Genomic DNA, 48674 nt, shown 5'->3' with positions numbered 1-48674 from the left:
GACCGTCAAACGCGAACCCACGCTCCAGGCCCACCTCGCCGCGCGAGGTTAAACGTCAAGCTCAGAGGGGGAAACGCGGCATCCGCCCACGTCAACAGCACACGACAGCACCCCACGCGACAAGGGACGCGACAGCACCGCCGACGAACACGACGGCACAAGGCGCGCAGCAGAGCCGGGCGCCCGCTCGACGGGTACCGAGAACGGCCGGGGCCGCCGGGCAGGCCGGGCTCGTCACCCGCGTTCCAGGACTTCTCGGGTCGTTCGGGTGATGGCCCGGGGCGGTGTCGAGAGGAACGGACTGAAGTGGCACCACCCCTGGCCGACGCCGTCGGCCGGCCTATGGCCCTGGCGGCACGGCCGGAGCGGGCAGGTCGAGAACGCGGGCAAGCGAAACGTTCGGCGACCGGTGACACGGGCTCGTGGCCGAACCCGAGCAGGCCGCCGCCGTCGGCGAACACCTGCCAGTCGCGCCAGTCTTCCAGTCCGTCGCAGCAGCCGGGCAGGAAGGTGACCCCCGTGGCGTGGCCGGTGACGCGACTCATCGCTCGGTGACGCGCAGGTCGCGTCCGGCCTGGTAGATCCTGGACTCGCCCGAGGCGCTGGCGTGCTGCGAGACGGCAGGGGCGGTCGGGGCGGGTGCCGCGTCGGGGGCGAGTTCGTCCAGCAGGCTCCGCAGCGGGACCGCCACCTCCGGGTGGCCGGCCAGCAGGCGTCTGATCCGGCCCTGCCACTCGGCCGCCAGTTCGTCCTCGGTGGCTGGATCCGACGCCAGGTCCTCCCGGGTGTTCTCGAGCTCGGCGGCCACCGCGTCCGCCCGCTCGGGCACGGCCTGCCGCCAGAGGGCGACGACCCCGTCCCTGGCGCGCTCCCAGGCGTCGGTCGCCATCAGCGTGACGAGGGTCAGGCTCGCGCTCTGCGCGAGCGTGGCCAGCTCCGGATCCATGGTGCACGCTCCTCACGCTGCTTCACACCGGTCGACATATCAGGCGCATCAGGTCGTATCAGGCATATTGGTCGTGTCAGCGGACGGCGGGCGGCCCGAGCGGGGCGATCTCCCGCGCGAAGAACCGCCCGAACTCCTCACCCCTGCGGTACAGGGCCTCGAACTCGGTGAGCGTCGTCGCGATCTGCCCGGGATCGAGGAACCGGCGAGCGCCCGCGCCTTTCAGCTCCTCGTCGTAGATCACGGCGTACATCACCGCGTTGCCCAGGACGACGACCTCGGGCAGCCGGCCGTCGCGCTCCAGCTCGGCGACCTCCCGGGCGTCCAGGACCCGGATCTGCTCGCCCAGCTCCGACCGGAGCCGGAAGGAGTTCAGCTCCCACTGGAGGTACGGGGTCACGGGGAGTTCGACGATCCGAAGCCTGCGGAACGCCAGGCCGCGTCTCGCGATGCCCCGGAAGAACGCGTCGACGGAATCCCGCTCGGCCTCGATCAGACGCAACGCGCCCGCCCAGTCCCCCGAGGCGAACGCCTCCCAGCTCGGCGAGCCCTGCTCCCTGAACGTCTGGCCGCGCTCGATTTTGGCGAAGAGGTGGATGCCGCTCCCGAAGAACCGGCCGAAGTCGTCGAGGTAGTCCGCTCTCCCGAGGACCTCGCCCGCGCCGTCGCGGAAGCACTCAAACACCAGGGATGTCCCTCTTCGCCGCGATGAGCATGCTGCGGGGGATGACCACGAGGCGCTCGTCCCGGCCGATGGTGACCCCCGCTCGTGCAGGGAGGAGGGCGGCTTCAGCTTCAGCGACGACTGGCGGGACGGCTGACCCCCGCTCGTGCAGGGAGGAGGCTTTCTGGCCTGCGGCGTAGCGCGACCTTTGCCTTTTCTTGACCATTGCTGGCAGTCGAGCTGTTGTGGTGTCGAAGGCCTGCTTCATCGTGTCACGTCAGCTGGTCAGCGCGGGCGGTGATCTGGACATCGGCTTCCCAAGTCATGCTCACCCTCTCGGGTCTCTATGGCGGCTGTCCTGAGTGGCCGCTGAGGTGACTCCTCTGCGGACGCCTGGCTCGTCCCGCGCATCGGCGTCATCGGTCCGAGGCTTGCGGTCGTGACGGTCGCAGAGGCTCCCCCAAAATCGGTGACTAAGTGTCAAGCGTGAGTGACACACTCCCTGCCGTGACCACGACTGCCCATCGCACCCCAGACGCCAATGTCCCCGGCGCCAGCGCCCGCCGCATGGCTGCGCAGCTTCGCGCAGGCACCTCGGGATTCGATGTGCCGGCACCGGAGGTCGTCTCCCGGACACCTGCCGGGCTGCCGGCCGCGTCGCGGCCTCGGAGTGTCAGGGAGGCCCTCGGCTGGGCGGTGTGCGTGGGCCTGTTCGGCTTCTTCATCCATTACGTGGTCGCGCTGGTTCTGGCGGGTGCCGTGTTCATCGTGGCCAAGATGTCTCGGCGTACGGTGAAGTCGTCCGCTGCCGGGACGGCGGCAGGCCCGTCGCGGGCACGGCTGACGAAGACGCCTCCGACTCCGCAGCAGCTCAAGGCCGCCGACCGCTGGGAGCAGGGCGCCCGTGGTGAGGAGGAGACCGCGAGGATCCTTGCCCCGCTTCTGCGGGACGGCTGGACGATCCTGCACGACCGGGGCCTTGTCGACTCACGCGCGAACCTCGATCACATCGCGGTCGGTCCGGGCGGTCAGATCGTGGTGATCGACTCGAAGAAGTGGACGCCCTACCCCGGTGTCGAACTGAAGGTCCCCTACACCGAGGACGCGCTTGTCTACCGCTACGACCGGACGAAGGACGTCCGCGCACTGCTCAACGAGGTGGACCATATGGTCGACGACATCGACGTCCGGCCGACGGCCCTGATAGTCGTCCACGATGTCGAGTACTGGGGACCGCGGCTGCGGTGTCTCGGTGTGCTGGTGATCCGTCCGGACCGGCTGCTCGACGAGGTCCGGCAAGCCCAACCGGTGTCCCGGCGGTCGGATCTGGCCCGGTTCATGGACCTGACCTTCCCGCCGTACCGGGACAGGTCGGAGCCGACTATCGGGCTCCAGGAGGGCCTTGCCCGCCGCAAGGCGGCCCTGCGGCAGCCCACCCGGGGCGGGAGCCGCCGGCAGGGCCGGTAAGACCGTCGGTCTGCGGCGGTGTTCCCGGGTGCGCCGGAAGACCGCGAGCGGCGCACTGATGACGATCTGCGAAAACGGCTCTGACCGGAGTTCCGTGAAATCCCAGGTCAGCGGCATGCATGCAGGATCGTTTCCCTGCGGGATGACCTGCGCGTGGCTCTCCGCTCGATCGAAGATGTTCTGTTCCCCGAAGCCGATGTTGAACTGGAACGGCTGACCGCCGACCCGGAGGTCGTGCTGGTGGAGGTGGCCGCGTGCGGCCCGCCGGCCCGGTGTCCAGGCTGCGGGAGCCTGGGGAGACGGAGACACTCCTCCTACTGGCGAACGCTGGCCGAATGACCGCTTGTAGGAAGGAAGTTGGCGATACGCCTGCGCGTGCGCCGCTTCTTCTGCGACCGCGCCCGGTGCCAGCGGACGACGTTCGTCGAGCAGGTCTCCGGGCTGAGCGAGCGGCACGTGCGTTCCAGCGTCGGGCTGAAGCAGTGGCTTCGGGCCGTCGCCACCGAGCTGCGGCCGGGCCGGCGAACGGCTGTGCCACAAGCTCAGCATCGCCGCCGGCCGGACCCGCCTGCTCGGGCTGCTGGAGGCGCCCGAGGTGCCGGACCGGGCGCCGCAGGTGCTCGGCGTCGACGAGTTCGCCTTCCGCAAGGGCCGCACCTACGGGACCGTCCTCGTCGACGTCGAGACCGGACGCGTCGTGGACGTGCTCCCGGACCGCACCTCGGAGACTTTCGCCGCCTGGCTCCGCGAGCACCCCGGTGCGGAGATCATCTGTCGTGACCGCGCCACCGCCTACACCCGGGCGATCAAGGAAGCCGCCCCCGACGCGATCGAGGTCGCGGACAGGTGGCATCTGCTCCAGAACCTCTCGGCCGCCGTCGAGAAGACCTGTCACCAGCACCGCTCCTGCCTGCGCAAACACGTCGAACAGGAGGATCCGGCGCCCGAGCCTTCGGTGATCGACCTGCCGGTGCCGGAGCTGCCACGCACGCCTCTCCTCGAGCGCACCCGCGACCGCTACGCGGACGTCCACCGGCTGCTGGAGCAGAGGTGGACGATCAGCGCCATCGCCCGCCACCTCGGTTTGGACCGCAAGACCGTGCGCCGCTTCAGGAACACCCCGCTGGACGAACTCCTCGCGTCCGCGAAGGACTTCGGTGTCCACAAGGCCAGGCTCCTGGAGCCGTTCAAGCCCTACCTGAACAGCCGGTTCACCGCCGGATGCACCAGCGGCACCCGGCTGTTCCACGAGATCCGCGAGCGCGGCTATGCCGGCAGCATCCAGGTCGTGCGCCGCCACCTGGCCAAGCTCCGTGAGGGGACGGCCGAGCCGGTCCGCGCCGACATCCCCAGCCCACGCCGCATCACCTCGTGGATCATGCGTCCACGCGAGACGCTCACGGACCAGGAGGTGGAGAAACTGCTGGATGTCAGGATCGCCTGCCCGGACATCGCCCGGGCCTGTGACCTGGCCAGATGCTTCCGCGACCTGCTGGTCAACCGGCGCGGCGGCATGCTGCCGGACTGGATTCGCCAGGCCGAGCAGGACGCCCCCGCCCCGGTCCGCTCGTTCGCCGGGTTCCTCCGCCAGGACCTCGACGCCGTGACCGCCGGCCTCACCCTCGAATGGAGCTCCGGCAGGGTCGAAGGCAACGTGAATCGGGTCAAAACGCTCAAGCGCGCCATGTACGGCCGGGCCTCGTTCCGGCTTCTCCGGATCCGCATCCTCACCCGGCCATGACCTTCACGGAACTCCGGTCAGAGCCCCCTTCCCCGGTGGTGACGCGCCGGAGCCGGCTGGCCCCGGACCGGAGGCATGGGCGGCTGACCCCCGCGGGTGCGGGGAAGACGGCCACCATGCGAAGGCCCGGCTCTCCCAGGCCGGCTGACCCCCTTCGCCCGGTCGCTGTGGCCGCCGTGACTGTCCTCAGCGTGCTGGTGGGAACCGCCATGGTGGTCACCCGGCCTCCCTCCCCCGGCCGTCCCGCAGCCCCTTGATGCTCACGGCGTGGCCACCGGCCGTGCTGCCGTAGCCGAAGGCCGGATGAATCTCAGTGAGGCAGCCGATGGCCGGTGCGCGAAGACGGCTGAGGTTCAGTTCCAGATGAGACAGGAGAGTTGTCCTCCCCGCGCCGACTACCGCGCGGGGAGGACAACTCCAACTGCTCGTGTGCCGACCACTGGCCCTGCCCGTTCCCAGCGCCCTGCAGGCGTGAGCGGATGTCCTGATGGCCGCCGGCCAGCTATCTCCGCATGGCGTTCCCCCGCGGAGGGGTCCGCTGGTACCCGACCCCGGGTCAGCGGGGCGTCGCCGACGCTGCGGGAGGCATCAGGCAGGGGGTGTTGACGCGGAAGAGCAGCAGGCCTCCGGTCGTTGTCTGGACCGTGATCAGGTAGCGGCTCGATGTCTGGGAGGCGTCGAGGACCGCGTCCACCTTGCCGTTGGCGGCCTCCCGGTAGCCGTCGATCTTGAAGCCCTGCTGTTCGAGCATCGCGCGGACCTTGCGGACGACATCGGGGTGCTGGTCGAGCGGAGCGGAGCTGTAGACCGCGTACGACATCTTGTACCGGCCGTCATTGGCGACCTCGTCCTTCTTGCCGACACAGTCGTTGAAGAACGGCTCGGCGCTGCCGGGATCGAGGGCGACTCCGCCGGTCTGCGCCATGTACTCGGTCATGTGCTGGGCCCAGTCCTGGGCGTCCTGGCGGGCCTTGACAGGGAGCGGCTCGTTGGGACCGGGCGTGGACATGCATCCTCCGAGGATCAGGGGCAAGCAGAGCGTTAGGGCGGCAGCGCCCAGGCGTCGGGCTCCGGGACGGCGTGCGGCGAGTCGCGGAAGGAGGAACGGCACAGTGGAATCCTTGCGGCCGAGACAGGGTGAGGACCGGTACAGCCAGGCCATGGACGGCCCGGCTCTAGTGGTCACGGACAGACGGTGCGATGGGGTGCACCTTGGGAACCGTGGTCGGCTGCGCCCCGACGATGAGGCGGCCCTGGTTGGCAAGGCTCTCGCCGCCGTCCCAGTACCCGCTGTGCCCGGATGTGTCGACCAGGAAGTTGTTCCCTCCGAACCGGTCGATCATCGGATCGTCGCCGAGAGTGAGTCCCGTAGCATATTCGATCGGGTCGTCCTTCGCCCTGCCGGTCCAGAAGTGGCTCGGATCGATGTGGAGCTGGTCAGCACGGTCGACGGTCATTCCGGGACTCGCGATGGCGACGATGTCGTCGGCGCCCAGTCCGTTCCCACCTGCGGCAGCCGCACCGACGAGCGTCGTTCCGTAGCTGTGGCTGAAGACCGAGAGATGACTGTGGTGGTCGCCCTGGGCGACCCGGGTGCCCTGGGTGAACTGACGCAGGGCCTCGGCTCCGTCCTCGGCCCTGCCCGTCCAGCCGACGGAGAGGTTCGGCGCTTGCATGACCGGGATCTCGGGGGTGTCGTATCCGAGCCAATAGATCACCGACACCTTCTGATTCGTCCCCTTAGACGCCTGCTTCGCGGCTTCCTGCATGTCGTTGACGCGTGCAAGGTTCCCGTGCGTGCTGTCGATCGTCGTCCCGGTGCCCGGCACCAGGACGGCGGTGTGGTCGGCGGTGTCGGGGTTCCCCATGGCGATGATCGTCTTACCGTCGCCGTCGTAGGCCTTGGCATCGAACCCGAGCAGGAACAACTGTTTGTCCGCGGCCTTGGTGTCGTACGCGTCGAGCTGGTCCTTCAGCTTCATCAGATTTTGCTCGCGGGTGTTGTACTCGTCGGCCGTCATACCGCTTCCGCGCGCGCTGCCGGCCCGCAGCCCGTCCAATTCCTGGTCGAGGGCCAGCCGGTTGGCCTCGTCCCGCACAGTGGCGGGCAGGCCGTCCATGCCCCCGATCCGGTCCGGGTAGAGCGCGAGGTAGCTGCTCTGCTGCTCGGGGGTCAGGGACTTCCACCAGTCGGCGGACTTCTGCGGGTCCTTGTTGTCGGGGACGTACGGATCGGCGAGCCCGAGGTCCTTCGCCACGTCCTTCACGTCGGTGGCGGTCTCGGCGGTGGAGCCGAACACCCGGGGCCGGGTGAGGATGTCGGCGTCGAGGCGGCTGAGGGCGAGGTCGCCCTTGTCGCTCGCCTCCTTCGCGTCGGTCAGCGCCTTGTTGATCCAGTCCTGGACGTTTCCGCGCAGGGTGGCCAGGGCCTTGCGCTCGGGGTCGTCTCTGGCCTCGGGGTCGTTCTGCTCGCCCTTGCCCAGCGGCGGCATGTTCACCGTCCCGTCCGGACCGACGGTCAGACCCCACTCCTCGGCGCGGTGCACGGCGTTCTGCAGGTTGGTCTGCGCCTGGTGGATCCGGTCGGCGACGGTGTCCAGGGTGAGCGCGACGGCGGCGGACTCGACCCGCACGATCTCCAGGATCTGCTCGGTGCGTCCCAGCGCGTAGAACGCGGACTCGGCGTCTCCGCCCTCCCACTTCGCCTGGCGCAGCGGACCGTTCACCTGGCTGCGGTGCCTGTTGTCAGCGGACTGGGCGCCGTTGGACAGGTCGCGCCATGCCTTGGCGGCGTCGTGCATCCCCGCCGGATTGAAAGCGAGCAGCAGCTCGTACATGGTGCTCACTGGCCCGGCTTCTCCCACACGTCGCCTATCCGCTGCTTCTGCCAGACCTCGGCGTTGGCGTTCTCATTGTTCGTGTAGGCCTGCGCCGTGGCGGTGAGGTTGTCGGCCGTCTTCTTCAGCCGGTCGCCGATGCTGGTCAGCACGGGCGCCCAGTTGGTCGCGACCTGGCCGAGCCGTGAGCCCACCGACCAGCCCACCAGTTGGCCGGCGGCCGTCTGTCCGGCCGTGACGGCGGCCTGACACGGCTTCGCGAAGTCCTCGCCGATGGCCCGCGCCACACCTGCGGACATGTGGATCTCATTCGGATCGACCTTGAGATGGCCCACTGCATTCCCCTCCCGACAGTCCCTAGATCAGCGGAAAGCCTATGCGGTGATCAGCCGGGTTCCATCCGTACAGATACTCAGTCGCATCGTGACGATTGTCGGCTTTGTGACCTGACTGCCTTTTTATTCCATAGGGAGTAGCGGTCAAGCGGGTCCCTGCCGCCTCCTTCCCGCGCAGCCGTTCATGGCGGCGGTGTGACGGGATCCTCCGAGGACGGCCGGCACGGCACCGGCGATCCCGGTACGCGTCGTGCCGTGAGGTTCGGGGGGCAGCGAGGCTGAGGCGGGTGAACGCTGCGGTGTTGGCGGGCCGGTCAGAAGGTTGCCCGGCCGGGGTCGGTCGGTGCTGTGCGGCCGGGGCGGGCGTCAGCGCTGGGCGAGGCCGGCGGCCCGGGCGACGTCCGGGTCCTGGGGGCCGCCGAGGAGAAGGATGCGGAGAGCCGCGCCGGTGTAGACGGCGAGGAGCCTGGCGATCCTGCGAGGGGTGGTGGTGCGCATGGTGGGTTTCCTGCCTCTCGGGTGGGGCGCTGACGGTGCTTCGGATATCGGATTGTGGTTCTGCGGCTACCAGAAGGTGGCGTCGTCTATGGACTGCGGCGCGTAGGTGACCTTGAGGGAGTCGTCGACCTAGACGCCCTCGGCGGCCCTGAGCGTGGGGCCGGTCGCCGTCGTGACGTCCCCGCCGTCGTCGCATGCGGTCATCGAGAAGGCGGCGAGCGCCATGCTCGCGGCAGCGGTGACCAGCCGGGTGCGGGAGGTGCGGACGGACATGGGGGCGTGCCCCTTTCGGCATGTGCTCAGGTGGCGCTTCGATCGGACGACCTAAGCCTGCGCGGTGATCCGTCCCGGCCGCCACGCCCGGCGCCACGATGGGGACGGTGGAACGCCGGTACGCCTCTGACCAGCTGAAATGGGCCGAGCCGGGAACGCGGGAACGGGACGCGGGGAACGAGGGGACCGGGCGTCGCAGGCCGACGAGCCGCGGAACGCCGACCGATGCGGTGCACCGGCGGGTGCCGACTTGAGTACGGGTACTCATGTCACCGACCTGGTGGATCGAGCACGATTCAGGCTGAGGCGGAGGGCCCCGGTGGCCCGGGGCGGCCCACCGGCACCGGGTCACCGGGGCCTGGGAACAACGGTCTTGATCGCTCCTGACGGACCGACCGCCGTCCGCACACGAAACCTTGCATCCGACTGACGAATCCACGGGGGTCCTTGTGTCCATCGCCCGAACCAGCGGCAGGCTTCCCCTCGCGGTCGGCGCGGCCGCACTGGCCGCGGCCGCCGTCACCGGGTGTTCCTCCGACCCCGGAACCACCCCCGACATGCCGGCCGTCACCGCGCACGAGAGTGCCGCCTCCCCGGGCGCCGCCCCGACGGCCGTACCGACGTTCAACACCTCGGGAAGCCCGGCGTTCGGCTCCCCCAGCAGCACACCCACCGGCCCGCCGATCCCCACCGGAGCGGCCCTGCGCGCCCTGCTGCCGACCGCCGCCACCCTGCCCGCCGGGTGGACGATCAAGGGCAACGGCAACCAGAACGACACCGGCACCTACGTCGTGGACGATCCGGTCGCGCCGATGCTGTCGAAGGAACCGTGCACCCAGATGCGTCTCGCCGGGACCATCCTCTCCCAGGACTTCAAGGCCTCGGGCACGATGGAGGAGGTCTACGACGGCGAGAACATGGTCCAGGTCTACCTGGCCGCCTACCATCCCGGTGACGCGGCCAAGCTGCTCGGCGAGATCCGGGCGTACACCGAGCGCTGCAAGTCCTTCACGGGCAAGGGGATGGACGGCAAGCCGGTCCCGCTGACCGTGACCCAGCAGCCCGTGTCGGGACTCGGCGACGAGGCCCTCGACATGAGGAAGGTCCCCCAAGGCCCGTACCACAGCGAGGAGATCGTCGTGACCCGGGTCGGCGACCGGCTGCTCTTCCTCAGCGGCGACGACATCCTGGGCCGGCTGCCGAACCTCATGCAGCTGGCGGTGCCGCTCTCGAAGAGCGTCAAGTAGTCACCCCGCTGGGGAAGCCCACCGTCGGGTCTCGTCGCCGGTCCGAACGGACGTTCAATTCGCGGGCGCGCAGAGGCGAGCCCGTCATCTCGGGCCACCACAGCGTCGGCTCCGCGGGTCAGGGGAGGACTTCCGGAGCCGGGCGGCAAGCATGAACGTCCGTGGCTGACCCCCGCCGGTGCGGAAAGAAATCCCGCAGCAATCGTAGCGGCGCCGGCCGTGGTTTCTCGGCCCCCAGTGTCGACAGCGCTCGGAGCCTTCAACGGTGGTTCTGTGCGCGAGAGAACGACAGCACTCATCTGAAGATCAAGATGTCGGACGCCCATGCCAGTATGCTCCCGTGACGACCACACCTGACCAACGACCCGACGAGGCCACACTCGACCTCCTGCGTTCGGCGTTCCCAGCCGAGTGGCGGGAGCCGATCCTGGGTCACGATGGAGTCGCGGCCTGGGAGGTCGAGAATCGGGTGACGCTTCCGGAGCCCTACCGGGCCTTCATCGCGGAGATCGGCAACGGCAGCGGCCTCGGTCCCCCGGGGGATGAGGGCCTTCAGCCGCTGGGATGGCTGCCGGAGTGCTGGCCGGGTACGGGGCCCCGGCACCCGGGAGCGCCGTTCCCCCTGTCTGAGGCGTGGGTGTGGGAGGACGACGAGACGGTCGACGCTCACGATCCACGCGTCGATGCCGTCTTCAACCATGGGTCGGTCGTCCTCGGCGCGGAGGACGGGCCGTGGTTCTGGCTGCTGGTGACGACTGGACCGCGCCGCGGTGAGGTCTGGATGGTGTCCGACGTCGGCGCCGCCCCGGCGCCGGTGGCTGACGCCAGAAGCTTCGACGGGTGGGTGCGGCACTGGCACGCGGGCAACGACTGGCGTGCCTGAGCGCGAGGCAGCGGATCATCGACGGGCACGCGGTTCGATTCCGGCCCTACGGGGGCGCCGGTCGCGGAGGCCTTGGGCAGGGCCTCGAACCCCGGTTGACCCCGCTCGCACCGGAGGAACGGTGGTGGGCCGAACCGGCAGCCCGCCGGTTCGGCCCNCCCCACCACCGCAGGCTCAGAGGCCCGGACCGGTGTTCGTCGACACCGAGACCTCACCCTTCACCTTCTCGACGAGGCGGGCGAGGAAGCGGTGCCCGGCCCACTTGGTGCCGCGCACCGTCAGCTGCAACATCCCGGCGAGGGCCGCGATGATGACCGAGTTCCGAGCGGAGCCGGCGAGCCCGCTCCCCGGCGCGTAGTGCTCGATCACCGCAGCCGCGAGGGCCAGGAGGCAGATGGTGCCGTAGCTGACGGCGACCTGGTTGCGGCGGATCGTCCGGAGGACCTTCACGTTCTGGTGTCTCTTTTCCGTCGGTCTGGAGACGTACCCGGCTGGATGTCGGGCGCGTCGTGTCGGTGACGGCGTCGCCCGGGGCATCGGTCGAACCGTCAGCGCCGACCTTATTGTGGATCTCCGAAGGGAGCGCAAGGGTCTGACGGTGTGCAGAATGTCACGGGAAGCAGACCTAGCGCCGTACCACGGGATTGTGGTAGGCGCTATAGATCTTGAGTTCCGGTCCAGCCGCTGAGACCAATCCGTTTGCCCCGGGCGACCAACAGCCAGACCTGAGTCGCGGGTGACGGAAGAACCCGATTGACTCGTAACGGCGCCTCACTCAAGTACTTGAGTGGCGTCGATGGCTCAAAGCATAGAAGGAGTCTTTCTTTCAAGCAAGGGAGAGTCATCCTGAATCCTCGCCCGACAGCCCTCTGACCAGCGGTTATTTCCCATCGAAGGCAAGTCTTCAGCGCCGGCGAGCCATCGGTTGGCCGCCGACAAGCAATGTCTCCCTGGCACTGTCCTTTGACACCGCCCAGGGTTGGTCAAACGCTCCTTGACCTGTGGGCTCCTGGCGCGGACGGCTGGCGGAGGCCAGTGAGGTGCCGGATTGAGGCGGCACCCGGCAAACCAGTGAGGGAGACGCGCGACGACCTGAGATTCAGTCGGAGGCGTCCCCCGCGGAGTCCTCATCAGGGCGTTGCGGAGTGGACCCCGAGAAGGAGAGGTACCGGACAGGGGAGCACCGATGTCGGCGCTGATCATCAAGGGAGGCCCGGCTGTTGCCGGAACTGGATCCTGCCGTCCGTTCCGCACTCTTGCGTTCCGACGCCTGATCGCCGTCCACCACTCAGGGACTTCGGCCGTTCGTCTGTCGGACTCGTCAGACGAACGGAGGCTTCACGCGCCCCGACTCCCGCAGATGCGGCGATGGAGGACGCATCCCGCGCTCGGAAGCAGGGCACCCAGTAAATTTACTGGGTGCGCTTTGGTGGCCGACCCTCCGTGACATAGGGAGGACGAACCCCAGGCAGGGAAGGGCACCCAGTAACGTTACTAGGTGCCATCCCGCGTCATGGCGTGGGCTTCGCGCTCGGATATGGACCACCCGGTCAGGTTTGCCCAGGTCGGCGCGATTGATGAGAACTCGCGCGACGCCCTCAGCCACCTCGCAGCTTCCGAGTACAGCCGAAGCAGTGGGCAATCGCGCGTTGCCGTTCCTCACCGCCGACCGACGTCCGGTCCGGGACAACGAGACGAAACCGGCTCATCCGGAGACGAAGCTCCGCCGAGCGATGGTTGACACCACCCCGGCTCGCCGACTCACCGACGCCGGGCCGGCATCCTGGCGTTTACTCGGTCCCTGAGCGGATCCCTACCGGACCGGGCCGACCAACGTTTCGATGGACAGATGCGGGCTCTTCGCTTCTCGAGTGAGGTCCGCCAGCTCTTCCGACGGCTCGACTCCGTCGCGGACCGCCATGACGTAATCCCTTGCCTCCCGCAGACTCAATCGCGGGGCTTGCTTGCGCAGGTGGCTCATCGCGGCCACGACGCCTGCGGAGTCCACGAGCGCGCGGACAGAGGAGACCAGGGGGTCAGACGTTCTGACGCCCTTGACCTGCCGGAGGTAGAGCTCCTCCCAGTCTTCGAACGGCCACATGGCTGCGGGGATGTGATGGATGCTCCCGTCATGCCGGTCCACCAGGTAGGGGCCGCTGCCGACCAGGTTGTGGACAAGATCATGAGTGCGGGCGTACTCCGCCGTGTTCCAGAAGACGACCCAGCCGACCGCGTGTTCCTCCACGTTGTAGACGGCCAGCTCGTAGAGCGGTCCCGCCCAGGTCAGCCGTTCCTCGGCCAACAGGGACTCGACGAGCGCGACAGCGCGTTCCTTGGAGATCACGCCCTCATCATTCATTACAGATCAACCGGGAATCCGGGCAATGCTGACGCCCCGCGCCGGCATCTCAAGGACGGTCTGAGCGACCTGGCCACGCGCGCGCTACCGGCTGGCGGGACATCCAACGCAACCGCCAGCCATGCCCACACGGCCCGACGAACACGCGACAACCCGCCCGCCTCGCCAGGGGCTCGGCCTCTCACCGGCGGTCGGACGTATACCCGGCACAGGCGACTCGACCTCTACGCTGCGTGTCACCGTCGCCACCGGATCGTTGACCGGTCTGGAGAGAGGCAGCCCCGCATCGGCTGCACTGCGGCCTTCGCTGTCATCTGGACCGGGACCCTGTGGGCGTGGGGCACCTACTGCCGGAAGTAGCTGCCCCCGAAAGGTATGGGAGGGACTCGTCCAGGACCTCCAGCGACTTGTGCGGCACCGGCTGGCCCCGGCGGGCGCGGAGAAGAACCGGGCGATGCTGGTGCAGGACCACTCGGCTGCGGCTTGACCCCCGCCGGTGCAGGGGGGACAGGACCTTGTGCACCGCTTCCAACTGGATCCGCGGCTGACCCTCGCATTCGCGGGGAGAGCGAGCGGATCCCAGACCGCTGAATGGTGCGGACTGGCTGACCCCGGCGGGTGCTGGGAGGATTACGCAGTGGTCGCCGAGTATCTGCAACTCTGCAGGTGGGAAGAGTCAGATCATGAACCGGCCCCACACGTCGCCGTACGGCTGACCCTCGCGACCGCGAGGAGAACTATTCGGCGGTGGCCGAGAACCTGCAACCGATCGGCTGACCCCCGCGGGCGCGGGGAGGACGGCGGCCTGCTGCCGGGCAGCGGCCCGCTCGGCGGCTGACCCCCGCGGGTGAGGGGAGGACATCTGGCTGCGGACCCGCGCCAGAGCGTCGGCGGGCTGACCCCCGCAGGTGCGGGGAGGACGGCACCAGCGCCCACGAGTGCCCGTAGCCGAGCGGCTGACCCCCGCAGGTGCGGGGAGGACGCCGGATACCGGCTCATCCGGATATCCGGACGAGGCTGACCCCCGCAGGTGCGGGGAGGACGCCGGATACCGGCTCATCCGGATATCCGGACGAGGCTGACCCCCGCAGGTGCGGGGAGGACGCCGAGATGGTGAGCGAGGTCGACGGCTCCACCGGCTGACCCCCGCAGGTGCGGGGAGGACCACCCATACCCCCAAAGTCTTGAAGTTCAAGACGGCTGACCCCCGCAGGTGCGGGGAGGACACCGACATCGTCGACCGGGTTGCTGGCCACGACGGCTGACCCCCGCAGGTGCGGGGAGGACATGTTGATCTCCACCAGCCAGTTCGTCATGGTCGGCTGACCCCCGCAGGTGCGGGGAGGACACTTCGCGACCTGGGGTGATGTAGCGGATTTGCTGTTTCTTTACTAGCTCGATGTGGCGTCGAGTGAGCACACGTTGCTTGTCGATCTGTTGAGGTGTCAAAGAGCCGTGGACATCGTGCCATGTACCAGCGACCTCTGAACGGAGTCGTAGCGGGCCCGCTGCCGGAACCTGTCGTGTCAGCCGGGTACTCGGCCCGCCCGCCCGCCGTCCGGTAGATTCGGCCGCCGGCTGATCGGCACACGAAGCGGCTGTGGGCCGTGGGTTCGACGCAGGGGGCAACGGGGTGCGGACCGGGGACGGGCGGGGCCGGCGGGTGGGGGATCTGCTGGAGTGCTGGCGGGCGATCGAGCTGTTCAGTCCGCCGACCATTCCGGAGGTGCCGCGCAAGCGCCGCGCCGGCCGTCTGCGGGCGTCGGACACGGTGGTCGTCGACGTCACGCCGGCCGCGGGCCAGGCGGCGGCGCCGCTGCCGTGGGCGCCGGAGCATCCGGAGACGGCGGCGTGGCGGGCGCCGCGCGGGATGGTGTGGCGGCACGAGGTGTACGGCGGGGTGTTCGATCTGGAGCGGCTGCGCCTGGCGATGATCGCCGTGCTGCCCGAGGACACGGAGCCGGATCCGGGGGTGCCGGACGGGGAGCTGGAGCTGCCGGGCAGGAGCGCGGTGTTCGCGCTGGTCCTGGACGAGCACGGGCGGCCCGTCGCGGACACCTCGGTGGTCTCCGCGTGCGCCTGGGCGACGGGGCGCCTCTCCGACCCGGGGCCGTCGGCGCCCGGGTGGCTGGACGGGTTCGAGGAGCTGGGCGAGGCGTTCGAGGTGGCGGTGGGGCGGCTGGCCGCCACGCCGGTCCCGTACGCGCCCGGACCCGCTCCCCTGCCGAACCCCCTGCTGTCGCGGCCCGTGGGCGCCGCGCCCGTACGCCAGGAGCCCGTCCTCGCCGACGGCTGGCGCCAGCTGCTCGCGGAGATCCTGGGCGGCGCGGCGGTGGCCGCGGTCGGGGCGCTGTTCGGCGAGGTCGCCGGCGCCGCCGTGCAGGGGGCGACGGAGCCGCTGGTGCGGCGCGTCGCCGAGTGGTCGGCGGCCCGCCGCCCGGACCGGGCGGACACCGACGGGGCCGCCACCCCCGGCCCGGACGCCACCGCCCCGCCAACGCCGTTGGAACCGGCCGCCGACGTGCCGTCACCGGACGGCGAAGCCCCGGACGACGCCGGCAAGCGCCCGGTGGCACTCGCCGACCTCGTCGCCCTGACGGCCCAGATCGCCCACCTGTGCGGCGTCGAGGAGCACCTCGACCCGCGCGTGATCCGGGTCCAGAGCAGGCTGGTCCGCCTCCCCCGGGACCCGAAGGACAAGCCCGCCACCCCGCAGCCGTTCCTCAACAGCCTCCTGCCGCCCGACCTCGCCCGGGTCCGCGCCGCCCTCACCGACGGCAAGGGCACAGGCAGCAGCAGCAGCAGCGGCGGGGCCGAGGGCCTCGGCCCCGCCCTGGAGGCCTACCTGACCTCCCACCGGGACATCCCGGTCGGCGCCCGCACCGACCTGCGCGAGGACCGCCTCGCCGTCCTCGACGGCGTCGACCCGGCGCTCGTCCCCGCCGGACGCTGGCCCGCGAAGGCGAGCCACCCGCTCGCGCTCAGCCAGCAGTTCGCGGTCAACCGCATGCTCGCCGACCGCGCGGACGGGACGGCGGCCGCCGCGGGCCCCGACGCCGGAGGCCTGTTCTCCGTCAACGGACCGCCCGGCACCGGCAAGACCACCATGTTGCGCGACCTCGTCGCCGCCCTCGTGGTCGAACGCGCCGCCGTGATGGCCGGCTACCGGCGGCCCGGGGACGCGTTCCCCGGGCGCGCCTGGCGCGGCAAGGACCGCCAGGGCCGCCACGCCCGCTTCGTCGCCGCCCTCGACCCGAAGCTCACCGGCCGCGAGATCGTCGTCACCTCATCCAACAACGGCGCGGTGGAGAACATCACCGCCGAACTGCCCGGCGCCGCCGCCCTCGACGAGCACTGGCACGGCGGCCCCGACCACTTCTCCGACCTCGCCTCCGCCCTCCTCGGCGGCGAGCCCGCCTGGGGACTGGTCGCAGCCGTCCTCGGCAACAAGAGCAACCGCACCCGCTTCACCCAGCGCTTCTGGTGGGGCCGCCTGCCCGAACACGAGGACGCCGCCCGCACCGCCGCCGGGCTCCCGCCGCTGCGCGGCATGAACGCCGTCCTCGGCGACTGGGTCCCGCCGAGCGCGCCCAAGCCCGCCCGCACCCCGCGCGACCGCCGAACGGCCACCGCCGCCGCAGCCGCCCGGACAACCACCACCGCCACAGCCACCGACACCCGCACCGCCACCACACCCGCCGGCCCCGCCCAGCCCATCCCCTCCTGGTCCCGGGCCGTCGCCGCCTTCACCGCCGCCCAGGCCGAAGTCGAACGCCTGCGCACCGAACGCGCCCGCCTCGCCACCGCCCTGGCGGACACCCGACCCGACCGCCTCCACCCCCGCCTCGACGCCCTGCGCGCCGCCATCACCCGCGCCGACGCCCGCGCGGCAGCCGCCCAGGCCCGCCACGACACCGCCCTCACCGCCGTCGACACCGCCACCCACGCCGTCCGCACCGCCGAAGCCGCCCACCAGGACGCGACCCAGCGCATCCCCCACGCCCAAAGCACCCTCGCCAACGCCCGAAGCGCCCTCGCCACCGCCCGCGAACGCGCCGACCACCACACCCGCCAGATCGCCGCCCTCACCACCCTCCACGACGAACCCCCCACCGCCCAGCCCGGCCTACGCGCGGGCCTGCGCCGCCTCCTCCAAAACAGCGCCGAACGCCAGGCCGCCGAACAGCACCGCGAACGAAGCCAGGCCGAACTCCTCGCCCTGATCGCCCGACAACGCACCGCCCTCGAGGACGCCTACGACCACATCGCCCGCTGCGCACGCGACGAGGACCTCGCCGCCGCCGAACTGCGCACCCGCTCCACCACCGCCCTCACGGACGCCGCCGCGGCCGTCACCCGCGCCCGCGCCCGCCAGGACACCGCCCACGCCGCCGAATCCACCGCCCACGCCGCCGCCGAACAGGCCCGCGACGAGGCCTGGGCCGCCCGCCGCGACCTGGAGGACGCCACCGCCGCGCTCGACGCCGCCCACCGCACCCTGCGCACCGCCGCCACCACCCTCCCCTCCCTGCCCCTCGACTGGCTCCACCTCGACGACCACGAGCAGGAACTCGGCGCCCCCTGGTCCGACGAGGCCTGGAGCACCGCCCGCAGCGACCTGTTCCTGCGCGCCCTCGACCTCCACCGCGCCTTCGCCGCCAACACCGCCAAACGGATCCGCGGCAACCTCCAGGTCCTCATGGACCTCATGACCGCGAACAGCGGCCCCGTCCCCGACGAACAGGTCCTGCACGCCTGGCAGACCCTCTTCCTCCTCGTCCCCGTCGTCTCCACCACCTTCTCCTCCTTCGGCAGCATGTTCGCCCGCCTCGGCCAAGGCTCCCTCGGCTGGGTCCTCGTCGACGAAGCCGGCCAGGCCACCCCGCAGGCCGCCGTCGGCGCCCTCTGGCGAGCCCGCCGCGCCGTCCTCGTCGGCGACCCCCTCCAGCTCGAACCCGTCGTCACCATGCCCACCGCCCTACAGCGCCGCCTCCTGCTCGCCCACCGCGTCGACGAGGAATGGCTGCCCTCCGCCACCTCCGCCCAGGCCGTCGCCGACCGCGTCAACCGCCACGGCACCTACCTGCCCGCCCCCACCGGCGCCGAGCACGACACCGTCTGGGTCGGCTCACCCCTGCGCGTCCACCGCCGCTGCGAAGACCCCATGTTCACCGTCAGCAACGACACCGCCTACGGCGGCCTCATGGTCCACGGCACCCGCCCCCAGCCCTTCCCCGACCCCCAACACGACGGCCTCCTCCCCAGCCGCTGGCTCGACACCCCCGACCCCGACCGCCCCGCCGACGCCCCCTGGGGCGAACGCGACCGCCGCGCCCTCACCTACCTCCTGCGACAACTCGACCGCCACGGCGTCGACACCGAACGCCTTCGCGTTATCGCCCCCTTCCGCGCCCTCGTCAGCGAAGCCCGCGAAACCTGCCGCACCCTCCCCGGCTGGACCCCCGAAACCCTCGACGAACGCTGCGCCACCGTCCACAAGGCCCAGGGCAAGGAAGCCGACGTCGTCATCCTCCTGCTCGGCTCCGGCGGCCGCCCCGGCGCCCGCACCTGGGCCGCCCGCACCCCCCACCTCCTCAACGTCGCCGCCAGCCGCGCCAAACGCCGCCTCTACGTCGTCGGCGACCGCGCCCTGTGGGCCCCACTCCCCCACTTCGACGTCCTTGCCGCCGAACTCCCCGCCTACGACCACATCGAGGACCGCGACACCTGGCCCCTCGACACCCCCGAACCGGCGGCCCCGCCGACATAGGCCGTGTCCTCCCGCCCGCGTCGCCCCCGCCCCCGAACGGTCCGTCACGGGCGGGGGCGCCCGTATCGGATCCGTGCCGTCGTCCCGGCCCCTGGGGAGGAGACGCGGAACGGGGACCGGCTCCGTCGGACGGCCCGGGTGTGGATGCGGCCGCGGAGTCGGCCAGTGGAGAAGGGGGACTTCGCGGGACATCTACAATGCCCGCAAACACGCTTACGGCGGGGCCTGCCGCGCTGAGCGTCCTCGAGCGGGTCCGGGGGCGTCGGACGGCCCGCGGCCGTGACCGATGGTGAGGACGATGTGCTGACGGTCCATGATTCCCCGGCCGCGTGCCGGACCTGCTCAAGGGTCCCCCAGGCAGCCGGGAGCCGCCGATGCGATGTCATGCCGGTGGGGGCATCGTGCGACTCGGGTCGGTCGGCCGGGACGTTCTCGGTGGCGGCGGCGTGACCAGGCCCATCAGCGGAATGCTGCACCACGTCGAGATCTGGGTCCCCGACCTCGACCGTGCCGCGGCCTCCTTCGGGTGGCTGTTGGAGGCCCTCGGATACACGTTGGTCCAGAGCTGGAGCGACGGGCGCAGCTGGCGCCTCGGGGCCACGTACCTCGTCTTCGAACAGTCGAAGGCTCTCACCGCCGACCGTCATGACCGTTGCCGGCCGGGGCTGAACCACCTGGCGTTCCACATCGACGGACCGGACACGGTGGAGGCGCTGGTCTCGGAAGCCCTCCAGCACGGCTGGCGCCTGATGTTTCCGGACCGTCACCCGCACGCCGGCGGCGACCACGTCTACGCCGCCTACCTGGAGAACGAGGACGGCTTCGAGGTCGAACTCGTCGCGATCAGTGCCTCGGAGGCGGACTGATCGCGACGAAGGCCGCTTGAGCCCGGGGGAGGCTCAAGCGAAGCCACCCCTACTGTCGCCGCCGCTGGCAGGCCGCGAGCCGACCGCTCTCCTCGTACCTGCGTCCCCACCGGCCCGCCCGGCGCCTATGACCTGCTGCCTCGGCTGACCCCCGCAGGGTACGGGGAGGACTATGGCCGACACATCAGGAGCCCGCCGAGGCACGTGATCATGAACGACCCCTCGGTCGCGATGGTCGTAGCAGCAATCTCTGCGGCCCGGCTGACGGTCTCGTGGAACGGGACGCCGCACTGGTCGGCCCATGCCTCGTAGGAGGCCAGGTGAGCGATGAGTGGTGCCGGGTCGGTGATCCTGATGGTGCCGGCCAGCACCCGTACCCGGACGTCCTTGAACGCCGTCCCGAGGTAGCCATGGGCTTTCTCCAGGGAGAAGCGGGAGCTGAGGGAAACCCGTGCAGGCCCTTCGGGAATCCCGAGGACGTCTCCTGCAGCTCTGGCCCAGAGCCGGTCCAGCTCCTGCTTGTCGGTGTCGCTGTTGGTGGAGGCGATGAGGACACCCCCAGGACGGAGGACGCGGGCCAGTTCCTTGATCGTGGCCTCGATGTCACTGACGTGGTAGAGCATGTGCAGGGCCAGTACGGCGTCGGCGCTGTCGTCGGCGAAGGGCAGGGCCTGGGCGTCGGCCACCAGGACCGGCTTCGGAACGTCGGCGAGGATGCCCGTCGAGATGTCCATCCCGATGACCTGAAGGTCTGGGCGGTCCTTGTGCAGGCGGCTGACGAACTTGCCGTTGCCGCAGCCAACGTCGAGGACGGTTCTGCTTGTGCGGGCCAGCTCTTCGACGACGATCCCAGGTAAGTCGTACTGCGGCTGCTGCCATCGATAGATCGACTGGCGGGCGGCCAGGTGGCGTCCGTCGGCGTAGGCGCTGTTCGCGAGGACGGACTTGTCGACGACTGCGGCGTCCTGCCGTGCGGTGTTGCTCGTCACTGTCGCAGCTCCGGCGGGTTCGTGAGTGCGGATCGGGAGCAGGCTTCTCTGACATTCTCACGGAGACTCAGGGCGAGAGGGGAGCCTGCGTAGGCGGGCTCGGCGAGGCGAGTGCTCAGCGCCCGAAGACGGCTGGAGATACTCGCTGTGCGCAGGCCCGGTGCGGCGTTCAGCATCACCGACAGCGGCTGACCCCCGCGTGTGCGGGGAGGACTTGCGGAGGATGCAGACGTACCCGGTGACATCCGGCTGACCCCCGCGTGTGCGGGGAGGACACCACGACGTCAGAGCCGTGGGAGTCGGGCATCGGCTGACCCCCGCGGGTGCGGGGAGGACCCTTCCGGACGCCGAAGGCCCGGTACAGGTGGCGGCTGACCCCCGCGGGTGCGGGGAGGACGCCTTCGAGGACACCTGGGGCAGCGAGTCCGGCGGCTGACCCCCGCGGGTGCGGGGAGGACCTCGAAATCGACCCGTACCGACCAATCCTGATCGGCTGACCCCCGCGGGTGCGGGGAGGACAGTTCATGCGGCGAATGATGCAGGCCGCGGTCCGGCTGACCCCCGCGGGTGCGGGGAGGACGGACCGCGCGGGGGTGTGCTCTCGCACCACAACGGCTGACCCCCGCGGGTGCGGGGAGGACTTGGTGATCGAGGGGACCCAGGCCACCCGGGTCGGCTGACCCCCGCGGGTGCGGGGAGGACGAGGCGACCAAGCGCGCTGCCCAGCGTTGGCGCGGCTGACCCCCGCGGGTGCGGGGAGGACGAGTTGGTAAGGAGCTGAAACCCAAGGTGAGTCGGCTGACCCCCGCGGGTGCGGGGAGGACCCCTGGCCGTCCGTGCGGTTCGGGTTGACGCGCGGCTGACCCCCGCGGGTGCGGGGAGGACACTTCCTGAGCTGCGGCGCAGCAGCGCCTTTGCCATTTCTTGACTGATGGGATGTCAGGTCTGGAAGCCCGTCACTGTGTTGTCAGAGGTGGCGTGGTCAGAGTGTCGAGTTTTCAAGGAGCACCTGACATCGCGCCACGCGCGCCTTGCAGTGTCCTCGGCCTGTCGACCAAGGAGAAACAGTCGGCCCCGTTGGCCGCCGGCGCCTCGAAGAGCTGCGGTGTCCCGCCCCACCCGAAGGTGCGGCGGGACACCACGGATGTGTCAGCTGTTGGTCGTCAGCAGACGGTTGGCCAGGGCGTCGGCGAGGCGGTAGGCCTCGTCGGCCGAGAGGGTGCGGCAGATGGCGTCTGCCAACTCCTCGACGTTGTGCCAGTCGACGGTGCCGAGCTCCACCGGCTGGGTGGCGGCTGCCGGCTTCTCGCGCTGCTCCGGCATCGGGACCGGCTCGGAATTTTCCGCGGAAAATCGATCGGCGCTCGGCGTGGGCTCAGCGCTCGCGAGCGGAGCCTGCGGGGCGGGTTCCGGCCGAGGCGCCGGAGGGGCCACCGGCTGCGCCGCCGCCGGCGTCACCTCCGCGACCGGCCGGGGGGCCGGCGCAGGCGTTGCCGCCGGCTGCGGAGCCGGCGCGGCGGGGGCGACGGAGGCAGGGGCTGACGTGACCGGCTCCTTGGCCGCGGCCTTCGCCTCCAGCCTCGCCGCCCGCTTCGCGGCCACCGCGTCGGAGTCGGACTGGAGCAACTGCTCCAGCTCCGACGTCTGCTCGGCCAGGGACATCTCCTCGATGCCCTTCACCGACCCCAGACGCCGCGCGACGTTGATGGAGACGCCCTCCTCGCCACGCGCCTTGGCCCGAACCTGGCGCTGCAGTTCCGGGTGGAGCTTCAGCAGGTTCTTGCGGTGCGAGATCCAGCTCTGGGACCAGCCCTCGGCCTCGGCGGCCTCCTTGGCGGTCGGGTACTGCGCCACGATGAGCAGGACCGCGTTGGCCTCCTCGATCGGGTCGAAGTCCTTGCGCGCCATGTTCTCGTCGAGCGCCGCCCGGAGCAGGGTCGCCTTGGACTCCGCCACCGTGTCGTCGACGACGACGAGCAACTGCTCCCGCCCGTACAGCTGCGCGGCGGCGCGGCGGCGGTTGCCGTTGACGATGACGACGTCCTGCGGCCCCGCGCCGAGCGCCTGCCGGTCCTCCGGCCACAGCCGCAGGTAGGCGTCCGGGGTGACGGCGAGGCAGCTCTGCAGCTGGCGGTCCTTGATGCTCGCCAGATCGGAGAGGTCACCCAGCTCGTCACGGGGGTTGCGCGGGTTGGGCAGGCAGTTGGCGGTGGGGACCCACCGCGCCGGGGTGTCGTTGGCGCTGCTGTCCACACCCGGGGCGTCGACGACCGGGTCGGCGGCCATCGACGCGAAGGAGACGCGACGGCCCGCCATCAGCGACCCCCGTACCCGAGCTCGAGGGACAGGCGGAAGAAGTCCTCGCGGGCCCGGTAGGCGGTGCCGCTCTCCTTGTACTGGGTGACGACGGTGCCCTCGGCGACCGCCCGCGAGTGGATCTTGTAGCGGCGCAGGACGGTCTTGGCCCGGGGCCAGCCCTTCGCCGTGATGTACGCCTCGGTGTCCTCGAGGTCGGCGCGGCCGTCGCGCGGGTCCCAGTTGTTGACGACGATCCGGAAGGGGATGTCCATCGGCTCGATGACCTTCTGGATGGTCCGGGCCGTCGGGTCGAAGCACAGCGGCTCGGTGATCATCGGGACCAGGACGTCGTCCGCGATCTCCAGTGCCCGGCGCAGGATCTCCTCGTCGGCCAGGGTGCCCGGCGTGTCGATGAAGATGTGCTCGTACTCGTCCTTCTCACCGAGGACGTCGAAGGTGCACGCCGCGAGGTTGACCGTGGTGGTGGTCTTGCCCACGCCGCCCTTCTGGTTGGCGATGACGTGGATCTTCGCGCCGGTGTTCTTCAGGTGGATCAGCTGATCGGCCTGCTCGTGCGCCGCCATGAAGTCGAAGGGCAGGTTGTCTCCCACCCGCTCCGCCCAGACGACGGCGGACCCCTGGGGGTCGGTGGACACGACAAGCACAGATGGCTTCATGATGTTCCGTTCTCTCCGTGGGCTTCCCGGGCGGTGTTGCCCGGTACTGCGGATGCCCGCCGCGCAAAGCCATGGACGGCGGACGTGGGACAGCATTCCAGATGATCAGGTGGGAGCTAGAACCGACCCGCGTGTCGTGGAGCACAATGATCGAATCCGATTCCGCGCCGAGGGGTGACCACGCCTCTCCGAAGTCGTCCTGATTGTTTCTTCGCGGGCATGACGGCGGATGTGTGGCGGAGGGGGGAACGCGCACAGAAGGCGGCTGCTGGAGCGTACGGATCGAATCGCATGATGGGGATAGCCCCATTTGCTGCGGACCGCCCTGCATATGGGGTTTGGCTCAAGCGTCGCCGCTGCGGCTATAGCGTGTGGGATGATGTCCCGATCCTTGTGACGATTCGGCAGCCTGGTCGCTCGCTGGCATCGTCGGGGTGCCTCGCCTGGTCGAGAGGTGGCAGAGGCACCGCATCGTCCCAGTTCAAGAAGTCTCCTCCCCGCACCTGCGGGGGTCAGCCGCCGGACGTCGTATTCATCGACGGCGCGTATTTCTCCTCCCCGCACCTGCGGGGGTCAGCCGATGGCTGCCGAATGCGCCGTGGAGAACATCGGCTCCTCCCCGCAGGTGCGGGGGCAGCCACGTGGGGCGCCCCCGCCGTGCCGGTCCTGCGTGCGGTGCCTACGACGGACGAGGGCCCGCGCCCTCGCCGGCTCCCTGACCCGCGGTCGTCGTCGACGCGGCCTCAGCGGCGGCGTGCCGCCGCCGTGCCGCCTTGACCTCGGCCTGCGACAGGCCGACCCGCTCCGCGGCCTCGGCCGCGTCGGCGCCGGTGTCGAGCAGCGCGACCACGAGGGCGTCGAGCGCCGCGGACTTCTCGGCGAGCCTGGCGGCGCGCTCGCGGCGCAGGTCGGCGACGAGGCGCTCGGTCTCCGCCGCGAACTCCTTGGCCTCGTCGAGGCGGAGAATGACGTCCTCCGCCAGGCGCCGGCGCTCCGCCTCGCGTCGTTCGAACCTCTCCGCCCGCTCGGCCGCCGCGAGGCGGGCCTTCTGGCGCGCGGACAGTTTGCGTGCTCCCCCGGTTTCCTGTGTCACGTGAGCTGATCCCTCCCCAGTGATCATTCGTGGGCCCCATTCTGCCGCCCCGGCGCTGCGCGCGGGCGTGAATCGGACAGGAACCGACGGCTGCCGCGCCCGCGCCTCGTTCGCCGCCCCGTGACCGTCGTCGCCGCACCGTGCTCCCGGCGCACCCCGTACCGCGGCCGCGGCCCAACCGCCGGTGCGGTCGTCCACAGCCGTGCTCGGTGAGCCCGGCTGTGGACGACCGCCTCGCGAAGCTCGTGACTGTCTTGATCTTGACAAGCGCTGCCGCACCGAGCACGCCGCCCGCTCGCGAGCTCGCTCCACGACGCACTCGGCACGCCTCGCACTTTTTCAAGATCAAGACAGTCACACCTCTGACACTCGAGTGACCTTGGCGGCTACAGTCCCCGCATGATGACCGTCCATCGCCTCAGCGCGGGGGACGGCTACGCCTACTACCTCCGCGAGACGGTCTCCGCCGACGCGCCCCGCCGGGGCGGCGAACTCGGTGACTACTACACCGCCGAAGGACAGCCGCCCGGCCTGTGGACCGGTTCCGGAACCGCCCTGCTCGAGGTCACCGGGACCGTCACCGAGGCGCAGATGCGGGCGCTGTTCGGTGAGGGCCTGCACCCGAACGCCCAGGGCGTGATCGCCGCCCGCATCGCCGACGGCGCCACGGCGAAGCAGGCCCTCGCCGCCGTCAAGCTCGGCCGCGCCTACCCCCGCTACAAGGAGCCCGACGACGAGTTCCGCCGTGAACTCGACGAGGAGGTCGAGGCGTTCAACCGCCGCCGCCTGCGCCCGCCGGACGCCCGCGAGCACGCCGCCCTGCGCGGCAAGGCCGGGGTGCGGCTGTTCGTCCGGCGGTACGGGCGCCGGCCCGCCACCACGGAGGAACTCGGCCGGTTCGTCAAAGCGGCCGAGGCCGGACGCAGGCAGAGCGCCGTCGCCGGGTTCGACCTCGTCTTCTCCGCCGCCAAGAGCGTCTCCGTGCTCTGGGCCCTCGGCGACGCCGAGGTGCGCCGGGCCGTCGAGCGCGCCCACGAGCGGGCCATCGACGACACCCTCGCCTGGCTGGAGGCCGAGGCGACGATGACCCGCACCGGCACCGGCGGCGTCGCCCAGGAGCACGTCGACGGCGGCCTGATCGCCACCCGCTTCCGGCACTACGAGAACCGGCTCGGCGAGCCGATGCTGCACGACCACGTCGTCGTCGCGAACAAGGTCCGCGGCCGCGACGGCAGGTGGCGCAGCCTCGACAGCGCGCTGCTGTACGCGCAGGCCGTCGCCGCGTCCGAGCTCTACAACGCCCGGGTGGTCGAGGAGGTCTGCGCCGCGCTCGGACTGCGCGCGGAGGCCCGCGAGGTCAGCGCCGGCAAGCGCCCGGTGATGGAGATAGCCGGGGTCGGCACCGACCTGATCGAGGGCCACTCCCGGCGCTCGATGGGCATCAAGGAGCGCGTCGCCGAACTGGTCCGGGACTTCCGCGAGACCCACGGCCGCGAGCCGTCCGCCAAGACGCTGACCGCCCTGATGCAGCGGGCCACCCTCGACACCCGGCCCGACAAGGAGCGCGCCCGCTCGCTGTTCGACCTGCGCACCGAATGGCGCGAGGCCGCCGTACGCACCTTCGGCGCCGAGCGTGTCGACGGCCTGTTACGCGGCGCCCGGCAGGCCGCGGAGGGCTTCCGGGAGGACAGCGCCTCCTTACGGATCGACGTCGAGACGGCGGCCCGCGAAGTCGTCGAGACCGTCTCGGAGCACCGCTCCGTCTGGGGCCGGCGCCAGGTCCTGGCCGAAGCCCGCCGCTGGGTGATGAACGCGACCAGGGGCACCCGCCCGGGCACCGCCCTCGCCGAGGAGATAGCCGCCCACGCCCTCGCGGCGCACTGCCTCGACCTCACCCCGCCCGACCCCAGCCCCCGCTTCGCGCCGCTCACCCGCGACGACGGCGAGAGCGTCTACCGGCGTCGCGAAGCCCGCCTCTACACCTCCGCCGCCGTCCTCTCCGCCGAGGACCGGATCGTCGCCGCGGCCCGCACCCCAGTGATCCCGGCCGTCCCCGCCGCGGTGTACGCACGCGTCGAAGCCGCCTACCGGGAGGCCCACCCCGACCGGCCGCTGGACGCCGGACAGCGCGCCCTCGCCCGGGCCTTCGCCACCGGAGAGCACCTCGTTCACGCCGCCATCGGCCCCGCCGGCGCGGGCAAGACCACCGCCATGGCACTCGCCGCGGACGCGGTACGCGCCGCGGGCGGACGCGTCATCGGCCTCGGGCCCTCCGCCCGCGCCGCCGCCGAACTCTCGGCTGGCATCGGCGCCCCCGCCTACGTCCTGCACGAATGGCTAGCCCGGCGCGACGGCGCCCACGACGGCGGCCCCGTGGACCCGGGCTTCGAGCTCTACCCAGGCGACCTCGTGATCGTCGACGAGGCCGGCATGGCGGGCAGCAGGCGCCTGGCCGCCGTCATCGCCGACGCCCAGCGCGCCGGCGCGCTGGTCCGCCTCGTCGGCGACCCCGCCCAGCTCGCGAGCGTCGAGTCCGGCGGCGCGCTGCGCCTGCTCGCCGGCACCGCGGACGTCGTCGAACTCGAGAGCGTCCACCGCTTCCGGGTCCCCGGCGAGGCCGCCGCCTCCCTCGCCCTGCGCGGCGGCGAACCCGAGGACGCCTGGACCTGGTACCTGGACCGGGGACGCGTCGTCGCGGGCAGCCGGGAGCAGATGCTCCACCAGGTCTTCGCCGACTGGCAGCGCGACACCGAGGCCGGCCTCACCGCCATGATGATGGCCGACGACAACGCCACCGTGGACGAGCTCAACTCCATGGCCCAGGCCCACCGCCTCGCCACCGGACGCCTCGACACCACCCGCGCCGCGCGCCTGCGCGACGGCGGCCGGGCCCACGGCGGCGACCTCGTCGTCACCCGCAGGAACGCCCGGAAGAACGTCGTGCGCGGCGGCAAGGACTTCGTCAAGAACGGCGACCAGTGGTCGGTCGTCACCGTTCAGGACGACGGCTCCCTGGTCGTCCGCCACACCGGCCACGGCGGCCGCGCCACCCTCCCCGCCGACTACGTGGCTCGGTCCGTCGACCTCGGCTACGCCGGAACCGCCCACCGCGGCCAGGGCGCCACCGTCGACACCGGCAGCGGCCTGTTCACCGAGCGCACGGCCCGCGAGTCCGCCTACGTCGCCATGACCCGTGGCCGCCAGGAGAACCGCGCCTACCTGGTCCTCGACGACGGGCGGACGATCGCCGACGTCCTGCACGCCATCGCCCGCAACACCCAGGCCTCCCGCTCCGCCACCGACACCGTCCGCGAGGAATGGGACCGGGCCTGGGGCATCCGCCAACTCGCCAACGAGTACACCGACGTCCACGCCCGCGCGCTGTCCCTGCGCTACGAGAACATGCTGAGGGGCGTCCTCGGCGACGCCGCCGAGACGTTCATCACCGCCGACGCCTGGCCCGCCGTCGTCCGCGCCGTACGCGACGCCGAACGCGCGGGATTCGCACCCGAGCGCATCCTGCGCGCCGCCCACGACGAGCGGGACTTCCGCGACGCCGAGGACGTCTCCGCCGTGCTGTCCTGGCGCGTCGACAACCACGTCGAGGACGCCCGCGACACCCTGCGGAAGCTCCGGGAACAGAACCCCCGCCGTCCCCTGGCCGACCTGACGGCCGCGCAGCTCGACACCCTGGCCGAACGCGCCGCCGAGCGCCGCGCCCACGCGCTGGAGGAACTCCACCGGGCCGACGCCCGTGTGGCCAACCAGCCGCGCCGCGTGACGGTCGACGGCCGGGAGGTCCAGGCCTGGCCCCGCCGCGTGTACGGAGACCGGACCCGCGCCCGGCTCGCCGAGGAGATCGCGTGGACCCGCCGGTACGCCCGAGCCCTCGGCCGCACGGACCCCGACTCGGCGGTCGCGCGCGAGGCCTACGAGACCCTGTCCTCACTGCTGGGCGAGCAGAGACTCCGAGCCCGGATGGCGCCGCTCGACCGCATGCGCGAGATCTGGCAGCGCGAACCGGGCACCGGCCACGCGGCCACGGCAGGCCAGGAAGGCGTCATCGTCTCCGCGACGATGCGTGTCAACGTCGAGGCACAGGAGGAGGCCCGCCGACGGGTGGAGCGGACCGACGTGGTCATCGCGCGGATCCGCGCCGAGCAGCGCCTGCGCCGACTCCTGCCGGACAGCCCCCCGCCCGTCCCCGACCACAGCGGGCCGGTGCCCGAGTGGCTCGCGGAGCGCACGGTCGAACGGGACCGACACACCCCGCCCGCCTGGGTCGACCACCTGCGCGAACGCCGCGAGGTCATCGAGGCCGCCCTGCGCCGCACCGGCCGCGCCCTCGCCCTGGCCCCGCCCGCCTGGGCGCGCGTCCTCGGCCCCGTTCCACCACCGGACCACGACCTGCGCGAGGCCTGGGAGCGCGCAGCCGCCCTCGCCGACGCCTGGCGCACCCGCCGCGGGGTGCGCGACGCCGAGCCCGGGATCGGTGGGCGGCCCGACGACGAGCGGGACGCCCGGGCCTGGCAGGCCCTGCACGACGAGGTCGCCGAGGTCGGCCGACGGGCCCGCGCCGTCGAGTCCGCGGGCCGGCGGGGTGAGGCCCTCTACCCGGAGGCCGGGCCCGACCCGCGCCTTGACTCCCTCGGACCGGCCGTCGCCGACGAGACGCGGGTCGCGGGTGCGGCCGATCCGCCGCTCGACGCCGCGGACGCCGGATCATCCGACGCCCGGGGCCTCGCCGCGGCCGACGACGCGACGCCGGACCTGCCCGACGACGCGCCCGTCGAGGAGGCCACTCCCAGGGCGGTCGAACCATCCGCGTGGCAGGACCTCCCCTACGCGACGCTGTCGGACGCCCAACTCACGGACGCCATGGCCCACGCCGCCGACGCCGCGGAGAGCGCGTACCGGCAGGCGACCGCCCAGGACGCCGAGGCCGCGGCGCTCGCCGCCGCGCTCGATCCGGGCGGCGAGGTCGAACAGCAGGTCACGCGGCGGGCCGAGCGGGTCGCGGCGATCCTCCGGATGCGCCGGGCCGCCGACCTGATCCAGGCCCTGGAGGCCGGGGCCGGTGACGCGGACCAGGAGGCGTCCGGCATCGAGGAGCGGCTCGCCGAAACCGCCCTCTTCGGCCGGCCCGCCGTACGCGGCGCCGACCGCGACACCCTGCGGCGACAGCTCACCGCCGTCCGCGAGGCCCGCGCCGAGCGGGCGCGGCGGCTCGAGGACGCCCGGCAGCAGATCGTCCAGGCCATCGCCCAGGCGGGCGACCCCGCCGAACACGAGCGACTGCTGGAGAACTGGCGGCAGGCCGGCGGCACCCGGGACACCGTCCTCGAACGTACGAAGGCCTCCCGCCGCCGCGGCCTACGCGCCGCCTGGGACGAGGCCAAGGCGACGTGGGAGCGCTGGGAGGCCCTGCAGGCCTCGACGACGGCGATCCGGCAGGAGATGAACCGCCGCGACGCCCAGCCCCACAGCGAGCGCGCCGTTGAGGAGGCATGGCGGATTCAGGCTGCGCAGCAGCGCGCCGCCGACCGGCAGCGCCCGCAGGGCGGGCAGCAGCAGGACCCCGACTCGTACCGCAGCCGCCGGGGACTCGGTGGCCCGGGGCTGTAGGGCGCTGGTGCGGCTGAGGTCAGTCGTCCCGAACTCGGCGAAGCCGATGGTCACGCCGCTCTCGAACCCGAGACGGCGGCGCGCTTCGACCCACCACTTATCTCGGCGCCCCATTTATTCCCATCCGTACGAATGCTCAGCCGGAATTGAGTGACCGCCATGAGAAATGAGCTCACCGGATCCGATAACCAGCCTATGAGCAGCAGGGGTTGTCGGTACGTTGGATCTATGTCCGGAAACACTCCGAGTGCCGTTCCCATGGACGACCGTGCCGACCGAGAAGCCGCCGGGGACAGATGTCGGGTACGGCCGCCTGGGCTTGAAGGGCCCCGTTGACGCTGCACAGCTCGAACCACGCCACTGCGATGCGTGGACCCGAGCGGCAGGCTCCTGTCTATGAGCGGCGACGATCATCCGACTGATCGAACTGTGGGACGACGAAGGGGCCCGTGGATACTCACCGAAGGCAAGGACCTACCCCGCGATTCGAGGAGCGAGATGACTGAGCACAGCCCGACCGTGGCAATCCCCGAGGACGTGCCCACGTCCGTGGTCTACGACATGTTCGCCGAGACAGCGACACACCTCTCGGCCCGCTACGTGGGGCTCTACGACGACGCGACCGCTGAACGCGAACGCCAAGACTGGTGGACCAAGGTCCTCGACCTCCGGGACGAGCGGGACGCGGTCGATCCCTACGACAGGGCCGCTCTGATCGCCAAGATCACCGTGTGGACAGCCGAGATCCGAGCCCTGGACAAGGAACGCCGTGGCTGACCCGGATCCGTACGAGCTGACCCCGGAACAGCTCAGGGAACGATTCGACAGGGTGATCGAGGGCTACGTCTTCGGCCGACGGCGCCCCAGCGATCAGCCTATAGCTGTCCTCACTGGAGCCCAGCCCGCTGCTGGGAAGAGCCAGGCGATGGAAAATGTGCGGCTGCGGAATGCCGATCGCGACGTGATCCGGCTCTCCGGCGACGAGCTCCGCCAGTTCCACCCGCAGTTCCGCGCGTTGATGGACACCGATCCCATCGCGATGGTCCCGGCCACCCAGCAGGCGGCCACCGCCTGGATGCAGATGGCGTTCGCCCACGCGGTCGAGCACGGGTACTCCTTCGTCGCCGAGGGCACCTTCCGCAACGCCGAGGCGGTGCTCGCCGACGCCAGGTTCTTCGCGACCGGCCGACGAGGCGACGGCTCACCGGCCGTGTCGCTCCCCGAGGGCCGCAGCCGCCACGAGGTGTGGGTGGTCGCCCTCGCCGTCCGCGCGGAGCGCAGCCGCCTCGATGCCATGTACCGCTACCTGTCCCCCGGCATGGAACCGGGCCGGTGGGTCTGGCCCGAGTGGGCCAACGCCTCATACACGGCGATCCCCGGCACGGTCGCCGCCGCCGAGGAGAGCCCCCATGTCCACCGGGTCATCGTCACCAACCGGACCGGCGAGGACCTGTACGTCAACACCCGGCGGCCCGACGGCACCATGGAGTACCCGCCGGGAGCAGGTGCGGCCGTCCTGGCGGAACGGGCCCGCCCGCTGCCGGTCCAGGACGCCGACGGCTGGCTCGCACGGCAGCAGGACGTCGTCCTGCAGTTCGTCGCGACAGGCCAGGTCGACACCACCACCCACGAGGGCCTCAGCCTCGCCCTCGAAGACGCCCGGGCTGTCATCCCGATGTCGAGTGCGGCCGACGGCCCTGCCCGACTGGACGCGGAGGCCCTGCAGGACAGTCTGAGCCGACTCCTCGGATGGGCACACGAGGGCCCGTGGCGGCAACGCCCGGTGTACCTCCTGCCGGACTCGTTGATCGAAGCCAGGCTGGACGGGCCGGACGGCCGGCAGTACCCGCTGCGCAGGGCCGAACTCGCGGCCGAGCTCGACCGCCGGGCCGCGCTGAGCCGCGCGGCCAGGGCGGCCGAGGACGCGATCCACGCGAGCGCCCAGAGCCTCGTCGACCTACGCCGAGCCCAGCGGGGCGACACGGCGGCAGGCACCGTGAACGAGCCGGTGGACGGCCTGGCACAGGGGACTGCCGCGAACGGGACCGCGCTGTCGGCCGGTCAGGGGCCCGGTGAGGAGGAGAAGCGGACCCGGACGACCGCACAGGCGGGCTCCGAGCACCCCTTCAGGGACGTGCCGGACGCCGACCTCGCGGCCACGCTCGCCCGGGTGACCGAGGAGGCGGCGGCCGCTCGGGACCACGCCGTGCACGCGGAGTCGCGGGCAGTGGGCCTCGCCGCCGCGCTCGCCTCGGGCGGTGAGGTCGAACAGGGCGTCGCCGAACGGGCGAAGCAGGTGGACGCCATCCTGGACACCCGGTACGCCACCGGGCTGGTGGAACGCCTGAGTGCCGAGATCGGGCAGGCTCAGGAGCAGGCCGCCGAGATCGAGCGGCAGCTGGCGGAGCGCGGCGTGCTCGGGCGGCAGGTCGTGCGCGGCGCCGACCGCGACGCGCTCGGACAGCGCGCGGCCGAACTCCTGTCGTCCGCGACACAGAAGGAGGACGAGCTCATCTACGCCCGCGACCGGCTCGAGTCGGCCAGGCGGCTGGCCGGGCCCGCCGACAAGCACGACATCGTCCTCGAGGCCTGGCAGGAGGCGGGCGGCGACCGCGCCGAGGTGCTCGCGCGGACCGCAGCCGCGCGTCAGCGCGGAGTGGAGGCGGCCCGGGCCGAGGTCCAGGAGGCGCGCCAGCGCGCGAGCGGCCTGGGAACCTCGGTGGGCCTGATGCAGCAGGAGCTGGACCGGCGCGGTGCCCAGCCACCTGCCCAGCGCGCCGCCGAGGACGCCCAGCGGGTCCTGACCGCCCAACGGCAGGCCCAGCAGAGCCGGCAGACGCGGCAGGACGGGCCGGGCCTCGGCCGGGAAGGCCAGGGCCGCAGTGGGCCCTCGGCCTCGCGGTAGCGTTCGACGTCTTCCGGGCGGGGCCGGAGGATACGGTGTGCGCGGGCAGCGTGGAGGAGGGCTTCGAGCACTGCAACGGGTGGCCTGGAAGAGGGATCTGGGGGCATTGGTGGTCGAACTGCGTTGCGAGGCCGTCCGTTGGGTGGACGACGAGCCGTTCCCGGGAATCGTGGAGGTCCAGTTCACGGATGCCGGTGGACGGCGCTGGTCATTGATCGACAAGACCCCGATCTTCGGCGGTGGGATGGATCTCGACTCCGATTCGGTCTATCCGGTGGAGGTGACCGTCGACTGCGTGGTCCGCGAGTGCTCCGGCCCGCCTGACAACGACGGGATCGTCACCGTCTCCACCTCGCCTCACGGTGTCGCCACACCGGACGGGTGTGAGGAGTTCACGGTCAGACGGGACCAGATCATCCGCTGAGAGCCGTGAGCGGAGTCGCGCGGCGCCGCTCACGGCGCGGCGGAGCACCGGCTCCCCGTACGCGCGCGGCAGGCACGGAGGTGGCCTCGAGTCGTGAACCCGGCGATCCGCCGGCCACCCCATCCGGTGAAGATGTGGCCGTTCTTCGTCTACGGAGCGTGCGGGAGGCGCTATTCAGAAGGCCAGGAGCGGCGGTCGTCCCGGCCGCCGCGCAGCCGAAAGGACCGCGCATGATCGCCTCCCGCCTCCTCAGGACCGTCGTCGTGGCCCTCTCGACAGTGGCGTTGTGGGCTCCAATGACGGCGTCTCCGGCCGTCGCGGCGGCCGGGTGCCACGGCAACGCCTGCGACGGCAGGAACCCGAAGTCGCAGGGCTGCCAGGGCGACGCCCGGGACGTGCCGAAGAGCAGGGTGCACGCCGGGTCCGCCCCGTATCCGGAGGTCTGGGCACGGTACTCGCCCACGTGCCAAGCGGTGTGGGCGAAGGCGGACAAGGCCGACGGCCGGTCGTTCCGGATCGATGTGCTCGACGGGCCCTCGTACGTCGAGTCGACGCAGTCCTCGTTCCAGGCGTTCAGCGCGATGGTCGGCGCCGACCACACCTACCGCGTCTGCCTGCGGGACGTGGACGGACGGTGGGAGTGCGGCCCGTGGCACCGGTAGCGACGTCAGGCTGACGGCGCCGACGGCCCCGTCGCCCCGTGCAGGGCGGCGGCCAGGCGGTTGGCCTCGGCCGGTGCCGGGTGGTCGGCGGCGGCGGCGATGCGGGGCGGGTCGGTGTCCAGCCAGTCGTGCAGGGCCTCGCCGGTGGGGCCCCGGCGCGGGGGCGGGGCCAGGTGGCCGTCGTCGCAGGTCGGGGCGGCGAGCAGCGGCAGGGCGGCGTGCAGTTCCCGGATCCACGCGAGTTCCCCGAAGGCGGTGGCCTGGGCCGGGTCGCCGGCGTAGGTGCGGACCCAGCCGAGGTAGAGGGCCGTCAGCACCTCCAGGACGGGCTCGTGGCCGTCGCGGTACCAGCAGCGGGGGATCCGGCGGTGCAGGTGGTGGTGGTCGGTCAGCCAGTCCACCCACATCGCGAGCTCGGTCAGCCGTTGCTGGCGGTCGGCGGGCTCCATCGCGGACCAGACCCACCGCCTGGTGGCGGGGGCGGCGCCCTCGGCGGGCTCAGGCACCGGCGGCCTCCCTCTTGTCGAGCGACAACCCCGGCGCCGGCGCCGCCGGCCGGGCCAGCCACGCCTTGACGTCCCGGTCGCGCCAGGTCAGGCGCATCCGCACGCGCACCGGCGGCCGGTTGAAGTACAGGGCGATCGCGGTGTGCTCGGGGATCTCACGCAGCTGGTGGACCGGCAGCAGGTCGGACTCCACCACGCTGGTGGAGGTGGAGTCCCGGCCGCCGCCGCTACCACTGGTGCGGCTCGTACGTTCCACCAGCTCCTTGCCGAACAGGAACGACATGTAGCGCAGCGTCTCGTCGTCGGCCAGACCCGGCAGGAGCAGCCGCAGGGTGGAGGCCGAGACGATGGTCTTCGCGCCCTCCCGACCCATGCGGGCGACCAGCTGCGAGTAGTCGTGCCAGATGCCGAGCACCGCGATGCCCATGCCACGCCCGGTGGTCAGCACGTTCGGCAGCTTCGGGTAGCGCAGGAAGTTGCCCGCCTCGTCCACGAACAGGCCGAACGTGCGGTCGGGATGGCGGCCGCACCGCTCGTACCGCACCTCGGCCGCGTGCAGGACGGCGGCGATCAGCGAGGTGAAGTACGGCGCGAAGCGGTCGGCCTGCGAGGGCGCCGCGATCAGCACCAGCGTGCCGTTGCGCTCCAGCAGTTCCTCCGCGCTGAAGTCGGTGGACCCGGCGGCCTCCCGGACACCCTCGCTGCGGTAGGTGGCCGCCAGGACGTTGAGGGTGAACTGCACGCTGCCCTTGCCGTCGTCGTGCAGCGTCGACCACGGCTGGGCGTAGTCCAGCGCCGCCTCCGGGTGCTCCCCCTCCAGCAGGGCGCGCACGTGGTCGACCGCCGCCTCGCCCTGGGTGAGCCAGCGCCGGAACGCCCGGATGCCGCCGCCCGACACCCGCGAGGCGAGCAGCAGCCCCGCGACGATGGCGCGCGCCTGGATCATCCACGGCTCGGCCTTCGGGTCGTACGCCTTCTGGGAGGCGTCCGCCATCCACTCGGCCATCCGCTCCGCGGCCTCCTCGTCCACGGCGTAGTCCACCGGCGACCAGTGCGCGCCGCGCCACGGGCCCTCGGGCAGACCGGCGGGCGCGATCACCCACACCGGGCCGATCCGGCTGCGGGCGGCGTAGATCTCCTCCAGGTCGGCGGCCTTGGTGGTGGTCACCAGCGCCGGGCCCTGCCACTCGGCGACGTTGGGGGCCAGCAGCCCGGAGGTCTTCGCCGAGCCGGGCGGGCCGAACGCGATGGCGGAGGCGCTGCGCTCGATCACGCCGACGACCTTGCGGGTCTCCCGCCCCCGCCCTGCGGTGATGCGGTCCGGCCGCTCGGCCGGGTCGTCCGGCAGCGCCATCGCCTTCTCGACCTTCGCCCCGCCCCACGTCGCGCCGCCCGCGAGCCCGCGGCGCCGGCGCCGCCCCAGCCTCCGTACGACCACACCCGCCAGCACCGCCAGCAGGACGACCAGCAGACCGAGGACGGTGTAGAACAGCCAGCCGGGAGGAGCCGGGTCGTAGACCGAGGCCGGCCCCTGCGCGACGGACAGCAGCAGCGTCTCGGGCACCGACGCCGTCATCCGGGGCATACCGCCCCCGGACAGCAGTCCGGCCAGGGCGCCCGCCGCCAGCGACACCGCCCCCAGCGAGACGACCGCACCGGCGGCCAGCCCGGCGAGGAAGGTGCCGTCGTCCACCCGGTTGTCCGAGGCCACCTCAGATCACCATCCTCTCGTCGGTCTCGAACAGCTCCTTCTCGGTGCGCGAGAGCAGGAGCTGCACCGCGTGCGAGCCGCCGCCGCGGCCGACCTTCCACAGCGCCCGCCCGCGCTGCCCCGCGCCCCAGGACCCGATCAGGTCGCACTCGGCGTCGGTGAGGCCGATCGCCTCGCGGGTGAGGTTCAGCGGCTTGGTGTCCTGGGCGAGCTGGATACGGGTCTCGCAGGAGGCGATCAGGTCCTTGGCGATGGCCACCGCCTCGGAGCCGGCCGCGCCGACCGCCTCGAAGTCGCTCAGGCGGTGGGTGGCGAGGAGCTGGATCGTGCCGGTCGCGCGGGACAGCCGCAGGTCGGCGTCGATCTTGCGCACCATGCTGGAGCCGCCGGACTGCATCTGGCGCCACAGCTCGTCGCGCACGACGATCCAGGGACGGCCAGGGCGGTCGATGGCGGACTGCGCCCACGAGGAGACACAGGTCAGCACCATCGCCACCACCTCGTCGCCGTACTGCTGGAGCGCGGAGATGTCGACGGACTGGATCGGCGCGCCCCAGTCCAGCGCCACCGAGGTCTTCTCGTCGAACAGGCCGCCCAGGTGGCCGGAGATCATGCTGCCGAGCGCGGAGCGGATGCTGGCCATCTGCTCGCGGGCGGTCTGCACGTCGTCCCCGCGCACCCGAAGCTCCCGCGCCATGGCCGGGGTCGGATCCTTGAGGACCTGGTACACCGACGGCAGGGTCGGGGTGTCCAGACGGGTGTGACCGGCCCCGCCGAGCGCGCCGGTCACCTCCCGCACGGCGACGTCCAGGCACTCCTCCTCCTGTGGCAGCAGCACCCGCTTCAGCTGCAGCTCCAGCAGCGCCTTGCACAGCGTCAGCCGCCGCCGGTGGATCTCGGTCAGCCGCGCCGTCAGCTCGGCGCCGTCCTTGATCAAGTGCAGGTCCGCGCCGAGCGGCCCGGCGTCCAACGGGTTGAGCCGGCCCTGCAGGCCCGGCCCGAGCCGCACCGGCTCGACCCCCAGATGCCGGCACAGCCGCGCGTACTCGCCCTTGACGTCACCGGCGATCAGCGTGCGGTGCCCGAAGGCCATCAGCCGGAAGCACAGCGCCTTGACGTGCGCGGACTTCCCGCTGCCGGGGATGCCGGTCAGGATCACGTTCGGGTTGGTCGCCAGCCCCTCCTTCACCCATACGCTCGGATGCGCGCTGAACGCCTGCATGGTCAGGGTGTTGAACCCGATGTAGGCGCCGACCGGCGGCAGCGCCGCCGCGTGCAGGAACGGGTAGATGCCGCTCGCCCGGCCCGTGTCGGCCCGGAACACCTCGGCCTTGGCGTGCGAGGCGGCCCGGCCCGCGTAGGGCTGGTGCCACCCCTTCTTCGGGGCGATCCGCATCGCCGTCGCCGGGTCCTCCAGCAGGCGGGCCCGCCGCAGCTCCCGCGCCGTGGGCTGACGCTGCGCGGGCACCTCCTCGGCCGGATCGAACAGATCGCTGACCTTCGTCGCTTCGAGCGCGGTGTCGCCGCGATCCCCGCGGCGCGTGAACATGCCCATCAGATCGCCATCCTTCGCGGCGGCAGACCCATGCCGAGCGGCAGCGCGGCCGCGGCGAACGCCTCGTCCTGCGCGCCCCAGCACCGCCGCAGCTCCAGACCCGCGTCGCTCGCGTCCGCCTGCAGCTCGGCGCACGCCGTCTCCAGCTCCTCCAGGTCGGTGACCGTCACCGCGATCAGCGCCACCATCCGGACCACGCCCTGCCCGGAGGCACGGGCGATGTCCTGCGCCCGGGCGATCTCCGCCTCGCGCCGCTCGTCCTCGCTCTCCGACCGTCCGGTCTTCGCCCGCAGCGACCGGGCCGCCTGACGCTTCGTCTTCTCCTTGCTCAGCTCCTTGCGAGCCCGTGCGGGGCCGACCGGCTCGTACACCAGCGACATCGAGCGCCGGGCGTTCGTTCGGGGCCTGAGCAGCGGCTGCAGGAACGTCGCGTACACCTGGGACTGCGGGAAGTTCCGCACCTGGTAGGTGACCGTCCACGCCCCGTCGTGCCGGTACAGGCCCCAGGTGTACTCGGCGGCCGCCGGACCGGCCAGCGCCGGATCGACGCCCGGCAGCACACCCTTGTACGAGGGATCCTCGGCCGCCGCGCCACGGACCGCCAGCATCTGCTGCGCCTCCGGGTCGTACGCGGTGCGGATCGTCGCGGCCACCCGGCGCGGCTCCAGGAGCTCCACCACCTGCAGGCCCGCCGACGACAGGGAGCCGTGCATTGCGTGGAACTCCCGCACCAGGACGGCGGCCGCGCCGACCTGCCCGCCGCCGGCCCCGCGCACGGCCAGGCGCGCCCGGGTCGCCGACAGCGTCACCGACAGATACGTCTCGCGGATCGTCGCGGCCGGCCCCGCGGAGACCATCAGCTCCTCCAGCGCCTGGACGGCGGCCGCCGGGGCGTCAGGCGTGGCGTGCCGTACGGTCCAGGACCGCAGCGCCTCGCCGTCGTCCGGCAGGCTGCGCTGGTGGACCTGGATACGGGTGATCGCCCCGTCCTCCTTGCACTGGCCGCGCAGGAACGCCGCCCACTGGCGCACCCGGGCGTTCTGCCGGTCGGTATCGACCAGGGCGAGGCCCGGGAAGGTGACCCTCGCGACGAGGGTGTAGGTGTTGTCGATCGGGTTGTGGACGACGCCGAGCGTGCCGCCCTGGCCGTCCGGCGCGGTCAGGATCCGCAGACGCGCGAGCACCCCGGGCAGGTCCATCGGCTGATTGCCTTCCTTGTCGGCGGGGGCGAACACCCCGCTGTAGAACACGTTGCGCTTGGTGGCGACGGCGATCTGATGCCGGACGGCCAGCAGCAGCCACTCCTCGGCGGCCAGGCCCATCACCCGGCCGTACGCGAGCAGCAGCAGGACGCCGGACAGCGGCAGCGCCACCAGGGCGGCGGTCCAGCTGTGCCGGTAGACCGGGACGAGGGCGACGACCGAGGCGGCGGCCATCAGGGCGAAGCCCACACCGGACAGCTCGCCGATGAAGCCGGACTTCTCGCGCTGCCAGCCGGTGTAGGTGTCCGGCCGGCCGTGGGACACGGACATGCGGTCAGCTCCCTTCGGGGGTCGGCGGCTGCGGGGCGGGGTCCTGCCGTGGCGGGCGCCACGGCATGTCGCCGTGCTCGGGCATCCAGACGGGGACGCCGAACGGGGGTGTGTCGGTGCCGGAGTCCTTCGGCGGCGCGGGAGTCCCCCGCGCGGGGGTCGCGGTGGCGGAGGCCTCGGGCGGCGCAGGGGCTTCGGGCGCGGGAGCGGTGGTGCCACCCGTCTGTGGCGGGAGCGTGGCGCCGTCGGAGACCGGGCCACCCGACACCGCCGTCACCGGCAGGTCGGCCTCGGACGAGCCCGAGGCCGGGCCCGAGCCCTGGCTCTTCGGCTCGGCGGGCGCATCGGCGCCGCCGCTCTTCTGCTCGCCGACCGGTGGCGCGGCGCCGCCGCCCTTGCGGGGCGGGACCACGGTGGCGTGGCCACTGCCAGGGGCGCCGAGGCCCGCGTTAGCGGCGGTGTTCGCCGCCGCGCCCTCCAGCGTTGCGGCCCCGGCGGCGGCGAGCTGCAGACCGGTCCCGACCACCCCGCCCAGCTTCGAGGCGAAGGAACGGCTCGGGTCGCCCTTCAAGAAGCGCTTGCCGGAGCCCGGGCCGACCTGCGTCACCTCACCCGAGGCGTCGTTCGGAGCACCGCTCGAGGTCTCCTCCTCCAGCGCCTTGGTGTACCCCGACCCGCCGCCGACGGCCCCCGCCCCGGCCGCGGCGAGGCTTCCTCCGGCGAAACCGCCGAACATCGCGCCGACGCTGGAACCGATCGAGGAGACCATCCCGGCCGCCACGGAGTTGCCGCCGCCGGCCTCCACCATCGTCAGGAAGCGGGCCAGCACCGGCCAGGCGAACGCGGCGAGGAGGAAGACGATCAGGCCGACGATGACGTTGCGGACACCCTGGGACTCGCCCATGGAGTTGAAGCCGATCGCGAAGCACACCACGATCGCCAGCTTCGAGAACGCCAGGGCCGTGAACGCGCGGCGGGCCTTGGGCCACCAGTCCTGGGTCTCGTCGCCGAGCTGGCCGGCCAGGGCGATCGGCATGGCCGCCATGAGGATCATGATTCCGGCCTGCCGGAGGAACATCTCGATCCACAGCGCGCCGATCACCAGGATCGACAGGATGCCGAGCACGATGACGACACCGACGGCCTGGCTCATCACACCGCCCCCGGAGATGAGAGCCGTGCTCGTCCCGCCGCTGGCCACCAGCCCGGAGAACAGGGCGCCGAGCTGCGTCTTCATCGCCGCCGCGGCATCGGCCTTCCCGTCCCCGCCGCCCTTGAACGAGAGGTTGATGATCCAGATCGACACCTGGTCGATCCAGTTCAGGACCACCTGCGCGGCGCCCGCGTACACCCCGAGCACGAGCGCGTACTTGCCGAGGCCCTTGAGGACCGTCGCCAGCGGAGCGCCCTGCTGGCTCACCGCGACCCTCGCGAACTGGACGAGGGCGAGGAAGGCGGCGACCAGCACCGACAGTACGGTCAGGGTGCCGGTGACCTTGTCGATACCGACCTTGCCCAGGTCGATCGTGGAGACGTCGTTGAAACTGTCGGCGAACTGCTGCAACAGCCACACCACGCCCTCGCCGATGGCGCCGGCGGCCTCCTTCAGCGCGTCCGAGGCCATCTTGGAGATCTTGCCCTCGACCCAGGCCACCGGCCCGCCGTCCGGCACCATCAGCTGGGCGTTCAGCTGCTGGCACTCGTGGAAGTTCTGGCCCCCCTCGATGCACTTCCTGATCGCGGCGTCCATCTTCTGGTAGCCGTACGCGCCGTGGTCTGTGGCCTTCTCCCACTCCGCGAGCTTCGCGAGCTCCCGCTTCTTCCGTTCCTCGGTGATCTTCGGGTCGTCACAGCCGACGTTGTGCTCCTCGCAGGAGTCGTAGGTGTCGGGCTGCTTGTAGAAGGTGCAGTTGTTGGCCTCGGGCATCATGCACCAGTGGCCGTTCGTGTCGACGCCCCAGTTGCCCTCGGAGCGGTCGTTCCACTGCTTGAGCCACTGCGGATCGGGTTTGTCCGGGGGGCCGTTGGGGGCGTGAGCCTTTTCCTCGCTGGTCGGAGTGTCGGCCAGCGCGGCCGGGACAGCCACCGCCCCGAACGACATCAGCGCGGCGAGCAGGACGGTGAGCAGCCGGAGGAGCCCGCGGTCAGTCACGGATCACCACCAGCCATCCGTCCTTCGCGGACGCCGGCGAATCCGGGTTGTAGGGCATCGGATCGCCCTTCTTGGCCGTCCACTTGGGATCCGTGGTGATCTTCCAGTCGCCGTCCTCCCACTGCAGGATCATGTTGGCCAGCTGGTTCTTGAGAGGGTCGTCGTCCGGGCCGCCTTTGGGCAGCGTGGCGGTGCGGCTGTAGTGCATCCACACGGTGATCACGGAGCCGTCGCCGTTGAGCGCCCACGCCTGCGCGGCGTCCACGTTGGTGGTGATCGTCAGCCCGGCCGGGGTGCCGCCGGAGGGTGGCAGGCCCACCTGCTCGCGAAGCTTGCGCACCTCGCTGACCGCTTTGTCGATCGAGTCCTCGCTGCCCTTGGCCGTCATGACGGTGAGCTGGCGTCGGACCATGTCGTCGTCCAGCATCGACAGCTCGTCCAGGTGGTAGACCGCGGCTGCCATCGGCCCGTAGCCGTAGCGAGGGAACCCGATGCTGGCGCCGTCCTTCTGGCCGGTGGGCTTGGGCAGGTGCGCCGGCTTGGCCGTGTTCGGGGTCAGGGTCCTGGTGGCCGACGGGCTCGGGGACGACATCGGCCCGGGGCTCGCCGGGGCGGTCGCGGCCGGGGCCGCGCCCGGCTTCGTGTCCGTGTCGTCGTCCAGGCCATGGAGGAGCGCGACGCTTCCGGCGGCGACTACCGCGGCGGTCACCACACCGATCCCGATCAGGCGCAGGCGCGCCCCGCGCGCGGCGCGGTCATGGCGGTCCGCCATCAGGCGGCCATCGAGTACGCGGCGAACACCAGCCCGGATGTGCAGGCGATACCGATGCCGGCGATCAGGCTCATGATGATGGCCTTCTTGCCGCGCGCGGCCATGCCGCCGCGCTCGGAGTTCTCGCCGACGGCGACGGCCGCCCAGCCCAGCAGTCCGCCGAGGACGGCTAGCGCCAGGCCGCCGCCGGCGACCCAGCCGAGGATCGTGCCGGTCGGCCCGCTGACGTTCGAGGGCAGCTGGGGCTTGTACGACGGGATCGGGTTCGGGACCGACGTGGCCGGCGGGTCGTCCGCCAGGATGTGGGTGTGCGGGTCGGACAGCAGTGTGCTGACGGCGTGCAGGATCTGGCTCACAGCAGCGCTCCTTCTACGGCTTCTGCTTCTAGGGCTTCTGCGGATCGGGTCTGTACGGGTGCCGCGGCCGGTCGGGCGGCCGCGGGCAGCGGGTCGCCCCAGCTCGCGTGGGCGGAGGCGATGACGGCACGGGTGAGCCGGTCGGCGGCCTGGACGGAACGGGCGTCCAGACGCGAGGCGTCGCGCAGGCCCCGTGCTCGGATGCCCGGGTCGTAGGGCACACGGACGACGGCGGCGACGCGCGGCGCGAGCATCGTCTCCCCGGCCCGGACCGAAGCCGGCGCGCGGCCGTCTCCGGTGGACACCAGGGCGACCACCGTGCGCTCCAGCGCCAGACCTTCTGCGGCGGCCACCGACAGCGCGGTCTGCAGGGCCGCCATCCCGGAGCCGGTCGCGGCCGCGCACACCACCGGCACGCTCACCGGCAGTCCGCACCACGCGGCGGTCAGTCCGGATCGCCCGGCGGAGCGGGAGGCCACCAGGTCGTGCGCCATCGGGTGGGAGGTGTCCGCGACCACCGCCTGCCAGCCGCCGATCGCGGCCAGCTGGTACCAGGCGGCCGGGTCGGCGGGCAGCGGCAGCGGCGGCGCGCTCCACTCCCGGTGGTCGGTCAGCACTTGCCAGCCGTCGTCCGCCGGACCCGGCAGGCGGGTGGCGGCGGCCAGCACCCGCCGGCGGCTCAGCGGTGCGGCGGGCGGCACCGAGGCGAGCCCCGTGCCGGGTTCCGTCGTCCAGCCGGGCCAGGGCGAGGCCAGGCGCGGGGCGAGGTCGAGCACCACGCTCCGCGCGGAAGACGCCAGCGAGGCGGCCAGCAGCCCCGCGACGGTCGACCGCCCGCTGCCTCCCACGGCCGCCAGGACGGGCACCACGATCCGGCTGTGTCCCGGCAGCTCCACCGCCGGGACGTTCTTCTTCGCCACCATCCCCCCGAACCACTCACGGACAGTTCCGTCTCGGTCACGATCAGCCTTGTGGATCAGGGGCGGGGCTGTCATGAGTATGCGTACTCATGACAGCCCCGGTCGCAGACCCGTTCGATGGGGAACCGGAAGCAAACGCCGGTCGCGTTTGCGTGTCACGGATCTGACGTCACGTCACGTCGGCGCCACGGAGGCGCGATCGGTGTCGTCTTGTCGGTTCTCGATCGAAGGGGGATGAGTGCGCATCAAAGCGGGGCTGGTCGCCGCAGCGTCGGCGGCTGCGGCGAGCCCGCTCGCGTTGGGGATCGGGCTGGTCATGTTCATCGCGACGGCAGGGAAGGACACTCCGAGCGGGGACGGCGGCAGCGGCGGGGCGGTCCCGGTCGCGTCGGACACCCTGCGCGTGGGCCCGGGCGGTGTCCCCGAGCAGTACGCCGGGTTCATCAGGGCCGCCGCCGCCGCGTGCGACCAGGGGCTGAGCGCGGGAGTAATCGCCGCGCAGATCAACGCGGAGTCCGCGTTCGACCCGCGCGCGAACAGCGGCCAGGCGCAGGGGATCGCCCAGTTCACCCCGGAGACCTGGGCGTCCTGGGGCGAGGGAGGGAGCGTCTGGGAGCCCCGGGACGCCATCGCGGCCCAGGGCCGCTTCATGTGCAGCCTGCTCAAGACGGCCAAGCAGCACCCGGACTACAACGGCAGCCCGATCGAGCTCGCCCTGGCCGGTTACAACGCGGGCTGGGGGCGGGTCGACCAGTACAGGGGGGTGCCGCCGGCCTCGTTCGCGAAGGGCCAGACGTACGACTACGTCAAGAAGATCATGGCGGACGTCCGACGCTTCACCCAGGGCGAGGACACCGTGCCCGTGCAGCTCCCGCCCGACTACCAGTTGCCCGCCGACACACCCCCGCAGGTCAGAACGGCCGTCGCCTGGGCCCTCGCCCAGCGCGGCGGCTGGTACCAGTGGGGCGGTGACTGCACCGACCCGCTCGGCAGCGGGACCCAGGGCCGCTGCGACTGCTCCAGCCTCATGCAGCAGGCCTACTCCCACGCCGGGGTGACCATCCCCCGCACGACCTTCGAGCAGGTCAAGATCGGTACCAGGGTCGGCGTCGACGACGTCAAACCGGGCGACCTGGTGTTCAACGCCGGCTCCGACGGCAGCGACGACTCCCCCGGCCACGTCGGCATGTACGTCGGCAACGGCTGGATCGTCGAAGCGCCCCGCACCGGCGTCCAGACCCGCACCGTCGCCTACAGCGGCTGGCGCAACAGTACGGCGGCCATCACGCGGATCACCCATGTGGTGCGCGTCGTGAAGTGGTGAGACAGGAGCCGGAGATGCTGCACGAGGACCAGCCCGCCCGCCCGTGGGGCACCGTGACGCCCGTGTTCTGGGCACCCCTGGAAGAGGAGACGGACGAGGAGGCGCCGGACTACGCGGAGCCCGCGGCGTTCGCCTCCGCCCGGACGAGCCCGCCGGCCACCCCTCCCGCCGAGGACATCGTCCGGCGCTTCGCCGAACTGGCCGCACACCTCGCCGACCCGCTCACCGACGCCGAACTCGCCCTCGCCGCCCTACGGGCCGCCACGCTCGACCAGGACATCACCACCCTGCTCGGCCCAGGCGACCGCAACGTCGCGAGCGTGCGCGAACTGCGCGGCCTCATCGCCGGACGCCAGGGCCACCACGCCACCGCCGCCCGCTGGCACCTCCACACCGCGGGCCTCCACACCCTCACCTCCGGCACCGACGCCCCCCGCTCCCGCTCCAGCGCCCACCACGCCCTCGCCGCCTGGCGCGAGATCGCCGACCACGCCGAGCGGGCCGTGGTCGCCCGCGAGATCCTCCCGATGCTCACCGCCGTCGCCGGCCCCACCGCCAGACCCACCCGCGAGGTCCAGACGTACCTCGCGGCCCAGGACTCGCCGTAGTGCGCCGCCAGCCGTCCGCAGTCCTCGGTCCGCCGACCGGCGGGCGATGGCCGAGGCCCGCTCAGGATCATCTGATCCTCCGCCAGGTGTCCTCGCCGATGATCTTTCCGACGATGGTCAGGAGCGTCGATCGCAGCGCTCCGGCGAGACCTTTCGCGAAGCTCTTCAGCTCGACGTACGACTGCTGTCTGAACGTGATGTACGTGATGGTGGAGAGCAGCCAGGGCGCCACCACGAGAACCTGCGCCGATTCGACCTCCAGACCACGGGTGAGGACCAGGGACAACGCCGCGGCGCCGCTCACGGCGGCGGTCAGTCGCAGCGCACGGGACCCGACCATCACCATCCAGCCCGCGGCGAGTGCGAGGAGCACGGCGACGGCGGTGCGTGCCGGTTCGAGCCGTCCGCCCGCCAGCAGCACTCCGGTAGGCGCCGACATGACCACCGCCGCGAGGAAGGCGATGTTCCACGGCGCCAGGAGCGTTCTCAGCTTCCGGCTGTCCTCCAGGACCCGTCTCTCGCCGCAGACCACGCCCGGCGCCGTGCCCGGCAGCCGCAGTACGGACAGGTGGTCCACGTGGGGCGATCCGAGGTAGGCGAGGAGGAGGCGGACGTGAGTCTTTCCGCGGAGCGCCCCTTGGGGGACGTACCAGCTGTCCTCGGACGCCGCGCGGCAGAAGCTGGTGCCCTCGAGCAGCCAGGTCATGAGGACGAACATGACGCCGAAGCAGTAGAAGTAGAACGAGGCGACGACGGAGAGCACGCTGTACGGCGGCTCCGACGCGGCGAAGGCCCCCACCAGGAAGCGGACGGCGTAGCCCACACCGACGATGAGCCAGAGGGAGCGCGCGGCCGCGGGGTGCTCGTCCTCCCAGCCGCGGAGGGCCTCGTACACGACGGCCAGGCCGAAGACCACCGCCATGAGAATCAGAACGTCGTCGGTGCGTCCGAGGGCGAGGCCGACCACCAGGGCCGCCAGGAGCCGAAGCGCGGCGACGATGAGACTGGAGTACACGACGAACCGTGCGTGCTTGCGTGATCCGACCCGGGGAAGCCGCAGGCGTTCGGCGTTCAGCGGGTGGCCGCTGTCGTGCTCCAGACCGCGGATGTCGTTCCACTGGTACCGGGCCGAGTAGACGAGGAACTCGGCCACCAGCACGGCGAGGACCATGTTCTCCCAGTGGAAGCCACGCCCCCTCTCCCAGGACGTGGTCACGAAGGCCAGGGGAATGAACAGCCACTTCGCCCAGTCCTCGGGGCGCGGAAGCAGCAGGTACGCCCCCAGGCTGCGGCCGTCGTCCTCGTCCAGGGAGGCTCCCTCGAAGAGCCCGTGGTCCTGCCGGCGGGCGAAACGGCGGGCGACGCGGATGAACGTGCTCCGCGCGCCGAGGGTGACGGAGGCGACGTCGAGCACCAGGAACCCGAAGGCGACGCCGTACACGATCAGCATCGAGATGCGGTAGCGCTCGTCGAGCTTGACGGCGATGTACACGGTCATGCTCGCGAAGGCGAAGAACGTGATGAGCATGATCATGATCGCGAGGACCCGATACCCGCTCCTCCCCCGTCGCAGGGTCGCCTGTTCGGCCAGCAGCCCCGCGTAGGACGGCGACCGGATCTCGGCGACCGGTTCGAGCTCGGGCAGCGGTGTCACCGCGTAATGCCTGAGCTCCTTCTCCAGCGCCCTCATGTAGTAGCTGCGCAGGGCGGCCGAGGCGCCGAGGATCTGCAGCAGGGCGAGCGCGGCGAGAGGGATGGAGGGAGCTGCGGCAAGCAGGGCCGCCGGGGGATTCTTGCAGGGCTTCGCAGCGCCCAGCTGACAGGTGTCGCTCAGGAACGTGGCGAGACCGGCGAGCAGTGCCACCGTGATCGCCGCGACGGCGACCTGGATGTTGAAGAACGTCCGTTCGTCCTCGCGGGCCATGGCGTAGTCGAGCGCGAGAACGTCGTACCGCTTGCCGGGTTCCATCGGCTCCGGGGACTCCTTGCGAGCAGATCCTCATGGACGGCCGGAGGAGCGCTCGCCCGGCGCCCATGACATCGCACGTGGACGGACTCGCCCGCCGAACGGCGGCCGGAGTGTCTCGCGACCACTCGTTCGGGCTTGGGGACGGTGGGGCCTGCGGGGCTTGATACACCCTGATTCAGCCCTGTTTTAGACAACCGCCAAGAAAACCACCCTCTCAGCAGAATCGCGCGCGCCCCTCACCCCGCCTTCCCCACGTACATCAACCACCCTGCGACTGAGTGAGTGGATCCTTCGTCGGTTGTCTAAATCACGCATTCCCAGGCGGTCGGCTCCTCTCCAGAGGCACCCTCCGACGCACCGGAAGGGCCTCTTCGCCGGCGCCGCCGTCAGCCGCGCCGCACCTCGACGCGGACGCCCATCCCGCGCACGACCGCGGCGACGCGCGCACCGTCGGCGGCCACGACGCGGATCCACGGCGGGGACGTCTCCTCCATGTGGACCTCGATCTCGTCTCCGGCGACGAGCATGTCGGCGACGGCCCCTATCGCAGCGGCGGCCTGGGGATAGTCCGGATAGATAAGGTGTCGGCGGCGACCCGGTCCCGGCTGGACGACCTGATCGCCGAGGACGCCGGTGCGGATGAGGAGAGCGCGGGCGGCGGGGGCACCTTCTTCACCGAGCTGAAGGCGGACCCGGGTGCGCTGGGGCTG

Annotated in this window: 36 protein-coding genes and 2 CRISPR repeat arrays; of the genes, 14 read left to right on the top strand and 22 right to left on the bottom strand. The window is 71.7% G+C overall.

Annotated features, from left to right (window positions below; genetic code table 11):
* Positions 1–541: 541 nt before the first annotated feature.
* Both IE332_RS38355 and IE332_RS38350 read right to left on the bottom strand, forming a co-directional pair.
* Positions 542–946: a hypothetical protein gene (locus IE332_RS38355; RefSeq protein ID WP_189925983.1), complete on the bottom strand. Its 405-nt coding sequence runs from the start codon at positions 944–946 to the stop codon at positions 542–544.
* A gap of 76 nt (positions 947–1022) precedes the next feature.
* Positions 1023–1631, bottom strand: coding sequence for a DUF6879 family protein (locus tag IE332_RS38350; protein WP_189925981.1), 609 nt, complete (start codon positions 1629–1631; stop codon positions 1023–1025).
* A gap of 486 nt (positions 1632–2117) precedes the next feature.
* Between IE332_RS38350 and IE332_RS38345 the strand changes: the two genes are divergently transcribed.
* A complete protein-coding gene (locus IE332_RS38345) occupies positions 2118–3077 on the top strand; it encodes a nuclease-related domain-containing protein (protein WP_189925979.1) in 960 nt (319 codons plus the stop codon).
* Between the two features lie 529 nt (positions 3078–3606).
* The gene (locus IE332_RS38340; protein ID WP_189926001.1) at positions 3607–4818 is read left to right on the top strand and encodes an ISL3 family transposase; all 1212 of its coding nucleotides are present in this window, start codon (positions 3607–3609) and stop codon (positions 4816–4818) included.
* A 556-nt stretch (positions 4819–5374) separates the two neighbouring features.
* On the opposite strand, the gene IE332_RS38335 is transcribed toward IE332_RS38340, so the two are convergent.
* The 5 genes from IE332_RS38335 to IE332_RS38320 form a co-directional block, all read right to left on the bottom strand.
* Positions 5375–5827: a hypothetical protein gene (locus tag IE332_RS38335; protein WP_189925976.1), complete on the bottom strand. Its 453-nt coding sequence runs from the start codon at positions 5825–5827 to the stop codon at positions 5375–5377.
* 166 nt (positions 5828–5993) lie between these two features.
* Positions 5994–7655 carry an alpha/beta hydrolase gene (locus IE332_RS38330; RefSeq protein ID WP_229929254.1) on the bottom strand — a complete coding sequence of 554 codons (1662 nt, stop codon included), beginning with the start codon at positions 7653–7655 and terminating at the stop codon, positions 5994–5996.
* Between the two features lie 5 nt (positions 7656–7660).
* Positions 7661–7990: a hypothetical protein gene (locus tag IE332_RS38325; protein ID WP_189925972.1), complete on the bottom strand. Its 330-nt coding sequence runs from the start codon at positions 7988–7990 to the stop codon at positions 7661–7663.
* Positions 7991–8356: 366 nt separating this feature from the next.
* The gene (locus IE332_RS42125) at positions 8357–8488 is read right to left on the bottom strand and encodes a hypothetical protein (RefSeq protein ID WP_268256664.1); all 132 of its coding nucleotides are present in this window, start codon (positions 8486–8488) and stop codon (positions 8357–8359) included.
* Positions 8489–8617: 129 nt separating this feature from the next.
* Positions 8618–8761 (bottom strand): hypothetical protein, encoded by a 144-nt coding sequence (locus IE332_RS38320; protein WP_189926003.1) that lies wholly within the window; start codon positions 8759–8761, stop codon positions 8618–8620.
* Positions 8762–9210: 449 nt separating this feature from the next.
* Between IE332_RS38320 and IE332_RS38315 the strand changes: the two genes are divergently transcribed.
* Positions 9211–10008 carry a RodZ family helix-turn-helix domain-containing protein gene (locus tag IE332_RS38315; RefSeq protein ID WP_189925970.1) on the top strand — a complete coding sequence of 266 codons (798 nt, stop codon included), beginning with the start codon at positions 9211–9213 and terminating at the stop codon, positions 10006–10008.
* Between the two features lie 340 nt (positions 10009–10348).
* A complete protein-coding gene (locus IE332_RS38310) occupies positions 10349–10891 on the top strand; it encodes an SMI1/KNR4 family protein (RefSeq protein ID WP_189925968.1) in 543 nt (180 codons plus the stop codon).
* Between the two features lie 174 nt (positions 10892–11065).
* Here IE332_RS38310 and IE332_RS38305 read toward each other — a convergent pair whose 3' ends face one another.
* Both IE332_RS38305 and IE332_RS38300 read right to left on the bottom strand, forming a co-directional pair.
* Complete coding sequence (locus IE332_RS38305; protein ID WP_189925966.1) at positions 11066–11341, bottom strand: hypothetical protein; 276 nt, start codon at positions 11339–11341, stop codon at positions 11066–11068.
* Positions 11342–12704: 1363 nt separating this feature from the next.
* Positions 12705–13235, bottom strand: coding sequence for a YrhB domain-containing protein (locus IE332_RS38300; protein ID WP_189925964.1), 531 nt, complete (start codon positions 13233–13235; stop codon positions 12705–12707).
* Positions 13236–14021: 786 nt separating this feature from the next.
* Positions 14022–14598: a CRISPR direct-repeat array (repeat unit 28 nt; unit sequence GGCTGACCCCCGCAGGTGCGGGGAGGAC).
* A 315-nt stretch (positions 14599–14913) separates the two neighbouring features.
* Here IE332_RS38300 and IE332_RS42120 point away from each other — a divergent pair.
* Entirely contained in the window at positions 14914–19020 is a 4107-nt protein-coding gene (locus IE332_RS42120; RefSeq protein WP_189925962.1) for an AAA domain-containing protein, read from the top strand.
* A gap of 467 nt (positions 19021–19487) precedes the next feature.
* Entirely contained in the window at positions 19488–19886 is a 399-nt protein-coding gene (locus tag IE332_RS38290) for a VOC family protein (protein ID WP_189925999.1), read from the top strand.
* A 170-nt stretch (positions 19887–20056) separates the two neighbouring features.
* Here the strand turns inward: IE332_RS38290 and IE332_RS38285 are convergent, their stop codons facing one another.
* The 4 genes from IE332_RS38285 to IE332_RS38270 form a co-directional block, all read right to left on the bottom strand.
* A complete protein-coding gene (locus IE332_RS38285; protein ID WP_189925959.1) occupies positions 20057–20875 on the bottom strand; it encodes a class I SAM-dependent methyltransferase in 819 nt (272 codons plus the stop codon).
* 185 nt (positions 20876–21060) lie between these two features.
* A CRISPR array of direct repeats spans positions 21061–21760; the repeat unit is 29 nt; unit sequence CGGCTGACCCCCGCGGGTGCGGGGAGGAC.
* Between the two features lie 264 nt (positions 21761–22024).
* Positions 22025–23191 (bottom strand): ParB/RepB/Spo0J family partition protein, encoded by a 1167-nt coding sequence (locus IE332_RS38280; protein WP_189925957.1) that lies wholly within the window; start codon positions 23189–23191, stop codon positions 22025–22027.
* A complete protein-coding gene (locus tag IE332_RS38275) occupies positions 23191–23829 on the bottom strand; it encodes a ParA family protein (RefSeq protein WP_308437661.1) in 639 nt (212 codons plus the stop codon). Before IE332_RS38275 ends, IE332_RS38280 begins: the two co-directional genes overlap by 1 nt.
* Before the next feature lie 700 nt (positions 23830–24529).
* The gene (locus tag IE332_RS38270) at positions 24530–24943 is read right to left on the bottom strand and encodes a hypothetical protein (RefSeq protein ID WP_189925955.1); all 414 of its coding nucleotides are present in this window, start codon (positions 24941–24943) and stop codon (positions 24530–24532) included.
* Positions 24944–25342: 399 nt separating this feature from the next.
* On the opposite strand from IE332_RS38270, the gene mobF reads away from it, so the two are divergent.
* From mobF to IE332_RS38245, 5 genes are all read left to right on the top strand, one after another.
* Positions 25343–30568: a MobF family relaxase gene (gene mobF, locus IE332_RS42115; protein ID WP_189925952.1), complete on the top strand. Its 5226-nt coding sequence runs from the start codon at positions 25343–25345 to the stop codon at positions 30566–30568.
* Between the two features lie 498 nt (positions 30569–31066).
* The gene (locus tag IE332_RS38260; RefSeq protein ID WP_189925944.1) at positions 31067–31345 is read left to right on the top strand and encodes a hypothetical protein; all 279 of its coding nucleotides are present in this window, start codon (positions 31067–31069) and stop codon (positions 31343–31345) included.
* On the top strand, positions 31338–33473 hold the full coding sequence (locus IE332_RS38255) for a zeta toxin family protein (protein ID WP_189925942.1): 2136 nt from the start codon (positions 31338–31340) through the stop codon (positions 33471–33473). The genes IE332_RS38260 and IE332_RS38255 overlap by 8 nt, the downstream gene beginning before the upstream one ends.
* 106 nt (positions 33474–33579) lie before the next feature.
* Positions 33580–33897 carry a hypothetical protein gene (locus IE332_RS38250; RefSeq protein ID WP_229929251.1) on the top strand — a complete coding sequence of 106 codons (318 nt, stop codon included), beginning with the start codon at positions 33580–33582 and terminating at the stop codon, positions 33895–33897.
* Between the two features lie 296 nt (positions 33898–34193).
* Positions 34194–34559 (top strand): DUF2690 domain-containing protein, encoded by a 366-nt coding sequence (locus IE332_RS38245; RefSeq protein ID WP_189925940.1) that lies wholly within the window; start codon positions 34194–34196, stop codon positions 34557–34559.
* Between the two features lie 5 nt (positions 34560–34564).
* On the opposite strand, the gene IE332_RS38240 is transcribed toward IE332_RS38245, so the two are convergent.
* The 8 genes from IE332_RS38240 to IE332_RS38205 are packed head-to-tail and all read right to left on the bottom strand — an operon-like array spanning position 34565 to position 44066.
* A complete protein-coding gene (locus IE332_RS38240) occupies positions 34565–35065 on the bottom strand; it encodes a hypothetical protein (protein ID WP_189925938.1) in 501 nt (166 codons plus the stop codon).
* Positions 35058–36776 (bottom strand): type IV secretory system conjugative DNA transfer family protein, encoded by a 1719-nt coding sequence (locus IE332_RS38235; RefSeq protein ID WP_229929250.1) that lies wholly within the window; start codon positions 36774–36776, stop codon positions 35058–35060. Before IE332_RS38235 ends, IE332_RS38240 begins: the two co-directional genes overlap by 8 nt.
* Before the next feature lies 1 nt (position 36777).
* Positions 36778–38331, bottom strand: a complete 1554-nt coding sequence (locus IE332_RS38230; protein WP_229929249.1) for a putative type IV secretion/conjugal transfer ATPase — start codon at positions 38329–38331, stop codon at positions 36778–36780.
* Positions 38331–39863, bottom strand: coding sequence for an SCO6880 family protein (locus tag IE332_RS38225; protein WP_229929248.1), 1533 nt, complete (start codon positions 39861–39863; stop codon positions 38331–38333). Before IE332_RS38225 ends, IE332_RS38230 begins: the two co-directional genes overlap by 1 nt.
* A gap of 4 nt (positions 39864–39867) precedes the next feature.
* Positions 39868–42015 (bottom strand): hypothetical protein, encoded by a 2148-nt coding sequence (locus tag IE332_RS38220; RefSeq protein WP_189925936.1) that lies wholly within the window; start codon positions 42013–42015, stop codon positions 39868–39870.
* Positions 42008–42787 carry a hypothetical protein gene (locus tag IE332_RS38215; protein ID WP_189925934.1) on the bottom strand — a complete coding sequence of 260 codons (780 nt, stop codon included), beginning with the start codon at positions 42785–42787 and terminating at the stop codon, positions 42008–42010. The genes IE332_RS38220 and IE332_RS38215 overlap by 8 nt, the downstream gene beginning before the upstream one ends.
* On the bottom strand, positions 42787–43143 hold the full coding sequence (locus tag IE332_RS38210) for a hypothetical protein (protein ID WP_189925932.1): 357 nt from the start codon (positions 43141–43143) through the stop codon (positions 42787–42789). Before IE332_RS38210 ends, IE332_RS38215 begins: the two co-directional genes overlap by 1 nt.
* Positions 43140–44066 carry a hypothetical protein gene (locus IE332_RS38205; RefSeq protein WP_229929247.1) on the bottom strand — a complete coding sequence of 309 codons (927 nt, stop codon included), beginning with the start codon at positions 44064–44066 and terminating at the stop codon, positions 43140–43142. Before IE332_RS38205 ends, IE332_RS38210 begins: the two co-directional genes overlap by 4 nt.
* A gap of 235 nt (positions 44067–44301) precedes the next feature.
* On the opposite strand from IE332_RS38205, the gene IE332_RS38200 reads away from it, so the two are divergent.
* Both IE332_RS38200 and IE332_RS38195 read left to right on the top strand, forming a co-directional pair.
* Positions 44302–45387: an NlpC/P60 family protein gene (locus tag IE332_RS38200; protein ID WP_229929246.1), complete on the top strand. Its 1086-nt coding sequence runs from the start codon at positions 44302–44304 to the stop codon at positions 45385–45387.
* A 14-nt stretch (positions 45388–45401) separates the two neighbouring features.
* Positions 45402–45995: a hypothetical protein gene (locus tag IE332_RS38195; protein ID WP_189925930.1), complete on the top strand. Its 594-nt coding sequence runs from the start codon at positions 45402–45404 to the stop codon at positions 45993–45995.
* Between the two features lie 67 nt (positions 45996–46062).
* Here IE332_RS38195 and IE332_RS38190 read toward each other — a convergent pair whose 3' ends face one another.
* On the bottom strand, positions 46063–47964 hold the full coding sequence (locus IE332_RS38190; RefSeq protein WP_189925928.1) for a hypothetical protein: 1902 nt from the start codon (positions 47962–47964) through the stop codon (positions 46063–46065).
* Between the two features lie 494 nt (positions 47965–48458).
* Here IE332_RS38190 and IE332_RS41570 point away from each other — a divergent pair.
* On the top strand, positions 48459–48674 hold a 216-nt coding region (locus IE332_RS41570; protein WP_229929245.1), incomplete at its 3' end, for a hypothetical protein.

The sequence above is a fragment of the Kitasatospora xanthocidica genome, from assembly GCF_014656195.1.
GTDB lineage: Bacteria > Actinomycetota > Actinomycetes > Streptomycetales > Streptomycetaceae > Kitasatospora > Kitasatospora xanthocidica.
The sequence above is the reverse complement of the archived record's forward strand: the minus strand, read 5'-3'. Positions and strand labels throughout refer to the sequence as shown.

What these genes read in the sequence shown, in the direction of transcription:
- IE332_RS38355 (WP_189925983.1), bottom strand. Translation starts at nt 946, where the DNA reads ATGGATCCGGAGCTGGCCACGCTCGCGCAGAGCGCGAGCCTGACCCTC.
- IE332_RS38335 (WP_189925976.1), bottom strand. Translation starts at nt 5,827, where the DNA reads ATGTCCACGCCCGGTCCCAACGAGCCGCTCCCTGTCAAGGCCCGCCAG.
- IE332_RS38330 (WP_229929254.1), bottom strand. Translation starts at nt 7,655, where the DNA reads ATGTACGAGCTGCTGCTCGCTTTCAATCCGGCGGGGATGCACGACGCC.
- IE332_RS42125 (WP_268256664.1), bottom strand. Translation starts at nt 8,488, where the DNA reads ATGCGCACCACCACCCCTCGCAGGATCGCCAGGCTCCTCGCCGTCTAC.
- IE332_RS38320 (WP_189926003.1), bottom strand. Translation starts at nt 8,761, where the DNA reads ATGTCCGTCCGCACCTCCCGCACCCGGCTGGTCACCGCTGCCGCGAGC.
- IE332_RS38290 (WP_189925999.1), top strand. Translation starts at nt 19,488, where the DNA reads ATGCTGCACCACGTCGAGATCTGGGTCCCCGACCTCGACCGTGCCGCG.
- IE332_RS38280 (WP_189925957.1), bottom strand. Translation starts at nt 23,191, where the DNA reads ATGGCGGGCCGTCGCGTCTCCTTCGCGTCGATGGCCGCCGACCCGGTC.
- mobF (WP_189925952.1), top strand. Translation starts at nt 25,343, where the DNA reads ATGATGACCGTCCATCGCCTCAGCGCGGGGGACGGCTACGCCTACTAC.
- IE332_RS38260 (WP_189925944.1), top strand. Translation starts at nt 31,067, where the DNA reads ATGACTGAGCACAGCCCGACCGTGGCAATCCCCGAGGACGTGCCCACG.
- IE332_RS38245 (WP_189925940.1), top strand. Translation starts at nt 34,194, where the DNA reads ATGACGGCGTCTCCGGCCGTCGCGGCGGCCGGGTGCCACGGCAACGCC.
- IE332_RS38230 (WP_229929249.1), bottom strand. Translation starts at nt 38,331, where the DNA reads ATGGGCATGTTCACGCGCCGCGGGGATCGCGGCGACACCGCGCTCGAA.
- IE332_RS38225 (WP_229929248.1), bottom strand. Translation starts at nt 39,863, where the DNA reads ATGTCCGTGTCCCACGGCCGGCCGGACACCTACACCGGCTGGCAGCGC.
- IE332_RS38215 (WP_189925934.1), bottom strand. Translation starts at nt 42,787, where the DNA reads ATGGCGGACCGCCATGACCGCGCCGCGCGCGGGGCGCGCCTGCGCCTG.
- IE332_RS38205 (WP_229929247.1), bottom strand. Translation starts at nt 44,066, where the DNA reads ATGGTGGCGAAGAAGAACGTCCCGGCGGTGGAGCTGCCGGGACACAGC.
- IE332_RS38195 (WP_189925930.1), top strand. Translation starts at nt 45,402, where the DNA reads ATGCTGCACGAGGACCAGCCCGCCCGCCCGTGGGGCACCGTGACGCCC.
- IE332_RS38190 (WP_189925928.1), bottom strand. Translation starts at nt 47,964, where the DNA reads ATGGAACCCGGCAAGCGGTACGACGTTCTCGCGCTCGACTACGCCATG.